The sequence below is a fragment of the Leptospira licerasiae serovar Varillal str. VAR 010 genome, assembly GCF_000244755.1.
Taxonomy (GTDB): Bacteria; Spirochaetota; Leptospiria; order Leptospirales; family Leptospiraceae; genus Leptospira_B; species Leptospira_B licerasiae.
In genome coordinates, this window is record NZ_AHOO02000009.1 from 56,324 (window position 1) to 113,994 (window position 57,671).

Consider the following 57,671-nt stretch of genomic DNA (forward strand, 5'->3'; position numbering starts at 1 on the left):
TAAGAAGAGGCGTAGGGATCGTAGTCCCAGGCGAAAAGATCCTATTACCCGCACATTTACTCGCCCACTCCACATTGATAGAAGTCAAAAAACATTCTTCTTATTCTGAGACAAAGGCGACTGTTTCAAGACAAGATTCGGAATCCGACCTCGCTTTATTAAAAATAGAAGAAGAGGACTTCTTCAAGGATCTGGTCCCTTTTGAATTCCAAAAAGAGATAGATTATCCTAGGCAGGTTTCCATCTACCAATTGGACAATTCCGGTTCTATACAATCCGCATCCGGCGCACTGATCAGCATGGACCTGGACCAATATCCCCAAGGAATGGTAGAACTCCCGGTATTGGATGTAAACTCCACTGAAACATTAAACGGAAACGGAGAAGTTCTATTAGAAAAAGGGAAAGTAAGCGGAATACTGTTCGACTTCTCAGGAGATAAAAACTCAGGCAGAGCAATTCCTTCTTTTTTGATCGGCAAATTTTTAGGAAATTTCGGTAAAACGGAGATCCCTTTTAAAGGTTTTCGTTATAGGCCTATTATGGACAAGGCCACTAAGGACTATTATTCCCTTAAAACAAAAGACCAAGGGATATTAGTAGCTGAGATCCTGCCAGATAGTTCAGCGGATGGAATATTAAAGATCGGCGATGTGATCCTTGAGTTTGGCGGCAAAAAAATTGACTCCAAAGGATATTTCCAACATCCTAAATATGGTAAACAAGTCCTATCCTACATAGCTCATTTAGGAGACGAATTCGGTTACCAGATCGGCAAACAGATACCTGTCAAGATCATCCGATCCGGCAAAGAAGAAGAAGTACAACTTACTCTAAAACCGTTTCCCTATTCTTCTATTCGTATCCCCCATAGGAACCTAGGATCCAAATCGGAATACTATTTTGACGGAGGTTTCCTGTTTGTGGAACTTTCGGAAGGTTACCTTTTGGAATGGGGAAAAGATTGGAGATCTAAAGTAGATCGCAAACTTTTATACACTTTCGATTATTATAAATTCAGTACTGGCAACAAAAAAGAAGGTAGATTCGTATTACTTTCCCAAGTCATTCCGGATGAGTCTAACCAGGGTTATCATGATGTTTCCGGAAGGCTGGTAGATAAAGTAAACGGCAAACCTGTTCGATCGATCCAAGATATATCTAACGAAGTGAAATTATCCGACTCCAGGTATATTACGATTTTATTGGATGATGGAACGGATGTCGTTTTAGATAAAGAAAGCTTAACTTCCGCAAATCAAAGGATCCAAAAAGAATATAGGATCCCTAAGTCCTCTATGGGACCTCGTTAAAAGAGTAAGCTTTTTTCTTTTTTACAAACGTTCGTACAAAAAAGACCGAAAACAAATATCCTTCGGAAAGAATTCCTATTTAGTCCCGGTCTAATTCTATAGGCACGAAAGTTTAGACTGGTTCTACAGATTTTCCCAATTTTCGAAAGAGAGTTTTTACGAATCAAACCCAAACTTCCGCCAGATCGGCAGCTTATCTGAGTGTTTATACCTGAATTCTTTAGGGTTTTTTCTTTGCCCGTGAGCTGGGTTCGAAAGTATGGTAGGTATAGCCGATAAGAGAGGGTTCTTATGAAACGGACCGAATTGGAGAGACGAGAAAGAGATCTCCGCAAAGCGCAAAAAAAACAAGAGGCCCTAGATAAACGCGGAGGCGGAAACGGAGTCGGCGATTTTATCGATCAGCTTTCCGGGTTATTCCGTTACGACGCCACTGAGATCTTTAACACAAAAGACGATATCAATATTCTGGAAGTTTTGGAAGAAATGCAAGTGATCCTTCCCCAGAAAAAATGGGACGATGTTCTCAAAAAAGCGATTAAGAAAACCGGTGTGGTTGAAAAAGACAGAGCCTATAAAGAGCTCCAAGAACTTCTGAATTTAGAGGAAGAAAACGAGGACGCAGAGGAAGAAGTAGGCGTTTAATCACCTACTTCTTATACTCGGGGAAGTATCCTCCCCCGAGAAAGATCTTAATGTCTTCTTGGTTTGTTGAAAGTCTGAGGTTTTGCGATATCGATATTCAAAGTTCTACCTTTGAATTCGGTTCCGTTTAGACTATTCTTCGCGTTTTCGGCTTGCTCTTCGCTAGCCATTTCCACGAATCCGAATCCTTTACCTTCAATTACTTTCGCGTAAGCTACTTCTCCGTAGTTGGAGAACAGGTCACTGATTTCCTGCTGGCGAACGGAGTAATTAAGATTTCCTACAAAGAGTTTGCGATTCTGCATGCTTTCCTCGAACAAAAAATTTAGGCAGCTTCCGACTCGCAAACGGGAGACCAATTCGCCTTCCATAAGACCATACACTCTTTAAGAACAGCGGGATTGATTTGAATGACGGTAAAATCGCGGATAGCAGGGTTTCCAAGAGAAGCAAAGCTCGGATTTCACCGATCTGATTACAATGACACGTGCGGATTTCTGAACAGCGGACCTACAATAAGACCATTCTAATTCTTTTATAAGAAGAATCAAGTCTAAGAAAATTTTTGCTGACATGTTTGTAAAAAAACGAGGGAACAAATTCGGCAGGGATCACCAGACCAAGTGACGTAAAGTTTTAGAAACGAATGCCAATTTTATTAAAAACGAAACTAGAATAATGCCGGCCAAAACCCAGTAAGTAGCGCTCGGAAGTGTATCGTCTTCTTTTTCCCAAAAAATTAATAAAGGAAGGCTGAATGTGAACATTCTGGAAACATTTTCGTAGGTGGCCCAATATAGAACATAACCCCCCGCATATACCGTAAATAAAAGAATTCCAAAACCTACCCTAAATTCCAGTCCCTTCTTCCAATCTCCCCTAAACAACAGATAGGTCCCGGATAAAAGAAGAAGTACCAAAGGGAACCTGGAGAATTTTTTGATCAGAAGGATAAGATTTAGATCTCCTGAAACTATAACTTGTTGGAGTTCCCCAAAATATCCTAGAAGTCCTCCGAATGGATCAAAAAAATTGCCTAAATTCCCAGGGGTCCATTCCGGGAATTGGGCCCTGAGGTATATACTCCAGGCAGAGGGCAGAATTAAAGAAGAAGCCACCCAGATACTTTTTTTAAGATCCTTTTGGAATAATGCAGTTAGGCCTAAAGGGAAAAACAAAAAGAGTGCCTGCTCTTTAGTAAGTATTGCAAGACCGGCTAGCAAGGAGAAGGTTATGAATCTTTTTCTAATAAAGAACCAATAAGCTAAAACGCTTAGGCTAATCATTACCGTATCTGAAACAAGTAGGATATAACTTCCCAAAGCAAACGGAGAGAACAGATAGAATGCACTTAGGTATTTTTTGTGATCCGGCAATAAATCTCGGATCGCAAGATAAGAAAGATAGAATATTCCCAAATTCAGGATGTACATCCCGAAAATCGTTCCATATTTTCCGAACCAACCGAACGGAGAAACCAAAAGAGGATAACCTATTCTGGGTGCCCTAAAACTGGTCTCAAAACCGTTTGGCCAATTCAAACTAAAGCCGGACAACATTCTAGAATAATAATAAAAGATCTGCCCGTCGTAACCTGCGCCTAGATTCCCCTCTTCTCCTAAAAATACGATCGCGCCCGGAGGAGTTTGTTCTTTATTTTGGTCCGCGAATTCTTTTCCGAAGTTGATCTGGGAGCTCGGGTTCCAGGAGTATTTTTTCCAGACACAAAAAGAGGAAAAAGAATACAGGGCGATAAAAAGTGCGGTAACTAATTTAGGATTTCCTAAAGCGCCGGCCCATTCGATCTTTAATCTTTCATTTTGTAAAAAATTAGATAAGAATCCGGACATTTATTTTTCCGCTAATGTTTCTAAGATCCATTCCGCGTACAAATCCGAGGATCTTTCGGAAGCCTCGTAAGTCAAATGGTGAGGATCTAAAAATGATCTTTTGTCTTCAAAATCGGAGATAGCGTTTTTGAATTTATACTTAGTTTTTCCCAGGTTTTCCAAATAAGAAATATATCCTTTGTACCAAGGACTAAATTCGTATACTTCCCTTTCGATAGGATTTTCCGGAGAGTTGACTAGGACCACTTGGATACCTTGCTCCTCTAGATACTCTATTCCTTTTTTCAGATATTCCAATTCGGACCAAGTAAAGAATTTAGGAGAGGATGACAATTTGATCTTAGCCATTCTGAGGGTTACAAGTCTGGACATTTTAGAACTTTCTCCTTTATAACCGTAGATCCTTTCCGTATAATCTTTGGAATAAGTTGTATCATCCATTTTAGAAAGTCTAGCGTCGTCCAAACCTGGGATCCGGATATAAGAGATATGTTTTCGGATCTCGTTCCTACAAAAGTTTTGAGAAAGTCTGATCCCATAAATTTCTTCCGTTCCGAAAATCCTGGAATCAACTTGCAAAGAAGAGATCTTTTTATCGGAAGAAATTCTGAGTTTTGTTCTATCCGACTTTTCAGGAACATTAAATTTGATCGTATGCCAACCGGATTTGGGGAAAGTTTTGTCGAATAGGATTGCCTTACCTTCTCCCCAAATTCTTAAAGTAGTATCCTTCTCTTGAAAAAATACGCTCTCCTCAAAAATGCCGTTCTTTAATTCGCAATCGATCGAGAATTCAGGTTTAGCCCATCCTCTTAGATAGATACCTTCTTCCGGGATTATCCCAGTATAATAATGATAGGATCTACCGCTTCTGAGATGATTTTCGATCCATGCGTCCATCGGATCGTACAAAAAACTCCTGTATCGGACCACTAAGAACAAGGATCTAGAAAGAAGGGATAAAAATGCGGATTTACCGATTCTAAGAATATTTTTGTATTTTTCTCTCAAGTATTGAGCAGGATAGATCATCCTATTTTGATGCCTGGTCGTGGCGGAGACTTCGTCCAAAGTTTTTTCGGAATATTCCAAATTTTGAAAGTCTATGATGGAATTTTCCTGATAGAGTAGATTCTGTTTATATTGAGCGAGTCTTGCTTCGTTTTCCTTTTCCGTGATCAAAAAATCCAATTGTAGATCCGCAGGATTCAAAACGAAAAACACAAGTTTAGGTTTTTTAGAAGCGATATCTTCCTTATAAAAATAAAAATCGGAAGGTGTCAAAGCTGGATGCGAATAGAACTCCGTGCGAATGGATGTATTTTTAAGTTTCTCATTCATTCTTTCCGGAAGAGAAGAATATAGCGCCACGCTACTTCCTACGATCAACGCGCCTTTCTCGTTCTCGGAAAATTTGATCCTTCTTCTTTTTTCCAAGAAGTTAAACCAAGGAGAAGTATCCCACTCTAGTTCGTTCGGAAATCCGAAAAGTAGATTCTCCAATACGATCCGATCTATAAAGGAGAATAATGCAATAAATAGAATGCTTAGGTAGAGTATTTTAAGTTTTAGTCTTTTTTGATTCATTTTGGAGAGTTATTACATTCGGAACAAACGCCGTATAAAATAATTTCATGAGAATCTAATGTAAATCCCTTAGGAAGATTTTCCATAGGGAAAGGGCAGATCTCCACATCAAAGACCCGATCACAAATCTTACAATGGAAATGATGGTGATGGTCCAGATGACTGATCTCGAAACGGGAGGATTCTCCGGGTAATTGGATCTCATGGATAGAGCCGGATTCCAGCAGGTGGTTCACAGAACGATAAACGGTTGCGATCCCGATATTCTGAATGGATTTTTTAGAGATATCGTGGATTTCCTTTACCGAAAGAGGACCTTTTGCGTCACGGATGACTCTCAGGATCTCGCCCTTTTGTTTGGTGTTTCGAGAGGCGGATTTTTTATCTTCTTCCATTCGGATCGGCTTCGAATCTTATCTTGCTCCAAAAAGGAGACAGATGTCAACCCGATTCCCGTTGGAATTCCAACAACCGCAGATCCAAAGTTGTAGGAACTCCAACAGAGTTATAGAATCAATTTTAGATTTCAAAATCCGAATTTTGGTTTTCTTCTTTTTTGAATCCAAATAGATTCGATCTTATGAGGAAAACTTTTTTAATCCTCTACTTCTTATTCGCCTGCTCCCAATCGAATCATCTTATTTCCGTACGGAATTCAGAAGGTGAGATCTTAGGTAAGTATCCTAAAGAGATCAGATGGCTGGGATTCGAAGATACTCCTAGTTGGACCGATCTTTCCGCATTCTCCGGATTAGAGATCCTAGAACTGAATTCCAAAGATATAAAATCATTAGAAGGCCTACCTAATCTTCCTAAGCTCAGATTCGTTCATTTATCCGGATCTTCCGTAAGGGACCTTTCCCCCTTAAATCGTTTTGCAAAGTTAGATAGTTTAATCCTAAACCAAACAGAAATACAGGACCAAGATCTGAAAAATTATCTGTATTGGAATAGGCTAACTAGGATAGAACTGACAGATTCTAAAATTTCTAATCTGGGATTTTTGGGGCCGGGTTGCAGCGTGAGGCATTTACAGTTAAAGCACACTAAGATCCTAGACCTAAGGCCTTTAGAAAATTGTACAAAACTAATGGAATTATATTTGGGTGGGACCCAGGTAAAGGATCTAAGTCCTTTATACGGGCTAACCAACCTATTCCATCTGCAATTGGACGGCACCGATGTTTCCGCAAAAGAAATTTCGGATTTTAGAAAGATCCAACCTTATGTAAAGATTATGCCTGGTTTGCGTAAGATCTTAAATTCCGAGAACGGACTCGACTGATCATAAAGCGAGAGGTCTAGCTTCTCCCGGATTTGTATATAAGATCATATCCCCAGGCTGCGCATGATTGGATTTTTCGGTTTTGATCTCGCCTGTCGTCTCCACGGTTTTTAGAGAATTCAATTCGGTCTTTGTTCCATCTCGTTTTTCTAATATAGCCTTAGCACCTTTTCTAACTCTAGAAAGGCGGATCCCCCAAATACTCGTAATAGTCGGATCTGTTTTTAATATGATCGCGGAAATTTGTGAAATATTGGATGATTTGGATCTTTTCAGAAGGATTCCATCTTCTTCTCCTTCCGGACCGGGAGTTAAACGAATATCCTCCGGACCGGATTTCCATATTAAAAATTCGAAATGATCGCATTCGTATGCTCTAGTCAAAGTCCAACGATCTCCGGGATTTTTACTTGTGAACATCCTACAAAGTCTAGGACGAAATCTAAAAAATTTTCCGGACTCGTCCAAATTTAGTTTTCCTTCAAATCTTGTTTCTTCCCAATTTTTGGATTCGCTCACAGTTAGTTGACTGATCAACATTTCTTTTTTGTTGGAATGGTTTAAATAAACCTGTCGGATATAAAACCCGGTTGGGATTTTTTTGATTTCGGAAAAATATTCTCCGCTATCCGGAACGGAATCGAATGCGGGAATCTGTGGACCTGAGATCGGATCTTTTTGTAAGGGAGAAGGACGAAATCCGCAATTATATCCTAACGAAATAATTACGATATATTGAAATTTTTTGGAAAAAAATTTCCAAATCTTCGGAACCTTTTTAGCCAATGATCCTTGCTCCCATTCGACCCTGAATAATTATTGACCTTAACAAAAAGGATCAAGGCGTAAAGCTAGTTTCCTTTTTGCGAGGAAAGATCATGAAGGTTTCGACCGGAGACGGTTTTTGGAAGTCCCTTTGTATGCCAATAGGCAGATCTTTCTATACGTTTGTATTTTCAGTTTGTTTGATATTCCTACTTTCACACTGCGTGGTCAGTAACGATGCACTTGGTACTCAGGACAAAACGGAACCTAATATAGACGATCTACTTTCATTAGCCAAAGTATCTAGTTCCTGTGGCGGGAATAATACATTCTGGATCCGTAATCTTATAAAAAATAGTTCTGTTTGCGCGCAAACTTCTAAGGTCGCATCAGGATCTCATGTAAACATCTACGCAACTAGCGGTTTAGAATCCGCTTTAGATTACCAATATATAGCTCAAGAATTCGATACCAAAATTTATCCAAGACTAGGCGAGGCTTTCGGTTTTTCCGACGATCTGGACGGAGACGGAAAAGTTGCGGTAATCGTATCCGATATACATGACGGAAGCACTGCAGGTTCTTCTTTTGTAGCCGGATTTTTCGATCCTGTGGACTATTTTCCGGATAATTCCAGTTATGCGGTCCGTTCTAATTATTCAAATATAGTGTATATGGACGGGGTGGAATTGGTTGCAGTCCGCACCTCGGATCTATCCCTGGGAAAACCGGACACATTCTTAGCCACTCTCGCCCACGAATACCAACATTTGGTACGATTCCAATATGAGGCCAGGATCATGAGCCAAGGCGGAGGAAGGGACGAGGCGTGGATCAACGAAGGAACGAGCGAAGTAGCAGCCGATATTGCTGGCTATTCCCCACAGATCAATAGGATCAATTGTTATAGAGGTAGGAATTCCAACTCATGCTCTAGAGGTGTGAACGGAAATAGTATATTCGGAAGTTCTAAATTTAACTCTCTTGTAGACTATGCATTCGCCTACTCTTTTATGAAATATTTATATATGATCTCCGGTAGCGACACTGATTCCAGGAATTCTTTCTTTAGGACAGGAGTCCAAGGCCCAAAAGGTTATAGAGCTTCGGATGCGACCGGATTATTCCATCTATTCAAAACAAGCGCGGATAGTTATCTAAATTCTACTCAAGAAGTCAAAAATGCGGTGGGAACAGACGGTTCTGCGATCTTCATGAAAATTTATCCTGCATTCTTATGGCAGTCTTTAGGAGATTTTTCCCCCGAATTTGGCCAATCCGGAACGGACACAAACGGAGCCTCCGGATTTTTACAGGATATCACTAAAACGATCCAATCATTCCCATTCCCTGCTGCGGGCACGGATGGAGATGTTCTCAGAAAACTATACGATCCACTCAGAATTCCCGAGATCACTCCATTAGGAGAATTGAATCCAGGTCAGATCCAATTCGTAAAAGCGGACCGTTCCAATTCAAGTTCCATCGAAAGACTAGTATTATTAAAAAAGAATATAGATGGGAACCTGTATTCTCTACAGATCAATACGGAAATGAAAAGATCGGGAGATATTTCAGTATCTTTAGGAATTGTGGAGGATGACGACGAAGGAGAAGAAGGGATCGTTCTCCCTGAGTCAACCGACACTCGCCCGATCTGTCCTCATGAGTTTTTTAAACTCTCTCGGAATCGGACGAAACAGAAAATTTTTAGCGAATATAAAGGTCCGTAATCAAGGCATTCCGGAAAGAAGAGATTTGAATTCTCCCATTCTTTCTTCCGCTACTTTTTGGGCCGCCTCCATAGATTGGTTCACGGCTTGCTTTATACTTTTTTGAAGTAGTTTTTTGTCGTTCTTAGCGAGTAAAGAATCTTCGATACGGATCTCTTGGACAGTTTGTTTACCGTCGGTAATGCAGACCACCAATTCGTTCTTGGATTTTCCCTCGAAGTTCAAAGCCTCCAGTTCCTTCTCCAATTTTTTCATACGAACCCGCATTTGGTTCATTTGTTTTAGATTATCTAAACTTTTGCCGAACATCGAACACTCCCGGTCTTTCTTGATAGGATTTTCAGACCGGGAAGCGGAGCAAGAAATTAAACCAGGCTGGGGCCGGTTTCTACTACTCTATCCGGCAGATCTCGGATCTGTTCCGAGCTTGGTTCCCAAGTAAATTGGTCGGGGATGAGTTCTATTAAGACAGGTTCATCGGTTAAAAAACCGCCTGTTCTGACTGGGGCAATTCCCAAACTGACTAAGAATCCCATACTCGCAACCAAGGTTACCAGAAGGGAGGATTCAATATTGATGTTTGCCCGACGTTCCATGACTCTATTCAGAGTATCGGTCGTTTCGGGGGAGACTGATTAGAGGATTTCTGAGAAAAAATCGGACTCTATAGCGAAAAACGACTCACGCAGGTCGCCAAGAAGCGGAGGATTTTAACTTTCTTCCCCGTCTCGTTTTCGATCGATTCTTTCTTCTATGATCCTAAAAAGAGAACCGTTCGGATATTTGCCTGATTTGGAGATCCTACCTGCCGGGATCCCGAAAATGTCCGGGATCAGATCTTCTACATGGGAACAGGAGAATATCTGGAAATTCCCCTTTTTCATACTTTCCCGGATCTCTCGAGGAAGATTCAGATCCCTCATATTGTCCTTAGGGATATAAATTTTATATTTTTCTCTAGAAGAACCAGTCAGACGGATCACATCGTACCAAGCCTGTATCTTAGTGTTCACTGAACCCACCGGTAGGATATCCCCATACTGGGAAAGAGCTCCTGTCACTGCGATATTACAAGGGATCTCTAGTCCGGAAAGCGCGGAAAGAAGTGCCAAAAGTTCCGCACAACTTGCAGAGTCCCCGTCGATCGGAGAACTATTCTGTTCGAAAAGAATAGAGGCATCCAAACCGAAAGACTGAGTATGAGAGAACATTCCTTTGATATAGGACTGTAGGATAAAGACACCCTTGTCGTGAAGGCTTCCTGAAAGATTGACTTCTCTTTCTATATTGATCAGATTTCCGGAGCCCAAGGAAACCCTGGCGGATACTTGGTTCACTTGACCGAAATCCAAGAGAGAAGATTGCAATAAAATTACGGAAAGTCCGTTGATCCTTCCGGTCTTTTTTCCTTTGAGCGGGACACCAATAAGGCCTTCTTTGATATTCTCTATATATTTTCTTTTGTGGATGGCTGTCCTTTTCTGGATGAGAGCCGGGCCTGCTTCTATCTCCGCCCTACCCACTGCTTTTTTACCTTTATTATTAAATGCTAATACTTCCCTCACAAAAGAACGAAGTTCCGAAAGGTGAAGAGAAAGTCTAGTCTGACTATCGTTCCATCTAAGCGCAAGTTCTAGAAGAGAGTCCAGTGCGGCCTGGTCCAAAGGAGGATAACCTGGTTTCTCCCAAGATTTAACCAATCCTGAAAAAATGGGAAGCCAGGATTTTTCCAAACTGATCTCGTATGGCATGTGGATCTTAAAATCGAAACTTCCGTAAAAGTCGGCATCTATTTGAGAGATAGAGTCCACTTCCGTTTCTTCTCCCACTAAAATAAGTCTGAATCTGGAATCTATACTAGGATGGAATCGATTGATATTTTTGGAATCTGCTCCTTCCGGAAGAGATAAAAAATCTATTTTGCCGGTCAGAAGTACACCTTTCAGAAAATAATAAAGATCCGGATCTTCTACAAACGGTTTGATGGGAAGAAGTAAAAGTCCACCGTTCGCTTCTGAAATTTTTCCCGGTCTATACTTGCTATCTAAAGGAAAACCTGCCAGGGACAATAAGGTAGGATTCGGTTCCGCTACTACAGGTTGGTCTTTTACGATCTCTTCTAGGTATTGCCCGAATTGCAAAAGGTTTGCTTCTATCTCAGGGCCGGTAATCAGAATATGTCGGAAGAGTCCTGGATTTCCTAGGGCTTGGCGAAATGTTCTCACCTCTTCCTTATGAAATACTAAAAAATCTGGCAGTCCGTTCAGTTTGGCCGGCTTTGCCGCTTTAAATCTAATCTCAGTTTGCCCAGGAAGAACCTTTTTTAACACCTTTCCCATTTTCCGTTTCGGCTTAGAATTGCTCAATTAAATAAGTAAGGGGGGAAACTTTTCAGGGTCCAAAATCAGCATGGAATCTCCGTAGGAAAAAAAACGGAAATTTCGAGCTATTGCGAATTCGTACGCCTTGAGTATTTTCTCTTTTTCTGCAAATGCGCTTACCAATAAAAGCAAACTACTTTTGGGAAGATGGAAGTTCGTAATTAGTCCTTCGCAGCTAAGGATAGAGTCCTCCGGTTGTAGAAATAACCTAGTTTTTCCTTCTCCTGATCGGAAAGTTTTAGTATCCGGATCGTAAGCGGATTCTAAGGCTCTGAGTGTCGTAGTGCCAACAGAAATAATTCTTTTACCATTCTTTTTGGCCAAGTTGAGAAGTTCCGCTGTTTGAGAAGGAAGATCGAATTCTTCTTCATGCAATTTTTTGTTCGTAAAATGATCCTCGCTCAAGGATTGGAAAGTCCCATATCCGACTTTTAATTCTAGTTTTAGAAACTCTATGTTCCGATTTTTCAGTTCTTCTAATAGTTCCGGAGTAAAATGCAGACCTGCAGTAGGAGCGGCAACCGAGCCTAGGTTTTTAGAATATACGGTTTGGTAACGAACATCGTCTTCGGTAGTACTTTCTCTTTTAAAGTAAGGAGGGATTGGAGTACGACCTATGAGTTCGAATGAGTTTTCGTCGAGCTGGATCTCTGCCCGAAAGAATGTGAATTCTTCCTCTTTTCGTTCGACTGTAAAAAGAAAATTTCCGGTGGCCTCGTCCGAGACTGTATCTCCTAACTTTAGCTTTTTAGAATTTCGAGTAAGCGTTTTCCAAACCCTAGGTTCCGTTTCAGACAGGAACATTGCCTCATGTCTTCTTCCCGTTTCGGTAACAAGGAATACTCTTCGTTTGGAAACCCGAGTAGCATTTGCCACTAATACGTCACCTTCTATAAGGTAGTTTAGTATCTTTGAAAACTCTGTTTCTTCCTTTAAAAATTCCCTAGTTCTTCCTAAAACAAGCAGCCTACTCTTATCTCTTTTAGCAGCGGGAAATTTTGCGATCTGGTCTTCGGGAAGTTCAAAATCGAAATCAGATAGATCTTGGAATTCCATTCTTCCAATGAATTCGATCCGAAGAATTCGGGAACCGATTTTTAATTTCTTGGCTTTTTCAGGCGGACAGAAAAGAGTACCTGAATGCGGATCGACCTCAAAAAGTCCGGCCCTGTTTTAGTATTCTTTCTATTCTTAGCTTTTCTTTACGCAAACGGGTTCAGTCGTACGGACCAATCCTCCGATTTTTCGGACTATTACGAAGCCTCCCGAAATTTCAAACAAGGCAAAGACCTATATAGTCTGGACGCTTTATCCGAAGTGGTCCAAGAATTCGAAAGTGGTAAATTAAAAATAGACCAAATATTCGATCCGGAAGTGTTCTTTAGGATCAAAGCAAAAGTGGAAAATGTAGGCTCTTATATTTATCCGCCAACTTTTGCATTCTTACTCATCCCAATTTCAGGTCTTCCGTTTGAAGTCGCCTCCGCAATATTCTTTACGATCAATTTTATAGCGTTGATCTTAAGCTTATTCCTGATAGGCAAACTTGTAGGGAGAGAGAGATCTTTTTTATTCCTATCCGCGGTCTTACTCTTATCTCTACGCTTTGTAGAGAATCACCAGAATAATAACCAAGTCGGATTCTTGCTCTTACTTCTGATCTTGGTTTCCGTTTTGGTACAAAAGGATTGGTTGTCTGGACTTACTCTTTCTCTCGCAATCGTGATCAAGATCACTCCTGCAGCGTTCTTATTTTATTTCTTATATAAAAAGAGACCGATGGTGATCGTTTACGCTGTCATCTTTGCTTTAGGCTGGATCGCTCTACCTGCATTATACAATCCTGAGTTCACTTGGAAGATGAACCAGACCTGGTACGATCTAGTTTTAGATAAGTATCTCAAATCTCCCGCGTTAAGAGCTTGGAAAAATAACCAAAGTTTGAATTCCACACTATCTAAGTATTTTTTAGCATATTCTGATTTATTAAACCAAGGAAGATTCGGGATGCCGTTTGCGACTTTGACCGTAAATCAGGTTAAGACCATCTCCGGAATTTTAAGTTTAGGGATTGCAGGTCCTTATCTGTATAGAGTTTACAAAGGAGCCTCTGAAGGATTCGTTCTATCCGGACTATTTTTCTTTTCCGTAATTTTTAGCGGAATTTCTTGGATCCATGCGTTTACGTTCTTGTTATTTCCGACTGCATTCGTTCTTTCCAAACTTTGGCCGGAACAAGGAGAACCGCTCCTCATTTGGGAAAAATGGAAGTCGAAACTTATAAAATATAGGTCGGCTACAATCTTCATCTCTGTTTCCATCTTAGTATTACTTTTAAACAGAAGTTTTATAGGAAATATCGCGGAAGAGGCGATACTTATGTTCTCCTTCTTATTATATACTTCCTTAATACAATACGTATGTATTTTCTATTCGGATAGAACTGCTTAATCCTTCTATAAGAATATGCTAAAAAAAGAAAACTTAAAGTACAAACCTAGGGTCGCGGTCGACGCAAGGCCATTGTCTTACGGGATCACAGGAAATTCCAGATACCTTGCGGAAGTTTTACAAAGACTTTTACGCCCTGATTCCCCTTTAGAATATTATCTTTATTCGAATAAACCGATCCATCCGGTATTCAATCATCTGATAGGACTTACTCCTACTTTTATTCCGAGTAAACTACCCGGAGTTTTATGGTTGAATTTCACCATGCCTTCTTTGGTAAAAAAACATAGGATAGATCTTTTTTGGGGGACTTTGCAGCTACTTCCCGCATTCGGCTTAAAAATCCCTACTTTGGTGAATTATCACGATCTAAATTTTAAGTCCGCTCCTGAGACAATGACGACTGCAAATTATTGGCAGCATAAGATCTTATCTCCGATCACATTAAAAAAAGCAGATAAAGTTCTTTGTCTTTCCCAAAATACGAAGAATGATATTCTAAATTTTTTACCGGAGTTAGAACCAAAACTAGAAGTTGTCTATCCGGGAGTGCAAGGTTTCGGATCCGTATCCGCTCCGGAAAAAACATTGCCTAAAAATTTTCTATTCTCCGTAGGAACCTTGGAACCTAGAAAAAATCTAAGTACTCTTGTGGAAGCTTATCTTTCCTTAAAAAAAGAAGAACCGAACTTTCCCTACCCTCTCGTCTTAGCCGGGAGATTAGGCTGGAAGTCGGAAGGTCTTACTTCTCTTTTGAAAGAAGGCGGCTTGGAAAAAGATGGGATCTATTTTATAGAAAACCCGGATGACTCCAAACTAGGGTGGTTGTATAAGAATTGCTCTTACTTCATCTTCCCTTCCCTGCATGAAGGTTTTGGTCTGCCTTTGTTGGAAGCAATTCGTGAAAACAAACCTTGTATCGTTTCGGATATTCCGGTGTTTCACGAGGTTTTAGATGAGTTTACGGACTCTTTCGTTTCACCCAAGAATTTAGAGGCTTGGAAAAACGCACTTTCCCTGGCCGGTAAAAAAGGGATCTATGGCAGAAAGCCGAGTAGAAACGATTGGTCTTGGGATTCCACTGCAAAGCTGGTCGAAAATTCTCTCGTAGAACTTTGGAAATCAAGAAAGAAAAACTCCTAGGCCCTTTAGTATGAATAAATCCGATATATCTAAATCCGTATGGTGGAATTGGGAGAACTCCGAAACGGAAATCAGATCCGCCAAGATCAAAAAAAGTAAATTAAGGATCAATTATATACCTCCCTTCCTTGCGATCCTGGTTTATGGAGTATTTTTGTTTTATTTATTCCCTTTAAGGATCTTAGTCTCTACTTGGATTTTCAAATTTGTAGAGTTGTTACAGATCACAAAAGTGCTGAAACTTTCCCTATTAACCGACAAAAGACTGTACGACTATACCGCACTTTTTGTGATCTCCTATATCGCGTTTGCATTCTTTTTAGATCTAGTACGATTTTTGAGAAAGAATCTATTTCAAAGTTTTGTTACGGAAGAAAATAGGCTCGCAGTCACCAAATGGGGACTTTTAGGCAAAGAAACTATTCGTTGGAACCCGGACCAAACCGGTCTACAGATCCATCACAAATCAGGATGGTTCCGTTCACTTTTAGGTTTCGAAAAACTATCTTTCAGAATCCATCTTTCGGAAACGGAAAACTCCGTACTTGCAGAATCTCCTTATTTCTTTTCCAAAAGTAATAAGGATTTTTTATCTTCCGTATTTAGATCCGTTTAATGCTCAAACGTTCTCTAGAAAGTCTGGAGTTCCTCAAAAAAGTAGAGAATATATTTCGCTCTCCTTCACTTTGGGCCGGCTTTCTTTTCCTGGTTTGTTTTACGGGGATATTATTCTTATTCGATCTTAGATTTTTATCCAGACATTACGATTGGGATTCAATCGTATACGCTCATAATATAGTTACCAACAAATACTGGAAAGTATTCTTCAATCCTCATCATATCGGTTTTGAAAGTACAGGTTTATTATATTTAAAATTCTGGTATTGGTTCCATGGACAAGACTCCGCCATGTTCGGGCTCAGGCTTAGGGTTTTAACAGTCGCATCCTTTTTCATTTTTGTAATCATGCTCTCTTATTGGAGATTGTATAAGGATATGATTGGCGCAGTTCTTTTGGGACTTGCAGTTCATTGTTCTCAGGGATTTTGGTTTTATGCCCAACATAACGATACTCCGCTCATTCATTCCTGTTTTACTGCCTTTCTATTCTTACTCTGCGTATGGAATTCCAAGAACGGATGGTCTCCAGGAAAACTATACATCGCAGGATTTTTGCAGGTCTGGAACGTTTACTACCACCAATCAGATACGATTTTTCTGACATTCGTGCCGGTTTCCGTTCTTCTTTCGGATAAATGGAGAGGAAGAAGTTTCGAATATTCTTATAAACTAAAGCTTATCTTCGTATATCTATTCTCTGTTGTGCTGATTCTAACACTTTCTTATTTGTATGTAGGATTTGTTCTTTTGGAAAGAAATCTAACGGCACCGATCGAAAGTGAAAAGAATTTTGCCAACTGGCTATTCCTATACGCTTCTCAGGAAAGATGGGGCGCTTCTCCAGGTCCTAAGAATTATATCATGAATTTTTATAGAGGGATCGGGGACGCATTCCTAAATTTCGAAGGTGTAAAGAACGGACTAAGGATCAATGCGAACGATCTTACTTCTCTCAAAAGTTTCCCTTATAATCTTAATCTAGGTTTTTGGATAGCGGTCGTATTTTTAGCGCTCTTAAATTGGATCCGCCTTTGGAAGTATTATAAAACCGAACTCATTCTTTTATTCTTTTGGCTGATCCCTTCTTTTGTATTTTATACATGGTGGGAAGGTTATTTTTTCGAGTTCTGGGTCTCTTCCGTGATAGGGCTTCTGATCTTTGCAGCTTTAGTGTTCCGTTCTTTGGAGTTCGAGAATTTCAGATCCGGAATAAGATCCATCTCTCATATTATTTTCTTTTCTTATGTAAGCTTGCTCTTTTTAGTCAATTTCACTTATTCTACTCTACCTAGATCAGAAAGATCACACAAAAGTTTTATAGAAGGAATCGAAGATAAGTACGAGCATATCACTCCTGAACCGGTATACCGAAACGAATAAATAAGTGCTTGTGAGTTTCCCTCAGTCCAAAAAACTGCACAGGAGTCGAGGACAAACGAACGAATGCTGTTCAATTCAGCCCATTTTCTCGTATTTTTGCCGATCGTTTTGATCTTAGCAAAGATCCTAAAAGGTACATACCAAAGGGTTTTCCTTCTTCTTGCCAGTCTCTACTTTTATAACGCTTGGCATCCTGCTTCCATAGTTTGCGACGATATCAGGACCTCTACTTGGTACGAGAACTGGATCGATCTTTCCTTCTGTAACTTTAATATAAACTTATACATCATCATTCTGATCGTTTCCATGATCGTGGACTACGTTGCAGGTAGATTGATGAGTAAGGAAGGGATTTCCGAACAATTCAGAAGGCTTTGCTTAGTCGCATCTCTCATCACGAATCTTGGAATCTTAGCGTATTTCAAATATACAAACTTCCTATTGGAAGTTTTTGCAGATCTATTCAATCAGATCTCCACAGGCGAACCGCTTAAAATAGAGCATCTAAAGATCATTCTACCTGTTGGTATTTCATTTTATACGTTCCAGTCCATGAGTTATACCATAGACGTATTTCGCAGGAATTTGGAGGCGCGTAAATCCTTCTTAGACTTTGCGTTATATGTTTCCTTCTTCCCTCAATTGGTAGCCGGACCGATCGTTCGCGCTCACACTTTCTTTAGGGATCTGGACGATACTCCAAAGGTCACTGCAGAAGACGTGCAGATCGCGTTTGCTCAGATCCTGATGGGTTTTACCAGAAAGATCGTATTCGCGGACAACCTAGCAAAGGTAGTGGACTTTACATTCAATAATTATAAAATTCTAAATCCTGCGGAGATCTGGGTCGGTGCAATGGCTTTCGGCTGGCAGATCTATTTCGACTTTGCAGGTTATACCGATATCGCAATCGGAACAGCAAGGCTTTTCGGATACAAATTCGATCCGAACTTCAACTTTCCTATGGTAGCTAGGAATATTGCGGACCATTGGTCTCGTTGGCATATCTCCTTCTCCACTTGGATCAGGGATTATATTTACATTCCTCTCGGCGGTTCGCGGGTCGGGATCCTAAAAGGATACCGAAACCTTTTTATCACCTGGTTATTTGCAGGGGTTTGGCACGGAGCAGCTTATCACTTTGTCGGATGGGGGATCTGGCAAGGGGTTATGCTAGGCATTCATAGAGAATATTCTAAAACCAAAGTCGCGGCTTGGCTGAACGAAAGAGGAGGTTTAAGCTACGATATAGGAGCAAGGATCTTCACAATGTTCTGCCTTTCCTTCGGGTTCATCATGTTCCGTGCAAAAACAATGAAAGCCGCATGGGCAATGATGAAATCCCTTGTTTTCGCAGTACCAGGCGGGATCTATTCAGTTAAAACATTCGTAAATTATGATTACGGAATATTACTCGTGATCTGCTTCATTCTTTCCTATTATTTCTCCCGAAACACGATAGAGACAATCGTAGAAAATAAGAAAAAGTTCGGAGTATTCGTTACAGCGAACCTATTTATCATTCTGTTCTTCGGAGCAGGAGGCCAAAACTTCCTGTACTTCGATTTCTGAGGTGAAAGTGAATCCGTATATCAGTTTGATCCGTCAGAGAAGTTTTTGGATACCGATTTTAGTATTGGCCTTATTCGATCTATGCCTACAAACGGGAGTTTATAGGCCTTACCTTAAAAAAGGGTCCTTTGCAGCAAACGTTATCCGAAACACTGACTACGTCCTGGAGAAGAAGGCTGAATTCGAGCCTACGATACTTCTTCTTGGAACATCGGTCGCTCACCAAGGGCTCTCTCTCAAAACATTAAACGAAACTCTGGAACCTTACGGAGAAAAGATTCAATCTATCGCGATGGAAGGGACCGAGCTTGTAGTGCAAGACGCACTTGTACGTAACCTTCTTCCTAAATTCCCTAAAGTTCACACCGTTTTACATATACTCGAGATCTCCACTCCCTGGGTAGACCAAGAGGATCTGCAAATCCACACTCTTGCGATGCTCGGAGAATTGGATAGAAGGTTGGCATTTCCTTTAATCTACGAATTCAATTATAATGTGCGTTATGACGACCTTGGATTTTTGGCCTTCAAAAGTATCGCATACAGAAGAGATATTCGTGACTTTATATTAGATCCTTCTAAACGTCTGAAAGACATCAGCAGAAGAAAGAAAGAAGTCAAACTCACTCCTTGGCCTCATGAGAATACGAATCTTCCTAGCATCAGCATGTTCCCGGAAGTGAAGGATATCAAATCCTGCCTGAAGATCACTAATCCCGGGAACGGGATCCCCGCACCTATAGGTTCGGACCAATTCCACAAAAAAGCGATCTGGGACACTTGCGGTTTAGGAGAAAAAACTCCGGTAAAAGTAGAAAGGACCAAACAGGTAAATAACTACTTCCATAGATTAAAGATCCTGCATAATGATATCCGCCAAGTCGGTTCGGAAAATGGACAAAAGATCAAAATAATCGGAGTGATCGCACCTTATAGTGAGATCATTAAAAATTGGCGAAGCCCGGACAGGAACAAAATCTGGGAAGAAGAGATCCAAAAAATCGATCCAACCACTCCTCTTCTCGATTACCAAGCGAGCCTGGATGGAGAGAATAACGGGGATTATTATTACGATCTAATCCATTTGAATAAGGCTGGAATGGAAAAATTTTCAGCGATATTCTCCGCTGATCTACCTTCTATTCTTGGATTAACCCGGAAAAAATAAAGATGATCTTTACCTCCACTTTATTTTTCGTATTCTTCCTGATCGCTTATATTCTATACTGGTCTTGGGAAAGCCGCAAGTATAGAGAGTGGGTGCTCCTAATCGCGTCATTAGTATTTTACGCTTCTTGGAATCCCCCTTTCCTTTTACATCTATTAGGGATTGTATTCTTAAATTATCTTTTTCTAAAGCCGATTGCTAAGACAAAAAGTAAAAAGCTTCTTACGATCATCGTCCTGATCGACTTGATTAACTTGGGAATATTCAAATATTTTTATTTCGTTTCGGACAACCTTTTCTATCTCACAAACTTATCTTTGTTCGATACCAGCACATTTTCTTTTAGGATCATTCTTCCTTTAGCGATCAGCTTTTATACATTCCAAGTAATGGCCTTCGTAATCGATGTGTATCGCGGGAAAGTAGAAGAGCTTCCGAGCTTCTTTCATTTTACCTTGTTCTTATTATTCTTCCCTCAGTTAGTCGCAGGACCTATCATGAGGGCAAAGGATTTTTTTCCAAGGCTGGAACATTTAAGAATCCATAAAACTGCGATCTTTACTGGTCTCTTTTTAATAGGGCTCGGAGCATGTAAAAAAATCTTGATCGCAGACAATTTAGGCAGTTTGATCGATCCCGTATTTTTAAGGCCGAAAGAATACGGAAGCGGATCTTTACTTTTAGCTACGATCGGATTCACATGGCAGGTTTATTCGGACTTTTCCGGTTACACCGACGTAGCCAAAGGCTGTGCTTTATTATTCGGATTTAATATTCCAAGAAACTTCAACGCCCCATTCTTCAGTAAGAATATCCACGAGCTATGGAGAAAATGGCATATTACCTTGGGAACCTGGCTTAAAGATTATATTTATATTCCTTTGGGGGGAAGTAGAGGTTCGGAAGCAAGGACCAATATAAACCAAACGATCACATTCGCATTGGGCGGTTTATGGCATGGAGCCAACTGGACATTCTTGGCCTGGGGACTTTCTCACGGACTATTCCTGTTTGTAGAAAGATCTATGGAAAGAAAAGGTATTAGTATCCTGCCTGAGGTCGGAAAACTTTTCACCGGAATTCGGATCCTTTGGACATATATTCTATTCGCCCTTGCTGCAGTATTCTTCCGTTCATTTAGTATAGGGGATTCTTTTTATTTTTTTGAAAGTTGGTTCTATCATATCCGTCCGGAACAGGCAAATACACTTTCTTTCAATTTAGTAATTCCTTATATTATCGGTGGGATCATTTTTCATGCCGCAGAAGCCCCTAAACGTTATCCTCTTTGGTTCCAAAGAAATCGGACCAAACTTTTACTTGCCTTCCTTTTGATCGGAGCTCTAATCTTCGGAAATTACGCGGGCAAGGGACAAGACTTCATTTACTTTGCATTTTAGATTATGAAAAGAATTCCTTTGTTACACCGCAAAATTCTTTGGATCCCCCTCGGGATCGTGGCGCTATTACTCGTATGGGATAGGATACTTTCTTCGGAAAAGATCAGGCCTTATACGGAAACAGGCGCAGAATATTATTTTTATAATATGAAAGATAAGGTCCTTTCTACCATGAAGAAGGAGACTGATTCCAAAAAAGAAGACCAAAAGGTGCTCACATTCTTCGGAACTTCTCATATGGGAGAATTTTCACTCGAAGAATTTGAAAAAGAAAGTCCTGGCCTGATCGTATACAATCTTTCCGGACCTTCTGCCCCTTATTCTTTCCACAATTTTACTCTAGAAAAACTTCTTAAAAAAGATATCCCCTTAGATTATGCGATTTTAGAATATTATCCCGATTCGGGGACCGATTTCGCAAACAGATATCCATTACGTTATTCTTATGATTTTCCTTTCTTCTTAAGATACTGGAATATATTCTCCACAAATGAATGGGATAGTTTTTTAAAAGCGAGAGTATTCCGGACTTCCGTATTTCCTCCCAGATTTAAAGAAGCGTATTCCAGGATCAGAAACCCGTTGGAAGTCCTACAACTTGTATACGTTCGCGACATTCTAATCAACGAATCAGACAAGTTCAAGGGCGGGATCCCGAATGGACTCTTGGCAAATACTCCGGAAGATAAATTAGGCTCGGAATCCGAAAGGATTTTTAACGAGTCTTACAAAAACTTTAAAAGTTCCAAGGTGCAAGAATACTTTCTTAGGAATTTCCTAAAAACCGCAAGAGAGAATCATATTAAAGTTGTCTTATGGACTCCTTTATTGTATTCCACATTCTCGGAAAAAGTGAGATCCGCGCCATTCTTCCAAGAATGGATAAATTTAAGGAATAAACTCATCCAAGAATATCCGGAAACTCTGGTATTGGATATGGAAGAATATCGTTCCAGAATGAAATGCCAAAAATTCATAGACCCACACCATCTCAGCGGCGGATGTTATGCGGAACCGACAAGATATTTAGTGGAATTTTTGCAGGAAAAAGGAAACCTTCCTAAAAAGAAATGAACTTCGACGAAGCCCAAAAAACGGTAGATGATTGGATCAAAACGATCGGGGTTAAATATTTTTCTGAACTTACGAACCTAGCTATCTTAATGGAAGAAGTAGGCGAATTCTCCCGGCTCGTGGCCAGAAAATACGGCGACCAATCTTTCAAAAAGGGAGAAGACCCGGAAGGTCTATCCAAAGAGTTAGGAGATATACTTTTTGTTCTGACCTGTTTGGCTAACCAAATGGGAATTTCAATGGAAGAAGCTTTTAAAGCAACATTGGAAAAGAACACAACCAGAGACAAGGATCGCCACAAGAACAATCCTAAGTTAAAGGATCTTTAATATATTACTTTTGCCCTTGGACAGCAAGCTCCAAGGAAGATGCTCCTGACCTACTGAGTAAATCCAATATTTTTACGATCTCTTCATAATTTGCAGTTTTATCCGCAAAAAACCTGACTTCTTTTTCCTTTACAAGTCCCTGCCTTAACCTGTCTTCCAAAACGGCTTTTGGGACCTTCTCATCTCCAATTCTATAGGAGCCGTCGGGCAAGAGGGCAAACTCCACTCTTTCTCCTTTTGGATCCTCTCCCTGGCCTACTTTGGGGAGCTCCAACGGAATAGATCGGATCTCCTTTCTGAAACTTACAGCTAACATTACGAAAACTAGAAGTATAAATACAACATCTATAAAACTGGTCAGGTCTATCCCTGGATCTTCTTCTTTTAAGATCGATTTTCTCATTTGTCTTTATCTAGGCGGGATCTTTAACCAAGACAATGCTTCTCTTTCCAAATCCAATAATCTATGTTTTAAAAATTGGAATCCGAATAAGGAAGGAATTGCCACAAACAAACCCAAGATTGTGGTTACAAGTGCGAGTTTTATCCCGCCTGCAAATGCATCTAAACTAACGGTGCCTGCCGCTTGCAAAGAGGAGAATGCCTCGGAAATCCCAAGTACAGTTCCCAAAAGCCCAAGCATCGTTGAAATTCCTGCCAGATGTTTCATCCAGGAAAGTTTGGTTTCAATCGGAAATAATACTTCCGAAAGTTTTTCTTCCCATATGGAAGGATTGTTTTCAGTTATGAAGTTCTGTTTTAAGGATTCTTTTCTTTTGGGAAGAATGGTCCATACATGGATAAAGGTTCCGAGATTCCAAACGGAAAGAAGAACGATCAGGCCGGAAACCCAATCCAATCCTTGTAGAAGGCCTAGGTCTTTCATCGTTTCTCCAAAATACGGGGGCTTCTACTTTCTGTCATCCGAACAAAAACCTAAATCCCTCTTGCACCGGAGAGATTCGTCAAAATCCTGAGGGAAATGGCCTCTTTTCAAATGCCTTCTTCGGATACGAAGGCTGATTTCGTTCGAGTGAATTTCAACAGGATCGCTTCCAAGTATGATCGTTTCAACGATTGTAGTAGCTTCTTCTTACATAGATCTTGGAAAAATAGACTAGTTAAAGAGATCGAAACTGAAACCAAGGGACCGATCCGAGTATTAGATCTATGTTGTGGGACCGGAGATATTTCCGTTCGTTTAGAAAGATCCCCAAGAGTGGAATCTTTACTTAGCCTGGACTTCTCCGAAAACATGTTGGAAGTCGCAAAAACAAGACTCGAAAAACCTATCGACCAAGGCAGAGCAAAGGTTGAATGGGGAGATGCTACTAACCTTTCTCAGATCAAAACGGAGAGCCTGGATGCAGTCAGCATTGGCTTCGGTCTCCGAAATGTGAACGACTTAGACAAGGCCTTGTCAGAAATTTATAGAGTACTCAAACCTGGTGGAGTATTCGCCAATCTGGATGTTGGAAAGGTCAAAAATCCTTTTATAAAGGCATTCGCAGATTTTTATTTTTTTAGGATCGTTCCTCTTTTCGGTTATCTGCTTTGGGGAGGCAAAAATGAAATGTTCGATTATCTACCCGTCTCTTCTCTCTATTATCCAAACCAAGAAGACCTAAAGTCCAAATTGGAACAAGCGGGCTTTGAGAAGGTCAGATATACCAACTTCGTATTCGGAAATAGTGCACTTCATTTAGGAAAAAAACCAATTAGACCGTAGTACTGATAATTTTCCCCACGTCTCTTAAGGCATAGAGATTAGAGTGGGGTTACCCTTCATGAAAAAGTTCCTAGCCTTGGCTATCATTGCCGGGTTTATTTATCACTGTGGCAATAAGAAGAATGGCCTATTATTACCTTTCTTTTTCCTAGGAAGCCAACATACTGCGACCGGAGGAGTTCCGGGAAATAGCGGTAGCCCCGGAGTAGTATTTGTTCCCGGAGACGGTTCAGGAAATATTATAACCCCGCCTGCAGACAGCACGGATAATAGCGGAGGTGCCACCACTCCATCTAATTCCAATCCTAATCCGGGAAGTGGAAGTTCGAATAACGAATCCTCCGGAACTTCTTCAGGAAATTCTAATGATTCCAACTCTGGATCTAGCACTTCTCCTTCTGATACGGCAGGTAATTCTTCCAACGGAAGCAGTAGTTCCGGATCCTCCGATTCGGGTTCCAGTTCATCTTCTAACTCTGGTTCGGAAGATAATACAACCTCCAATAACAATTCCAGTTCTAACAACTCCTCTTCGGACAATACGAGCACAGGTTCTAATTCTAATTCGGAAAACGGCTCTAACAGTGGATCAGGATCCGGCAATCCGGCAGAAACTCCTACAGTTGCAGTGGTAGTGGTAGAAGATCCAAAAGGTGATTCTACTTTTAACTATAACACAACGATCAATATCCCTTTGAATCTTACTGTTTTGGATAAGAAATCCAATGTGGTAACCGGGGCTACAGTCTTAGTATTCGATGAGAATAATAATATACTATTCCAAGGTGTTTCCGATTCTTCCGGAAAAGTTACCGGAACATTGACTGTTCCGACTTCCGTTGGAAATATCACCATAGATATTTCGATCGGCGGAGAATCTATTACTCAATATATCAGCTTGGAATCAGTTCTTGGGATCAATAGAACGATCCGATATGAAATCAATCTTCCTGCAGCACAAGTTGCCGATACTGACGGAGACGGAGTTCCGGACGATACCGATATCTATCCAAACGACGCTACTCGTTCGACAGAAGTTGCTTATCCTGCAGAGGGAGTATTCACTTTAGCTTTCGAAGATTCATACCCGTCTGCAGGTGATGCTGACTTGAACGACTATGTGATCCAATTCAAGAATAGAGAAGATCTCAACTCCGCCGGAAAGATAGTAAGGCTAAGAGGAACTTACCAGCACGTTGCAAAAGGTGCAGGCTATAGACACCAACTCTTTATCAAGCTACCTGTGGATGTAGGAGCTTCGATCACATATAAACTTGCGCAGGCAGACGGAAAAGTCGAAGTTGCGACAAACACAGTAAGCGTAACCTCTGCAGAGCTAAAATCGGGTTACCAAATTTTTGATGATTCTAACAAGACAATCAGGGGACAGAACGTCCATCCAGGCGATGTTTTCAAACCAGGTTTTATCGCTACGGTAGAGATCATATTCAATGCTCCTGTAGAAAGAGCAAAATTAGGTTCCTTCCCTTACGACTTGTATGCCTATGTGATCAATACAAAACAAGAGATCCACTTTCCGGGATTATATAAGAACAATAACGGAACGGACAAATTTTTGGACAGCACAGGATTCCCTTGGGCGATCCTAATTCCGGGAACTTGGAAATATCCGTATGAAAAATACGATATCAGAAAGACTTCCGAATCAGGATATTCAGAGTTCAATCTTTGGGTGTCTTCCGGTGGAAAAGAATACAAAACTTGGTATTTCGATGTGACCAACGAGTCAAAAGTATTCCCTGTTCCAAGTGATAGTAGCTTACTCGGCTATCTGTTTCTCTCTGTAAAAAAATTCGCTATTTTTTACGCTCTGGGATTAGTCATTGCAGGCGGAATTGCAGTATACCTACTGAGAAAAAAACAAAGTATAGTCACATAGAAATCACAAACTCCGCTTACAAAAGTTGCGGATTGAAAGGCGTCGCTTAAAATTGTCGAGCGACGCCTTTTTTATTGAATCGAATGGAAAACTGGATCTTCTTAGGAAAACCGATCTCTGCGATCCTCGCCGCATGGTTTTATTGGGACTTTTACCGTAGGACCTATTACTCCGGACAAGGAAGTACATTCACAACATTTGCATTCTTTTATGGAATGATCGCAACAGGGATCGCTCTTGCCTGGGAAGTAGGAATATTCGATCAATTCGAAAACTATTCCGCATTTTCCAAAGCGATGCTAATAGGGGCCATTCCGGAAGAAACTTCTAAAGCCATTCTGATATTCCTATTCTTAAAACAGATAAAAAATTCAACCAACCTCGCGGATGGATTATATTTCGGTCTGACCTTAGGAGCTTCCTTCGGTTGTATAGAAAATGTATTCTATTCCTTTAAACTAGACTTTTGGCAGGGATTACTAAGAGCAGGGACTTCTTTACCATTGCATACTTTTTCAGGCGGTATATTAGGATTTTTTATTTTAAAATTCCTGCAATCTAGAAAAGGAAATCTTTCCGGATTGGATCTACTCTCTGCATTTTCCTTTTTAGCGATCCTTCACGGGTTTTATAATTTTCTACTTATAAGAGGAGGACTCGAAACAGTATATATCCCTTTAATACTTGGACTTTCTTTTTTGACCTTAGAATTACTTGTAGTCCAAGCAGAAGTAACTCTTCCATTCGAGTTATTGCAGGCAGAAAATCTGTTTGTGGACGATTATTCCATGATCCGTAAATTTTCGAGATACGATTCATGGTTAAGAGCGGCGCAATCTAAAGAGAGTATAAAAGAAATTCCTTTATTAAGGGACCTTACCACGATTAGATCTTTTATCTCAGTTTTACTGTTCGGTGTTCCAATCTTCTGTTTAAACTTTTATCTATTCGTTCCGGAATGGATCCCTTACTATTTAGCAAATATTAGCTCTTTAGAATTTATCACATTATTTATGGAATATCCTGCCTGGCTCGGATTTTTATTCCTACTTAGGGGTATGATCAATCCTTCTTTCTTCCGGGAGAGGATCTTGAAAATCCCGTTATTCCTTTCAGTAAACTTAGGGCCGGAAGGGGATGAGGAACCTAGCCTCGCCTATTCACTTTCCAGAAAAGGTTTCTATTCTCCAGTGATCCGAGAACCCGAACTAAATAAAGAAACGAGCGTTTCCTTTTATATAGCTGGAAAAAATTTCGAAAAGATTCCGGTAATCCCAGTTTGGAAAAATTTCAGACCGGAAGATCCAGAACATGAGAGCGGCGCATTGTATAGATTTCCTAAGATCCCTTGGAGCCTTTTAGCCTGGAGATGGTTTATCAGGCTAAAACAACAGTATAGAAATACATTAGATGCGTTTTCAGGAATGAAAACTTGAGATAGCAGAAAGAATGGCAAGTTCATCAGAATAATCTTTAAACATATGATCAATCCTGGAATTTTCCAATTCTGAAATTAGTTTAAGATCTTCCCCTATTCCTATAAATTCTAAACCTAAATTTTGAGCCGTTTTAGAATCCCAAATTCCATCCCCGAAACAAATCGTTTTGGAAAAATTAGAATTATATTTTTTACGAGATTCCAAGATCGCATGCTCCACGATGGATTCTCTTTCATAAAAGGACGAAGCAGTTCCAAGAGGGACATCCAAAGGAAGCCCGCAGGATTCTAATTTTAAAAATGCAGGTTCGTAAAAAGATCCCGTAGCATAAGCGAAAGGAATTCCCTGGGATCGTAATGTTTCCAAAAAAATTTTCGCACCCGGAATTTCTAAAATTCCATTCTGAAATTGCTCTTTGATACCTTCATACAATTCCTTCTCGAATTTTTCAGAAATCTCTTCGGTCCAATCGTTTTTATGAGAGGTATAGATCTCTTTGAATATATTCGAATCGGTATGATGTTTGTACTGATGCACTTCCGAATTTAAGCCGGGTAATCCGAAACGAATTAGAACTTCGTGGAATGCCTTTCTATGCAGTGAGACCGTATCCGTTAAGGTACCGTCTATATCAAACACTAGTAAAATGGACTGAGCGAATGTCAACGGATCCGGTTCAAACCGTCAAAATCGTCCGTTCCGATATAGAATTCAGACGGCCCTGCCTGGTACCAAGAAATTCTCATCACCTTAGCGGTTAATGTTTTAGCTCCTGCAGGAACTCCCAAACCTACCTGGTTTACAGTTGCGGTTAAAGGAGTACTTCTGGATTGTAATTCTACACCATTTTGATCCGAGAATATCCAACGGATATATACAGGCTTTCCAGCTTTAGGCGCTTCATCCAAGGCGATACGTAAGCTGATATTTCCTTTGTCACCCAAGATCCAAGAAGTCCCGGAACGGAAAGAATGATATCTTCCCCCTGCCTTCTCCTGGAATTTTGCCTTTGCGGAAAGTTGGTAAGTCTTTCTTTCCTCATATCTGAATTCAGGCCCTTGCAACTGGGAAGATTGTCGTATAAACGCTTTTGCAGTTAGACCCAAACCAAATAACAAACAAACTAGATTGAATGCAGGAACCATCCACCATTTGGGCAATGTTCGAGTAGAAGGTCCGGAAGCGCTTAAAAGCCACATTAAAAGAAAACCTAATATACCTGCACCGCTAGTCCAAGGCTCGTAAAAGGTAACAGGAAAGAATAGAAGCGGAAGGAACCAGTACGAAGTTCTAGTAAACGATTCCAAGCCCACCCAAACAAAGAATAAAAGGAAGAATAAGATCCCGCCTTCCAAAAGCAAGAACACCCAAGAAGTTAAAGCAAAGTCCTGGATTCCGTTCGGAGGATAAGCGCCTCTGGGTCCGGACTCGATCCAATGAAGAGCAAATCCGCCGAATCCCTGTCCGAATACAGGAGCCTCTTTGAACCAATTCCATGCAGATAATGTCTGGACCCAACCGTCCTTCCAGAAAATTTCCAACATTTTGGAGACAGTCTTGCCCTTGGTCCATGCATTAGACGCATCTTCTCGGATCAACTGCCAAGGTGTGAAGGACCAATCCATTCCACCGATAAAATAAACTCCGATTAGAACGGAAATCGTCCCGAGAACAACGAACGGAATAAAGGAATATTTCCAGATCGGATTTCTGAATCCTCTTTGGTAAGTAAGTCCAATCACTAAAGCGGATTGGAAAATAATCAGAAGCCAATATCCGGAACTTTGGTATTTTCCTGCAAGCCCGAGAGCAATAAACACTGCGACACTTAACAAAACTCTAGAAGAGATCCTCCAGTTCCTACTATGGATCTGGTAAAAGAAAAATCCAAATAATATCGGCATACCAATCCCGAAAGAAGCGGCATCCGGAAAGAATGCGGAGACTCCGAATGTTTCCGCGTTTCCTGCGGTAAAAGGAAAATCAGTAGAAGGTGCAAGTCCTTGGATGGCGCCTAAAATTAAATTCCCGGTAAATCCTGCGGTGATCCCTGTTCTCCAATGTTTTCCAGGAGGATCCGTATCATGAGAACTTGTTTCTTCTGCGAAGAAGTATAAGAATGCGGATAACCAAGAACCTATACTGTCCAAGCTCAACGCAAAAGCATACTTAGAAGAGATCCCGGAAGAATATTCAGTATCCTGCAAGATCCAAGAGGTCAAAGGATCCGTTCCGAAATAAGCAAGCAGTCTATCTAAAAGTAAGAATACGGCTAAGATCAGAAAAGCAGTTCTAGGGTTTTTAGTGAACTCGAGAGAATTCTTGTAAGGACGGTTTATATAAAAATATCTTAATACAGGATCGTCATCGTTTGCAGGATGCCCGTAAAAAGTAGAGATATATTGGCGAAGGAAAATCCCGAAAATCGCCCCGGCAAATAAAGCGGATAAATATAAATACCCACCTTCTCCGTAGAGCAACAGCCCGGGGGAAAGTAACGCGAATGCCGTAGTGAACATTCTACCAGACTTTCTATGATGGAGGTTGGGAAGTAGTCCGGCCAGGAATTGGATCCATACAATTCCAAGATTCCCATCCGGATCTCTTACTACAAGTGTCCAACGAAGCAATAGGTAGGACAAGATCACTGTTAAGATCAGCGTAAGAAAGGTAGGAGTTTTAAGAGGCCTCAATCGGGCGAAAAGATTTGGCACGAATTGGAAATGCTCGCCGAAAACGAGTAGATTTCAATCCAAAAAAATAGGCCGGATGAGACGCGGAGAATTAATCGTCCAGAGAATCTGGATCGGATGGAATTTTATAGGTCCCCGTCAGGGTAGCGGAAAGCGGACCTTTTTTGCCGGAAGCCTTGTGTTTGGAAACAGCTTCGGCGTATTCTACAGTATAACGAGTCCAAGGGATCGCCTTTAGTCTGGCTAAAGGAATTTTTTTGCCGGTCCCCTCGCAAATGCCATAGGAACCGTCCTCGATTTTCTCAAGAGCCACGTCGATTTCTCGGATGGTCTCGATCTCCGACTCGGTTAGAACGGAACTCAACATCTCTTCGTTGATTTCCGATGCGATATCTGCGATATCTCCCATTTCTTTCAGGCCGGAAGGTTTGCTATTATCTTCCCACTTCGCATACTTCTCCAGTAGAGAGTTTTTTCTCTCCATTAGGAGGTCCGTAATTTCGCTTAGGACCTTTTTATCGTATGCAGCTTTTTTAGTCACCATCTGGATTTGGAATTATACCTTGGATTCCTTATGTTCGACGTGGGCACGGCAAAATTTACAAAATTTTTTCGTTACCAGTTTCTCGGATTTTGCCTTTTTATTCTTAGTCTGGAAGTAAGAATTTTTCTTACAAACCTGGCAAGAAAGCTTAATGATCTCTCTCATAACGGATGATACTCTTAGCTAAGATTGGCCTGAAAAGGGATTCACCAAGTTTAGGCCAAAAGAATGGCCGCTTAGTTTACACTATTCAGACTGATTATGCTATAAAAAAAAAGGATAGCCAAAAATCAAGGAAGATCGGCCGAAATTAGCGATTTTTCCCTTTCTTCCTGCGGAATGGACCTTCTCCAGATCCCCGCCAAAACACTTCCGATCAAAGAATGCACAAAACTGGAAATTGCTGCCGGAATCGCTACCAAAGGGTCGGAGAAATTATTCCGGGACAAAACTGCACCCAATCCACTGTTTTGCATCCCCACTTCTATGGAAACTGTCCTAGCTACTACAAAAGACTTAGTGCCTAAATACGCAGCCCAATATCCGAAAAAATACCCGGAAATATGAAGCAAAAATACGGAAGAAATCAAATGAAATCCGGAACGGATCACCGCTTCTTTTCCGGAGCCTATGATGGAGGCGACAATTAAAGTAATCAGTATGACCGCGATCAAAGGAGAAACAATTTTTACTTTCTCCGCAAATTTAGGAGTATAACGATTTAATAAAATTCCCAGGATTACCGGCAAGATTACCACTTGGACCGTATCAAAAAATAGACCGGAAGCGTTTGCACCCACACTATTCCCCACTAAAAACAAAGTGAGAAGAGGAGTCATGATTACGGAAAGAACTGTGGAAATCGCGGTCATGGTAACCGACAAAGCCAAGTCACCCCTTGCTAAGAAGGAGACTACGTTAGAGGCGACTCCTCCAGGGCAGCAAGAAACTACAATGATCCCGACGGCCAACGGAGCAGGAAGTTGAAAGAAGTTTCCTAAAAACCAACCTGTCAAAGGCATGATCGTGTACTGGCCGATGACCCCGATCAGGATCGGCCTAGGAGCCTTGAATACTCTGGTAAAATCTTCCGCTCTTAGGCTAATCCCCATTCCGAGCATGGTAAGTCCCAAACTATAAGTGATCCAAGGTCCCTTAAATCCATGCAGAATCGAAGGAAAAAACCAACTGAATGTCACACCGCAGATGACCCAAAGTGGAAATAGTAAAGCTGCCTTTTCAAAAAGTGAAGCCAAGGTTTTATCTCGAAACTAGATCCACTACCCTGTCCAATTGTTCCTTGGCCAGATAAATATGAGGAGAGAAACGAACCCTTCCCAAACGAAGTGCGCACATAACGCCATTTTTTTTGAGATCGGATACCACATTCTCCATGGAAAGTCCGTCTTTTTCCGCGACCACTATCCCAGTCTTAAAATCAGGGAAATGGTCAGACGCAAGTTTCCAGCCGGCATCTCTAAGCTTGTCGGAAAGATAATCCGCCAGCTCATAGATCCTTTCCATAGAATTATGGAAACCTACTTTATGAAGCATTTCTAATGTGGATTGGAAATAGACCCAATCTATAAAATTCACTGTGGAAATTTCGTAACGATCCGTACCTTTTAGTTCCTCTCTATAAGGCAAGTAGACCTCGTCGTTTACAACGGAACCTGTACCTTTGAAAGGGAAGTTAAGACCTTCTAACTTTTCCTTCGCAACGTATAGAACTCCAAGTCCTAAAGGTCCGAGTAACCATTTCCAAGCAGGGAATGCCATATAAGAAATTCCCATTTCTCTTGGGCGCACAGGAAGAAGCCCCACTCCTTGGGCTCCGTCCAAAACGAACTCTATTCCTTTCTCCGCCAGAAAACTTCCGATCTCTTCTAAAGGGAAAGGCATTCCGGTGCACCAATGTACTGCGGAAAGACTCACTACTTTTACATCAGGAGTGATGGAAGATTTTAAGTTTTCTAAAAATCCTTCCGGAGTTTCAGCCATCGGAACGAAGGATATAGAAACTCCTTTGTCTTTCCAATGTTCCCAAGGATAAATATTAGAAGGATATTCGTTTTCCAAAAGAAGGATACGATCCCCGCTTTTTAGTTTCAGACCGAGTGAAATAAATCCGATCCCTTCGTTAGTATGATGGATTAGAGAAAGTTCTTCTGCCTCTACGCCTAATAATTCGGCGAGAATGGTTCGGATCGCTTTTTTAACCGTTGGATATCTACGTACTTCCGTTTGGCCGCCTCTGGCAGCGTAACCTTGCAGGTATTCATTGACTGCATGTAAAGTGTCCGTGTTTGCAGGAGTGGTCCCACAATTGTTTAACCAGATCATCTCCCGATTTACCGGGTATAAATGCTGAATTTTGGTCCAATCCGGACTAGGATTTGTTTTCATCTCGAGGCCAGATTGGATCTGTCCTTAGCAGGGAAAACTTCTTTTTTAGGACCTTCTTCCAAAAGGTTTAAACTTCTTAAACCTTTTAAAGGCAAAACCGGGAATCGAATGTTTCCCGGTTTTCTAGTTCTTACTTTCTCTTTTTGGCCGCTGCCTTTTTCTTAGGTACCGCTTTTTTAGGGGCGGACTTTTTCTTGGCGACTACCTTTGCTTTTTTAGGAGCCGCCTTCTTCACAGCTTTTTTAGCGGAGGCTTTTTTGACAGGTTTAGAAGGTTTTAATCCTTTAGATGACTTACCGATAGGCTTGGAATTTCCGACTGCCTTTGCTACTTCTTCCGCTTGTTCGTCCCAGAAGTACGCTCCTCCTGCGGAGCTAGTCTGATCGAATGTGTTCAACTCGGCTTCCAGCAAAGACTGGTAGTTATGGCTATAATCCATTAGTTTCGAAAACAATAGTTTAATATTCGGATCTTCGAATTTAGTGGTGAGCTTTTCGTAAAATGCCACTGAATTCTCTGCTTCTCTGATCGCAAGCTCAAGCGCCTCGTGAGCGTCTTTAGAACCGGAGCCTGTGATTGTACGTTCCACCTTATTCATGATCTTTTGGATAGTAGTCTGGTGGAATTTATGGATTGCGGCTAATTGTTTTAAGTTCGGAAGTTCTGCGCCTTCCGCCACTCTATAGATCTCTTGGATAAATTTGATATGTTCATCCACTTCCTCTGCGAGTTTTTCGAATAATTCCCTAGTTCTTCCCGGAGGGAGTTTTTCGTACGTATCCATGTAAAATTCGAAGTAGTCCTTCTCATGCTGGATCGCAGCTGCAACAGCTTCCAAAAATGTAGTTTCTTTTAAAGGTTTAATACTCATTCTGCATACTCCGGTCGCGACAATTCTAGGGGATTTTCAAGTCGGTTCAATAATAATTTTTTCTATTTTATTCCTCTTCTTCTTGGGAAAGATAGATCAAAAATTGAGCCAAATAGTAAGTCGACATTACCCAAACTCCGTGGAACGGAAGTTTGTTCGGAGTGAATTGTCCGAGTGCGATGATAGAATCAGAAATTATAAAACTGATCGCTCCTAAAATTCCCAACCATCTGTCTCTAGAAGAAACTTCCCGAGCTGCGGACCTCCAACCCATAACGCAGATCGCCGAAACATAAACCGCAACCGGAACGGTTAACGCAGGTGCGATTCCAGGAAGAAGCCAATAAAAATAGGAGGCACCGAAAATTACGTAAGGGATCAACCTAAGAAAATGTACTGGATTTCCCCAAGAAAAGCTAACGGAATATGCGACCTGCGCGATCAAAAAGCTCCCCAAACCGAAAACAAAATATTTGTCCGGGAATGCCAGAATGGTGTCCCCTCCGAGTGAAAATACCAAACCGATGCCGAGCCAAATTCCGGCGCGAGTTTTCCATTTTCCTTCTCCCACACTTAACGCGATTAAATACAGAATGGGAATAATTTTGGAGATCAAACGAAGTAGAAATATGTCAGAACCTAAAAATAGAACTCCCAAATGAACTAGGGCCAAAATCGGGAATATAATATAAATCATTAAGAGCTCCTAATCTCTAAACACCCGGCGATTTGGGATTGTCTTCCAGATCAAACCGAGGAACCTGTCTTTCAAAGGCCCAAATAGGGCCTCGGAAGCTGCGATGATCTCGTTTAGCCAAAAAGATTCTACACTTTTTCTTATTTTTTCTGTCGTGGTAGGCCTTTTGATCTATTTGGACCTATTCGTTCTGAATAAAAGGGCTCATAAACTCTCTCTCAGAGAGTCGGGTTACTGGACTTTATTCTGGGTCACTCTTGCTTTCAGTTTTTCTCTTTTAGTTTATATTTTTCACGAAGATCCGAGTAATCCTGGCCTCGCGAAACAAAAGACCCTGGAATTCTTAGCGGGATACCTTCTCGAATATTCACTTTCCGTGGATAATCTTTTCGTATTCATTATGATCTTTGCAAAGTTCAGGATACATGCCCAGTACCAGCCAATGATCTTAAAATGGGGAATTATAGGCGCGCTCATCTTTAGAGCTGCGATGATCTTTTCCGGTGCGGAACTAGTTTCGAGATTCGATTGGATCTTATACTTCTTCGGATTCTTACTCCTCTACTCCGCTTGGAAAATGTTCTTCCACGACGAAGAGGAAGATTTCGATCCGGAAGAAATGACACTTCTAAAGTATGCTCGCAAACTTCTTCCGATGTCCAAAACATTCCATCCGGAAAAGTTTTTGGTAAAAGAGCATGGAAAAACCCTTTTTACTTCTACCTTTTTGATACTTCTGGTTGTGGAATTCAGCGATATTCTTTTCGCGATAGATTCTATTCCTGCGATCTTCTCCATCACCCAAGATAGTTTTATTATCTATACTTCCAACGTATTCGCGATCTTAGGACTCAGGTCTCTCTTCTTCCTACTCGGTGGAGTGATGGAACTATTCGTATATTTGAAAAAAGGTGTCTCTCTGCTTCTCGCGTTTGTAGGAGTAAAACTTCTTCTTCCTGCGTTTTCAGGATACGTTTTCGGAAGAGTCATCCATGTATCCATTGAGATCTCTTTGGTTGTGATCATTGGAACTCTAACACTTTCTATTCTTGCTTCCATTCCGCATTATCTTAAAACGAAAAAAGGAGCCTGACGGTAAATCGAATGGCATCAAAAAAACTTTTCTCCGAATTTCCACCGGTTTCCACCGAAGAATGGACGAACCTGATCACAAAGGATCTTAAAGGTGCGGACTTCGAAAAAAAACTGGTTTGGGAAACCCAAGAAGGATTTAAGATCCTACCGTTTTATAGAAGAGAAAATCTAAAAGGAAAGGAATGGCTCCTCTCCAATCTTCCCGGAAAATTTCCTTATCTTAGATCCACCCGCAAACTCACTAACGATTGGAGTATACGACAAGATATAGATACTCCTGATCTAAAGACTGCAAAAGAATTAGCTGTCGAAGCTATCTCCAACGGAGTTTCCGCGTTGGGATTTGTTCTGGCGGATGTTGGTTCCGGAAGAAAAGGAATACAGATCAAAAACGAAAAGGATCTGGAATTCTTACTCGCGGACCTACCTCTGAACGAGATCACTCTTCATTTTGTAGCGGAAGAAAAATCGCCTGAACTTTATTCCTGGCTTCCTAAAAACAAAACTCTTGTGGGCGGACTAGGTTACGATCCATACAGAATTTTAGCAAGACAAGGCCATTCCGGCGGACATGGTCCTGAAACTTTAAAACCGATCCTGGCGGAACTTGCCGGCAAGTGGAAAAATTTCAGAGCTCTTACGATCCACTCTTCCACATTTAGAGACAGCGGCTCTACGATCGTTCAGGAGCTTGCATACACTCTCGCACTCGGTTCCGAATATTTGTATCGTTTGGGGGAACTAGGAGTTTCTCCTGAAGTAGTAAACTCCCAGACAATTTTCCAATTTACGATTGGTCCTGATTATTTCTTAGAGATTGCAAAGTTTAGAGCGGCCAGAACTCTTTGGGCAGAAATATTTTCCTCTTATTCTTCCGATAAGGGAGAAGCTTCTCTTCCGTTTATCGAAGCGGAGACCGCAAGATACAACTACGGGATCTACGATCTTCATAATAATATTCTAAGAGGAACTACAGAGGCAATCTCTGCTGCTATCGGCGGGGCTGAAGTCATCAATGTTCTTCCATTCGATCATCTATTACAACCCGCGGATTCTTTCTCTCTAAGGATCGCAAGAAACGTGCAGCTCCTTTTAAAACACGAATCTTATTTGGACAAGGTGGCGGATCCTTCATCCGGTTCTTATTATATAGAAACGATTACCGACCAGATCATCGAGCAAGCTTGGAAATTGTTTACAGAAGTGGAGAAAGACGGTGGATTCTTGGAATGTCTGAAATCCGGAAAGATCCAAAATTCTATTTTGGAATCCAGAAAGAAGAAGGAAGAAAATTACTCCACTCGTAAAGAGATCTTCCTCGGAACAAACCAGTACCCGAATTCCAAAGATAAGATCCAAAACAAAGATCTGAACAAACATGTCGAGGCTCCGAATCTTCCTGCAAGCGCTAACGAACTGAAAGTGACCGCACTTCCCGAATTTTTTGCAGGAGATGCAATCGAAGAGATACGGATAAAAACGGAAAGTTATGAAGCTAAAAATAAAACTTCCGTAAAAGTACTTCTTCTTCCTTTGGGCGACTTAAAAATGAAGAAGGCAAGAGCCATCTTCTCTCTCAACTTCTTAGGATGCGCCGGATTCCAAATAGTAGATCCGGGAAGTTACGAAACCTCTGACGAGGCGATCGCAGGCATCCAAAAAGAAAATCCTCAGATAGTGGTCTTCTGTAGTTCCGACGAAGAAGTTTCCTCTTATGTGAAGGATATTCTGCCCAAATTGAAATCCAAACCGCTCGTATATGTGGCCGGTTATCCAAAAGAAATTCTTTCCGAACTGGAGTCCGCAGGCGTAAACGGATTCATCCATGTCCGATCCAATTTATTAGAAACACTTTCCGATCTTCAAAAGAGGCTAGGAATCCAATGAAAAGACCTACATTTTCCCCTAACAGAACTCCGGTAACAGTAGATACTAAATTCGAATCCTGGTCCAAAGAAGCTTTGGATGAATTAGGACTTTCTAAATTAGAAGAAACGATTTGGAACACTCCTGAAAAAGTGCCGGTTAAGCCTGTATATGTTCCTAAAGATGCGGAGGCCTTGGAACATTTGGATTACGCGGCAGGGATACCTCCTTTTTTAAGAGGACCCTACTCCACTATGTATGTCCAACAACCTTGGACCATTCGTCAGTACGCTGGTTTTTCCACTGCGGAAGAATCCAACGCATTCTATCGTAGGAACTTAGCAGCGGGACAAAAAGGTCTTTCCGTTGCATTCGACTTAGCGACTCACAGAGGATACGATTCCGATCACGAAAGAGTAGTCGGAGACGTAGGAAAAGCAGGGGTGGCGATAGATTCAGTTCTGGATATGAAGATACTCTTCGACCAGATCCCTTTAGATCAGATGTCGGTTTCCATGACGATGAACGGTGCCGTCATTCCTACATTAGCTTTTTATATTGTAGCTGCTGAAGAACAAGGTGTAAAACCGGAACAACTTTCAGGTACCATCCAGAATGATATCTTAAAAGAGTTCATGGTAAGAAACACCTATATCTATCCGCCGGAACCTTCCATGAGGATTATCGCAGATATTTTCAAATATACCACTGACTTCATGCCTAAGTTCAATTCCATCTCTATCTCTGGTTACCATATGCAAGAAGCTGGAGCCACTGCGGATATAGAACTTGCTTATACTTTAGCCGATGGTTTGGAATACCTACGCACAGGTATCAAGGCAGGAATGGATGTGGATAGTTTTGCACCTCGCCTTTCCTTCTTCTGGGCGATCGGTATGAACCATTTTATGGAAATCGCAAAGATGAGAGCAGGAAGACTTCTATGGGCGAAACTTGTTAAGACATTCCATCCTAAAAATAACAAGTCCTTAGCTCTTAGGACCCACTGCCAGACTTCCGGCTGGAGTTTAACGGAACAAGATCCTTTTAATAACGTAGGAAGAACCTGTATTGAGGCTCTTGCCGCGGCCCTAGGCCACACTCAATCTTTGCATACGAACGCGTTAGACGAAGCGATCGCGCTCCCTACGGACTTCTCCGCAAGGATCGCAAGAAATACTCAGATCTATCTGCAGGAAGAAACTAATATCCACAGAGTTGTGGATCCTTGGGGCGGTTCCTTCTATGTAGAATCGCTGACTGCGGAACTTGCAGAAAGAGCTTGGGAACTCATCCAAGAAGTGGAACAACTCGGCGGTATCGCAAAAGCGATTGAGACAGGAATTCCGAAAATGAGGATAGAAGAAGCCGCTGCACGTAAGCAGGCAAGGATTGACTCCGGAAAAGACGTAATCGTAGGTATCAATCGTTATCGTCCTTCTAAGGAAAATCCTCTGGAGATCTTGGATATCGATAATACTGCAGTTAGAGAATCGCAGATCCGCAAACTAAACGAACTCAAAAAAAACCGAGACAACGCGGCAGTTACAGCTGCGTTAGATGCAATCACTGAATGCGCTAAAACAGGGAACGGAAACTTGCTTGCTCTTGCAGTAGATGCGGCTAGAAAAAGAGCTACTCTTGGCGAGATCTCTTTCGCTATGGAGAAAATTTTCGGCAGATATAAATCCGTCACTCATATGATCAAAGGAGTGTACTCGGAGGAGATCATGGATGATCCGGATTTCAAAAAGGCAAAAGAACTCTCCGCAAAGTTCGCAAAACTGGAAGGAAGACAGCCTAGGATCATGGTCGCGAAGATGGGACAGGACGGACATGATAGAGGTGCAAAAGTAATCTCCACAAGCTTTGCGGATATGGGATTCGACGTTGATATAGGTCCTCTATTCCAAACCCCAGCTGAAGCGGCAAAACAAGCGATAGAGAACGACGTACATGTGCTAGGAGTTTCTAGTCTTGCAGCAGGTCATAAAACGTTAGTTCCCCAGGTGATCCAAGAGCTTAAAAAACTCGGAAGAGAAGATATCCTAGTCATCGCAGGCGGAGTCATACCTCAGCAGGATTATGATTTCTTATATAAAGCCGGAGTGAACGGGATTTTCGGACCTGGAACTAAGATCTCCAAGGCAGGCGCTGAGATCCTAGAACTTCTGATCAAGAGTGTAGAAGGATAATCCCTTATGCCTCAGACCGAGGGAGAAAAAGAGACCCATATCCGAGGCTCTGTAAAAAAGAAGAGCCTTCCGGATGCGGACACTTTTTCCCGAGGGATCCTTGCCGGGGATATTGTTCTATTAAGTAGAGCGATCACTCTTATAGAGAGTACGTTACCTTCTCACCAAGAACTTGCCGAAGCTATATTAGAAAAATGTTTACCTCATTCTGGTAAAAGTATCCGAGTGGGCATCACAGGTATTCCGGGAGTAGGTAAAAGTACTTTTATAGAGGCCTTCGGAAATCATCTTTTAGCCCAAGGCAGAAAGATCGCAGTCCTTACAATAGATCCCACTTCGCAATTATCTAGAGGATCCATACTCGGAGATAAGACCAGAATGGAGACTCTCTCGCGCAGCAAGAATGCGTTCATACGCCCTTCTCCTTCCGGAGATTCCTTAGGAGGAGTCGCACGTAAAACTAGAGAGACAATCTTTCTTTGCGAGGCCGCCGGATTCGATACTGTACTTGTGGAAACAGTCGGAGTCGGGCAATCCGAAACAGCAGTCAATTCGATGGTGGATATTTTCCTTCTTCTTTTAATAGCAGGAGCAGGAGACGAATTGCAAGGGATCAAGCGCGGGATCATGGAGATGGCGGACCTAATCGCAGTCACCAAAGCGGACGGTGAAAATATCACACGAGCAAATAGAGCAAAAGCGGAAACAATTTCCGCGATTCATTTTCTTCCTTCTCATGAATCAGGGATCAAAACTGAAGTTAGAACATGCTCAGCTGTTACTGGAGAAGGTATCGCCGAAATCTGGACTGAAATTTTGAATTTTATCCAAACAATCAAAGCAAAAGGTTATCTTGATAAAAAAAGAAAAGAACAGGCTAAACATTGGTTACATGAATCCGTGCAATCCATGTTATTAGATGATTTCTTTTCTAAGTTAGGAGATGATTTCCAAAAGGCAGAAGAACTTGTAACCCAAGGATTGGCAGGTTCTTACCAAACCGCCCGCAGACTTGTAAAACATTATAAGCACGAAGATAATCAAATTTAAATATTCGACGAAACCAAAGAATCATGGTTTTGTAATATATTTCCCTTCCTAAACGACGTTTGTCCCGACCACATCATAGCGATTCCGGTTCCGAATGGAATTTTTTTTCTTGGAAAATATGTCTTTTGGGAGATTGATGGTGGATACTAAAGATTGAACCTCAATCGCGAAACGTCTCCATTCTAACAAGAAATTGACTTAGACCGGAGTCGGTATTGGAAAAGGAAAAAACATGAAACCTCGTATTTCCGGACTAGTCTTATCTATTCTGTTAACGACTTCCATCATCTCTTGTGCAACTTCTAGTGCTGGACTTGCAACGAGTACTGTTCCGGTAGCGGATAAAAAATATAAAGTGATCTCTCCGGTAGAAGGAACAAAATACTGGTTCACCTTCGATATCGCAATTATCGGAATTCCTTTGGGAGAGCCCCCTATCGATCAACTATTAGAGGAATTAAAGAAAGAAAAAGAAGCGGATGCTCTCATCAATGTCCGCTATTGGACGGATAAATCCATCTTCGTATTCTTAACGATGAATCGCCTTCATATCTCTGCAGAAGCGATCAAATTCGAAGACGAGATCCCAGATCCTAAAAAGAAAGGCCGTTAATTCTAGAGCGATCATGGTTCTTCTTAGATCTGTCATTCTGTTTTGTTTTTTATTTTTTACGATGTATTCATGCTCTGGTACTTTTACAAGAGCGGATGTGGGAGGCAGAGTAACAAGTACTCAACTTATCGATTCTGCTACGATCATTCGTTCCAAAGATTATATGGAATTAGGAGTTTCCAGCGGAGAAAGTTCCGTTTTCTTTTTGTTCGGACTGATCCCGGTCACAAATCCATTAAATATGGATTATGCACTTAGCGAAGCTGTTCAAAAGATCCCGGGAGGGAAAAGTTTGATCAAGGTAAAATACTGGCAGGAGACTCACCTATTCTTTCCGGTAGGGACCGTGAGTGTTCTGAAAGTAAAAGGTACTGTGATTGGCGCTCCTTCTATAACTCCGAACGAGGCTGGTAAAAGATGACAACTCGATTATTCGTATTCAGCTTCTTTTGTATTTTATTGATCGATTGCGTTCGGGACGATACGGTTCCTCAAGGAGATGCGAATAGCCAAATCTATGCCGCAGCAGAATATCTTTCTAAAAAATGCGGAGACCCTATCCCACCACATTTTCCCGTAGCGATCGGAGACGTTCAAAGAAGGAACTTAGATCTTTGTAGCATCGCGATCACCAAAGCGGAATGCCCGTTTAACTCTTATCCTGTGGTTTGTCTGTGGATCTATTATGATAAACCTGCAGGAGAGATCCCTTGGTATTTGAATTTTAAAGATGTATTTGTGGATCCTAAATTGCCATGAAGTTAAAAAAAGTCCTGATCAAAATCGCTTTTCTCGCGGCAATCGCTCCATTGGATGTGTTTGCAGAAGTAACCTTTAAAGCTAGGCTATTCTCCAGACAAAAAAACCAAGGAGAAGCTAAGACCCAAGTCTTACTCTTTGAAACAAAAAAGATCTATAAAACCGATGCAGAAGGTTACTTTGATGCTGTAGTACCTTCTCCAGGTATTTATACTTTCCGTATCTTAAAAGTAGAAGATATGCAGGATATCAAAGGTAACGTGGACGCTTCCGGTCAAACAGTTACTCTTTATACTGACTCAGGCTCGGATTCTTCCGTGGCTTCCCCCAAGGCAAAGGTCCCGAAGGGAACAATCACGGTCGCTGCAGAAAGAGATAAACCTATTCTTTCCAGGACCACGATCAAATACGAAGAGATCAAAAGGATGCCTGGGACTTTCGGAGAACCGTTACGCGCCTTGGAAACGATCCCAGGTGTGGTTCCATCCGCGGCATTTGGCGGTGGCGCAAACAATTATGTGATCCGGGGTTCCGATCCGAACTCGAACTTATATTTAGTGGATGATCTTCCTATTCTTTATCCGTTCCACTTCGACGGATTGAGCGCGGTAGTAAACGCAAACCTGATCAAGTCGATCGATGTGTATACCGGTGTTTTCCCTGCAAACTTCAATAACGCGTTAGGCGGGGTTATTCATATCGATACGGTAGACAAGGTAGACAAGTCCCAGAAAAACCTGATCATCTCGGCTTGGTCCAGCAGCATCAGCTATATGAGCCCCACTTTCGGCGGCAAAGGTTATTTGATCGCTTCCGCTCGTGTAGGATATTTGGATAGATTTGTACAAGGTTTAACTTCCGCTTTAGGCGCTGACTTTCCGGAAGGACTTAGACTTCCAAGATTTGTGGACTCTCAAGTAAAGTTCGTCCATAATTTTAACGAACATCACCAAATCTCTTTCCATTCCTTTTATTCCAAAGATGACTTTGCGGCAAATCTTCCTGCGAAATACCAGAACGACCCTGCCAATGATTCGACTGCTGCATTTGCAGGCGCAAGCATTTCCTCCGGGCAAGGATTCCGGACCCAAGCATTACGCTATACTTGGAAACCGATCGATACCTTCTCCAATCGTGTAACACTCATCAGTTACGATCCGTTTACCGACTTTAACGTTGCATTCGGTTCCATCCAAGGAAAGAACAGAGCTAGCGGTGCATATAACGGCGTACGTCAGGATGCCTTCTGGGATCCGAATAAGTATTTCAGCGCTGAGTTCGGAACAGAATACAGGTTATTGAATTATTATTCTACCGGTTCCAGTATCATCCAAACAGATCCGAACAATTTAAGCCCCAACCCATACGATACCCAAAGTCCCGACTTTACTACCATTCCTACCAATATCACTGCAAAGGGAGCTTACTATAACGGTTATCTTACTACCAAGATCCGTTTAGGAAATCTGCATATTGAACCGGGAGCACGTTACGACTATATTCCGTACGTAAATAACAGTGCATTCGGGCCTAGAGCACAGGCATCTTATAAATTCGAAGGTATCGGAAAAGGAACTACCATCTTCGCTGGTGGAGGTAATTTTTTCCGCTTCCCTCTGGATACTAGATTCAACAAAGACAGCGGGAACCCTCACTTGGATTTCGAAAAGGTATTCAAGTACGGTGGAGGGATAGAACAATTACTAGAAGGGGATTACCAGATCAAAGGAGAGATATTCAAACAAGAATATACCGACCTTATCGTGGACGACCCTTATATCACCGACTACGTTGGAACAAATCCGGACCCATATTCCAGGATCGCTCAACCTTTTATCGTAAACAAAAAGTTGAACTACTCCAATAGCGGAACCGGTTGGTCCAGAGGTTACGAATTAGTACTTCGCAAGAACTCTCGCCCAGGAACTAGGAATTGGTTCGGTTGGATTACCTACACATGGTCCCAAACATTCAGAAATAATAATATATTCACTCCTGATCCGGGCTCTGCACCTTTGAATACCCAGGAGACCCAGATCGCCGCTGAGTTTTATAAGAATTCTAAAGAGACATTATACGACTACGACAGGACCCATGTGATCAATATGGTATTCGGTTGGAGATGGAGCCAAGAATGGCAGTTCGGCGCCAGATGGTCCTACCTGACCAGCAGGCCGTTTACACCTATCGTGGGTGATGATGGGGGAAGGTTTAGTAACCCTGCAAACGGCCAAACCTATTGGGTCCCTCAATATGCCAATAACCCTGCCCTGGGAGAATATATCAATAGTCGTAGATTAAAGCCTTATCATCGACTTGACATCCGTTTCGATAGATTTTTCAATTATGAATGGGGGTATATCAATACCTTCTTGGAGATAGTAAACGTATACCTGAGAGAGAACGTGGGTGGAGAGGATTTCGACAATACGAAACCTTATTCCAAAACGAACCCAAGTCCTAGCCCGACATTCGGAACAATTCCTTTGCCGGGTGGCGTGATCATTCCGTTCTTCAATATTGGTATCGAGGTGAAGTTCTAATGCATATCCGGAGTTTGGGAAAGGTATATACACACTGGTTCGGATTATTCTCCGCTCTAGTTATATTCTCATACTGTTCCCAATATTCTCCGGAGACGCCTAACGAAAGCACATTAGTCTTACAATCTCTCTTAAATTATTCCGCAAATCCATCCGCAGCATGTAAGTCCTCCATGCAAGAAACGGAAGATTGTTTAAAAACTTCCTCCGATTTAAACGGAAGCGGACAAGCCGAAATTTCAGGATTATTCTCCGGTGGAACCGCTAAGAGTTATGAATCTTATTGCAGCCAGTTATTGGCCCAAGAGCAGATGTCCGGTTTAAATTCCAAAACCCAAGAATGCATTTTTAACTGTAACGAGGCCTATTGGTCCAAGGTCGAATCCGAGAACGATTGTAGCGGAGAAGGTTCTGAACTACTTATTTCTAATTCCGGAGTAGAGACCCTGGGCTGCGTCAGAAATTGCAAAGAACTTTATTCGCCAGAACCAGAACATTAAGTCCGAAATTTCGGAACAAAAACGGAATGACTGGGATCGTATCAGACAAAAAAACAGAAATTAAGAAGGAACTAATAAAATGAGTTTTGAAAATGCTATCGGGTACATGGAAACGGCAATCTTTGTGATCATGGCGATCGCGAGTGTTCTTGCAGTAGCTGTTGTAGTAGAAAGAGCGATCATATTCGTTAAAAATACGAAAGACTCCGCCTTCGTATTGCCTGAAATCATCCAAACCGCAAGAAAGGGAGATCTTTCCGGAGCTCCTAAATTTTCAGAAAATTATCCGGAGAATGTGTATGCAAGATTCGCTGACTTCTCCTCCGAACATTCCAAAGGCGGAAAAGAAAGCCTGGGCGAATTGATGGAAGGAAAAATGATCGGAGAAAGAGTCGGCTTCGAGACAAGACTCTCCATTCTAAACACATTGGGAAATAACGCTCCATTTATCGGACTATTGGGAACGGTATTCGGAGTAATCAGCGCATTCTATAAATTAGGGACTCTGGGAAACGCTGCAGGAGAAGTGGTAATGAGAACCATTTCACAAGCGTTACTCGCAACTGCTGTAGGTCTTGCAGTCGCAATTCCAGTAGTAATGGCAAATAACTACTTCACCAGAAAATTGAAAATCATCCAATCTAATCTGGAAATTCTTTCTAAAGAGTTTTTAGCAAGTCTGTCCCGGAAAGGTTAAACAGAGGATTTCTAGAAAGGAGAATATATGGCAGGTCAAAGTTCTTCCGGCGACGGAGAAGAAATCGGCAGTATTAATATCACTCCGATGGTGGACGTTATTTTAGTTCTATTGGTGATCTTTATGGTTACTGCAAACTTTTTAAAAAAAGAATCCATCAATATCAATCTTCCTAAAGCGGACGCAGTGGATGCGAATTTAGCTAAAACCGTTCAAGTAGCATTGTCTAAAGACGGAAAAATTTTCTTAGAAGGGAACGAAACAGATTTCCCAAGACTCGAAGCTCAATTGCAGCGAGAAGCCAAGATCCGCCCGAACATGAGGATCACGTTATCCGCTGATTCTTCCCTTCCTTACGGCAAAATAGCGGAGACTATGGGAAAGATCAAAAAGGCCGGCGTGCACCAAATCGCATTATCCGTTAAAAGGTGATCCGGAGAAATGAACCCTACTCTGGAAAAAGTAAAGACTGACGTAATCCAAAAACTCAAAGAACTTTCTCTTTGGGAGATTTGTGTTTACGGATCACTTGCTTTTCACCTATTTCTGTTCTTAACATATTACTACGTCACTCACAAAGAAAAAGAATTCGTAGATTCAGAACAATTGGAGATGAACGTAGAAGTTGATATCCAAGATATTCCTCCTGAATTGATCGGAGGAGAAACTTCTCCCACTCATAAAGATCCGAACGAATGGGTAGAAGGTTCTAACGAAGAGGGAAAAGACCCGGATCCGAATGAGATCAAAGAGAACGAGATCAGCGGGGAAGGTACCGACAAAGACGGATTCCTATTCGCTTTTTACGGAGACAAGGCCCCTACTCCTATCATCGACTTTTCTTTGAGAGATTATTTTCCGGAGAATGCTCGAGCACAAGGGATCTCTGACGCAATGATCTACTTGGAAGTGCAAGTGGATGAGAAAGGAAATCTGATCAATGCAAAGGTGATCAAATCTTCCATTCGAGGATACGGTTTCGAAGAGGCAGCAGTCAAAGTAATACGACTGGCTCGTTGGAGTCCCGGTTACGCCAAAGGAAGACCCACTCGTATGAACCACAGAGTTCCGGTCCATTTCGAGCTGGACGATAACTAATCTTGACGTTCTAAACCGCCTAAATATTTCCATATTTTACACATAGGAAATATTTTTCCGAGTAAGATTCCTTAAATATTCAAGGTTGTTTTATAAGAATATAGCTGCGGTTTTCTTCCTAGTCCTCGTCCATTGTAACTATAGATGGAATCCGGAGCTTGGAAATTCTTTCTGACAGGCGTAATAACCAGTCTGATCATAATGTTCTTCTTTTCTCATTCCGACCCGGGAATGATCCAAGCGGAGAAGGATGTTCCTAAAGAAAACTTAGTTATAGCGGATAAACAAAAAACCGTTTCCGTTCAGTCAGTTTTTGTTGGCAAACAAAGCTTCTTATATTTCGGATCTCTAGACTCTTCCAAAAACGATTTAGATCAAGTGGAGAAGTTCCTAAACTGGTTCGATATATCCGCACCAGGGGATTCACAATTCGTATTTATCAGTTTAACTCCCGAAAAAGACTCATACAATGATCTAAAGCTTAGATTCGGTAAACTGACTGATAAGATAGTTTTACTCCAACCTACAAACTCAAGCGCCGCATTAGAACTAGCTAGAGCTTTCGGGATCCAAGCTTATATCCAACCTGAAAGTGGAAATGTGAAGCACAAGACTGCACTTATCTGGGTGGATGATTCTCCTAAGATCAGAGGGATCTTTCCTAAAATTCCTGAAAAACCGGACTCTATAGATCTACCTTCCCTACTTGTCAGAGCAAAATAAGTTCCCGAAAATCCTTTAAAACGCCTCTTTCTATAAATTATTTTCCAAAAATTGGAATATTCTAGATTACTTTTTAAAAGGAAAATTCTTGAAAAAGCCCCCGGATCAGAAGTAGAGTAGAAAGCCGCGTTAACAAATTGTTTCCGGAGTCATTCCAAATGCAGAGACGTTTCGTATCGGTCCTATTCGTACTGATCCTATTATTCATTTCGCCAATTTCAGCATTAACACCTCCTCCTAGCCTGGAATCTCAGGTGAATTCTTCCGACTTTATCGCTTTGGCAAAACTTTCCAACGTAAAAGAAAGTAAGATCTCTTCCAATTCCATATCCGTAACAGCGAATGTGGAAATCCTTAAATCCCTGAAGGGAGGCAAGGAACTCCCACAGAAATTCGATATCGCATTTCTGATCTTTCCCGAATTATTCGGAAAATGGCTAAAGGCTGCTCCACAAGAAGGAGAATATATACTTTTTTTAATTAAGAAAAAGGTAAAGGACAGCAAGGGAACGGAATCCGAGATCATCGGCCTATACGAGCCCCATCCTTACGCTTTCAGAGAATACAACAAACAACTAGAAGAAAACATTTTATCTTTAATTAAGAACTAAAGGACAAATAGATGAAACCGAACTTACGTTTATTATCCGCTCTATTACTTTTACTCTCTACAACCGGTCTATTCTCCCAAACCCCTCCCGGCCTGGGAATGAAACAAGAACCTGCGGAACTTTTGGCTTCCCTTAAAGAAGCGAATCCAAATCGGATCTCTCACAGAGGGCTCTCTTCTTCTGTGGATCTATCCCAATACATGCCTCCAGTAGGAGACCAGGGCCAACAGAGTTCTTGTGTGGCTTGGTCTACTGCTTACGCCACTAAGTCTTTTCAGGAATATATGGAAAGAAAGGACAGAGGTTGGAAATTGAGCGATCCTTCGGGTACTCCAAACTACTCCAATATTTTTTCACCTGCCTTCATCTATAACCAGATCAATGGAGGAAGAGATAACGGTTCATTGATCTCAGATGCGATGAGATTGGTAGTGGAAAAAGGAGCCGCCCCTTGGTCTTCTATGCCATACAATGAAAGAGATTATTTGGCTCGCCCGCCTCAAGATGCATTTAATGTTGCTTCTTCTTATAAAGCAAAAGAGTTCTTAAGAGTTAGACAAACGGATCCAAACGAACTAAAAAACCAGCTCGCTCTCGGAAGGCCTGTTGTAGCGGGGATTCTAGTTTACGAAAACTTTATGAGCTTAAAAGGAAAAGAAGTATATAAAGAAGGAGTCGGGAAAACCTACGGAGGACACGCGATCGCGATCGTAGGTTACGATGATTCCAAAGGTGCGTTCAAGTTTATCAACTCCTGGTCCACTCAATGGGGAGATAATGGTTACGGTTATATAGATTACAGATGGTTCACCAAGGTTTGCCAATCCGCTTTCGTTCTTGTGGATGATGTGACACCCGCAACTACAACGAACACAACCACTACTACACCTTCTACGGATGTAAAACCTGTACCTCCTGAAAAAGTAAAGCCGACCGCTCCCAAAGAGATCGCGGCTACCCAAGGTTCTTTTTCGGATAAGGTAGTGTTGACCTGGGCCTCCGTTCCACTCGCGATCGGATACGAGATCCACAGAAAGGGCCCCGGAGATTCTTCCTTTTCTAAGGTTGGACTTTCGCAAACAAACGGATTTACGGACGACGGGATCCAAAAGGATATTGCCTACTCATATAAAGTTGCAACTTTAACGGATACTGATTCTTCCGATCTATCCGATGGAGAAGCAATCGGATATGCAAAAACGGAAGAGGCAAAAGCTCCGCCGAAAGTAGTGGGAGTTAAGGCAAGCCAAGGGCAATATCCGAATAAGATCGATCTAGTTTGGGAGTCTATTAGCGGTGTTACAGATTACTATGTATACAAGTGGAACTCCAACCAGAAAAAATATCTATCCGTCGGAAGAGTGAAAAATACGAACTACACTGACAATGCGGCCGCCAAGAATGGAGTAACTGAATTTTATGTAATCGCCGCAATCAGCAACGGCAAAACCGGGGATGCCTCCGATGCAGCTTCAGGTTATACTATGAAGTCGGAAGCGAAACCTCCTAAACCTTTCGGACTTACCGCTACAAAAGGATTATATAATAGTAAAATAGAAGTTCAATGGCAAAAGGTTTCAGGAGCTTCTAAATATCTGGTCTATCGTTACGATGTAAGCGGACTTTTTGGTGGAGGCGCTTGGTCCAAAGTTGGAGAAGAGGCAAAAGAAGCATTCATTGACGAAAAGTTAAATGGTCAATATGCATTCTATGCAGTCGCGGCAGTGAATAAGGACGGACAATCCGGACCGTTCTCCGATTACGCGTATGGATATATAGATCCAAACAAACATAGGGCGGCAAAACTTCCTAGTCCTACAAACCTAAAGGGAGCGCTCGACACCAAGACCGGAAAAATTTCCTTAAAATGGGACTCCGTAAAAGGAGCCAATGAATACTATGTGTATCGCAAAAAAAGAGGAGCTTCTTCTTGGGATTTCATTTCAGGGACCAATGAAAAGACTACCAATTTTACTGCAGATGTTCCCGAAAAAGAAATTTTGTATCTGTATTCGGTGACTTCCAAAACGGATCTGGGAGGAGAAAGCGATAAGGCCACACCGGTTTCCGCAGTACTTTCCCAAGCAAAACCAGCTAAGGTAATGCGCTCATTCGGAGGAGATTCTAGTTTAGAAAAATTTAAAGGACCTTGGACTGCGATGTCATGGGACGGCTCCAAAGGTGTAAACCAAGTTCTGCTCGAAATTGAAAGCCAAGATAATGTGAATTATGTTGTGAAGTTCAATAAACAGAAAATTTTCGAAGGGAGATATGTGGAAAACAGCCCTATCATCGATAAGGAAGGCAAATTCCGAATTGAGATCGAAAACGCCGGGGATGCTTTGCAGGTTACTTTGAAAGATAACGGGATCATCAATCAAAAAGCGACCCTGAACTTTTTGAAAGAGTAACCAAGGCAACTCTCAATACGAAACGCGTGTAGGAACTCCTACACGTGAAATCGATAAAAGATCTGCTTGATCTTTTATCGATTTGTGATAAGGCAATTCTGTCAAAGTGGGTACCACCGACCAGCCCCCACCCAGAACAAGGGTGGGGCACCCTTCCTCTGTTGGAGTTCCTATAAACTAAAATAAATCTACATCTTTAGCTAGAACGAAAATATTTCCGACTTCTTTCAATCTTTGAGTAAGCTCGGACGAACTCAGGATCTTAGTGACTGCGGTCTCCGGAAGTTTTTGCATTTCTTTAAAACGTTCTTGGTAGTCTTGGATCCAGATCTTTTTACAGAATAGATTGGCTTGGAAATAATACACTTGGTGGGTGATCAAGAAGTTTAAAGAATCAATATCTTCTAATGCTTCCGCAGTGATGATCGCTTCCCTGTTATCGGAAAGTCTTCTACAATAATCTATGAATGCGAGATTGTCCAAAAACTTGGTCAAGTCCTGGTCTGCTTTGAATTTAAAACTGATAGGATCCAGTTTGAATTCTTTGATCATCTCTCCCAGGTCCAAGACTACCTGGTGGCTTTGGCTTTTTACTCCGAAGTCGTCAGCGGCGAAACTGATCCCAAAATTCCAGAACCTTCTACATACGGACTTGAGAGTTGCCTCTCCTTCTTCATACGGTTTTTCGATCAGCTCCATACGTACATTTTGAGGATTCAGGTTTTGTTTCAGAAGAAGTTCATGAAAGCGAGTGACTTTTTCGTCCGTATCGAACGTATCAATAAGAGTTTGAGGAGAAATATTAAATTTCAGAAGTCCGGGAGAACCGTTGCAGGACATGATCAACTTTTCTAAGATCAAAAGTTCTATCCTGTTCAGGTCTTGGTCGTGAGGAATGTCTCGGATCAAATCCGCATATCCGGCATAAGCCTCTCCACCTACGAAAACTTCTCCACCTTTCATAGAGAAAGTATGGTCCCTATGATTATAATGAATGATCGGCTGGATAACCGCATCAGCACGTTCGCTCGCAAAGTAATCGTTTACACGATTTAGATAAGTCCAACTCCAACGAACTAGATTGTCCTTTAGATTCTTTAAAGAAGAAGTTTCCAGTTCTCGGAAGATCTCTTCTACATAGGAAATAAAATTACACTGAGTCCTACCGATCCCGAAATCAAAATTAAGAGTCCCGGTTCGGATCGCTTGGTCATGGAACCTACCCATGGCAGCATCAAAATTAGCAAGGCTGATCGGTCCTGAATTATCTAAAGGAGAAACGCCGATCAGCAGATTTTTTTTATCACCGTAAGCATAGTAACGAAATAGTTCACGATGAGAAGGCTCTATATCTGCGATCCTTTGAGGGATCAATTGTATGAATTCTACTAGGGAAACTGTGGAAATATTTTGAAATCTAAGGAGGAAGATTGGCTTTCCTCGATTTTCATTGATGAATACCGTCTTAAACTGTTCTAGATCCCCCATGTCAAAGGATCTTAATTTTAAGTTATAAGCATCGGTCATTTCGTTTGCGACATTAATCGGCATAGGGTGAGCTTACGATTCGCAAGCCCGTGGACTGGATTTTAAACGACTGTTGTTTTATGTAAAGCGGAAACGTAAACTATCGTTCGAGATTCGGTCCACACCTAATTCGGACAATTTTCTTTGTCCTGGTCCGGGGTTTGTTAATATAACATCTCCCTCTAGAATTACTTTCTTATCAAACAAAATATCTCCTTCTACTTTCAAGGAGGTGCAGCGCACTAAAGAAGGAATGGCTTGTACACGATCGGTAAAATCTTTTACCTTCTTATAATAAGTTTCATCTAAAGAGATAACTAGTTCTCCTAAACCTGCCTTCTTTCTTTCTTCCGACATAGTTACTGAAAAATCAGGATTCAAAGAATAGGCATCGGAACGTCTGACTAGATAGTCCTCACATTTTTTTACTGGAGCAAAACGATCTCTTGGAATGATGAGTCCTTTTGTATTAGAGAAGTTTTGGATGGCGGACCCCATTGCAGTTTCTAGCTGTAGGACCTCCTTCCCTTCTACCTTTTTGGGGTTTACAATCAACGATAGTTTGAAGGAGCCTGCGAGTAATTTTTCTTTTAAGACATCCAATCTGATCCAAAGATTATTAGTGGAGAATGTTCTAAATTTACCTAAACCTTCGAACTCGTGCATGTGATCAGAAGGCACCTGAGCGGTTTCTAATAATTGTAAGTTCTTTTTTTCTCCACCTACAACTCTTCTGAAAATTGCGCCGCCTTTTTTGTCAGCGAGCGTTTTAGGAGTCATCTCCATACAGAAGTCCAGATTTTCTTTCAGAATATATTCTAATATTCCCGGATGAACAGTTGCACCTAAATTATCTCCGTTAGAAACGAAAGCTACCTTGTATCCATTTTCTATAAGTCGGTCCAAGAGTCCTGTTTCCAAAAGTGTGAACCAAATATCTCCATGGCCTGGAGGACACCATTCTTCCGAATTGTTTTTGGAAATTTCCAAAGGTTTCAGTTCAGGAATAACCAGTCTCGGCACCTTATGTTGCAGGAAGCTTGTAGGATAACTTTGGGAAAATTTGATTTTTTTGAGCTCTTCTTGGCTTTCATCTTGGGTACTAAAACTATCCATCAAGATGAGAGGGACCTCGAGATTGTATTTTTGTCGGATGTATTCTATCTGTCTGCAGACTACTTCTAAGAAGCTCATTCCATCTTTGATCTCTATCAAAGATTTTGGCCCGGAAAGCCCCATGCTGGTCCCAAGGCCTCCGTTTAATTTGATCACCACTAATTCTTTTAAAAATTTAGGATCTCCCGAATATTCGGACTCTATTTTTTCTAGAGAGATCTCATCCTGGTTCGGATCCAGGTCCCCTACTTCTTCCCATTTTACGATCCCAGTCTCACCGTTTCGAACTTCCTGGATCTTGGAAATAAAATCGGAAATGAATTCTTGAGAGAGTCCTTCCCTCAACATTTTTTCTCTGACTAATTTTTCGGATTCTGCAATTATCGGATCCATCTTATAATTCCTTTCGCATCGTACATTTCGTCAAACTCACCCAATTCGATCGTATATTTTTCATCTTTGGAAGTAGGATCATAGATTAGTTTTAATTTTACTTCTCTTCCGCTATCATCTTTTTTTACGGGTTTTTCATTCTGCTCCGCATACAAAGGAAGGAAGACTGAATACGAATAGATATACACCGATTTTTTGGAGTTTTTCCTATAATACAAAACTCCTTTTTCGGCAAGATCACGTTTTAGGATCTTTGTATAAGGGACCGGGAATGCCTTGTTCCAAGTAGAAAGAAGTATCTTGTCCATCTCGGAATGTTTAGGCACCTCCGAATACAAATTCGTTACGGAAAAAAGAAAAATGCAGAATACTAGGAAACGAAAGATGACTTTCATAAACTTACAGACAGAATAAGAACCAGTAAGTATTCTTCAAGTAATTACTTATTTAACGGATTCCTTATATTTAGAATACGTCTCGTTATCTGAATCGAAGACTATATCCGCAGTGGCGCAGATCACTCCACCCAAAGAAACGATCCTGATATTCAGCAAAAACTCCTGATCCTGGAAGACCAACTGTCCTAGGGCAAGATACTCCGCTCCGGAAAGTTTTCCTATGGAAACAATCTGATCGTTTAGCACAAGCCCACTTGCTTGGAAGTCCTGTTCCCCTACGACCCGGTTCAACCTATCTCTTTCCAATAATTGGAACGTTTTTGGGTCGAATAATTCTTTTCCGAGCCGATCGGTAATCAGTCTTCCTAATTGTGAATTGGTCCCATCTTCGTTGATTATATTCAAGATTGCAAGTCTTGCAGGAAGTTTGCCTCCTTGCGCTTTAAGAGAAGCCAAAAATTGATATCTTAGCTCGGAGGCAATCGTTGCCACTCCCGCATTCGGATCCTTCGCTTTCTTTCTAACTTCTCCGGAAGACATGCATGAACCCAATAATAATATAAGAGCCAATAGGAAGATCCGTATTTTCATTTTCCGACCTATATTAAAAATATTTAACTAATGTGACTTGATTTCCAGTGCTATTGAATTTCACCAGATCGAATGTTGCCAAAGTAAGAGTAAGCCCTCGGCCATGAGTGATCCCTTCCGAATTCAATTTTTCCATACTACTTTTTTGTAACCTGGCATGGTTGAATCCTTTTCCCTCGTCGGTGATCCTGACACCGATCCTATCTCTGGAAAGAGAATATTCCACTTTTACTTTTTTGGATTTATAATAAGGATCCTTCTGCCTTTCTTGAACGAACCTGAAATAATTCCCTTCCGACATTGCCCTTGTCTTTTCTTCAAAGCTTATATTCAAATTTCCATGCTCTATCGCATTGATGATCATTTCTCGGAGACAATTTCTCATTGCGATGATCGAACCCGGATCCGCAAATCTATGTAAATTTGCAGTCATTCGTTGGCTTAAAAGTTCCGCATTCTGAAGGTAATTATTCGCGGAATAGACAGTCTTCTCATCGTCAACATATCTGGACATTAAGTCTTGGTCAGGTTCGTAGGCCCTGCCTAAAATTTCCCTTTGTCCTTCGTATTCCAAGATCTGAAATTGCACCTGTAACTCTTTCGGTTCTCTCAAATATTTTTGTAAAAATTCCCCAAGGAATCGGACCGGTTTTCCTTCGGAGGCAAGTTCCTCCAGTTTTTCCAATACGTATAATTTTTTATATGCGTCTTGTAATTCTCCCGCCTTGTATATCAGCTCCATAAAGTTTTTGCCGATCACTTCTTGCGGTTTGAAGCCTATATGTTTGGATACGGATCTATTCGCAGCGAGTATATTCCAGTTCTGATCCAAGGAAAATAAAAAGTCCTCCTCTACTTCGAATAAACTTCTATACTTTGCTTCGGATTCTTCCGCGTAGTTTCGAATATTTCCGAGTTCTTCGACTCTTTGTTTCAATTGATCGGACAATCTTTTGATCCTATCTGCGAGACCCAAAGATAGAAGACTCACTTCCATCACCGAACCGACTTGTATTCCCCATAAGGTAAAAAAGTTATTCGGAAGTATTCCGAACGATTTTAAGCCGAATAGAAAACTAAAGAATAGAAAGGACGACCAAGCGAATAGAAAGTATTTTGCCTCCCTTCTTCCCGCCAATAAACATTGTACACCGTTGGAGATCAAAAATCCTAGAGTGAAGAACATGAGAACTAGGCTACTCATGATCGCAGTCCTATATTCCCAAATGAATAATGTGGAGATCATTCCCCCGAAACTGAGAGCAAAAAGTAGATAATATAGTCTGGCGGTTTTAGGAGTATATTCGGAAGCGTTCAAAAATGATCTGCTGAATGCGCCTGCTGCCAGAAGCACGGTAAAGATAGAGAAAGGCAGACTGTAGTTTCCCCATAAAACGGAACTTCTCCATAAATATTGAAAAGAAAGCCCGTTCAATGTAAATTGGAAAAGTATATAAGTTAATATATAAACAACGTAATATAGATAACTTTTGTCCTTGGTGGAAAATAATAAAAAAAGATTATAAACCACCATGATCAACATGGAACCGTAATATAGTCCTAAGGCAAGTTGCTCGGTGGAAGTATGTTCTATAAATTCGTTTTTAGAAAAAGCCAGAAAAGGTAATAAAATGGAACTGGAGCTAGCGATCCTAAAATAGATCTCTCTTTTGGAACCAGGCTCATCCGAAAATGGATACGCAAAATTCCGATGTTCGATCGGACGAGTGCCGAATTCCCTAAGATCTCCGGAATAATTGATCGCATAATCGGAAGTCCTTCCGGCATACAGATCCACAAAATCCAAAAGAGCATAATCAATTTCTAAGACCCAATCTACAACTTTGTTAGTTTGATTTTCCGTACGAAGACGGACCCAAATTGCGGATTTAGAATATCCTAAACTGTTTTGGAAGATCTTTTCAGAGCCTCCCTGGTCGAAAATTTTTAATACTTCTTTAAAAGATTTTTTGCCAGTCTCGTCTTGGTAAACGGAAAGATAAGGGAGAAGAGACACACCATCCATCTTCTCCTCTAAGAAGAAACGATCCTTTTTTTCATAGACCTGAGCTTCTCCCCATATCTGAAAAGAGAAGAAGATCATCAAAAGAAAACTAGAGAAGATTATAGATCGAGTCTTGATTTTCTTTCGCATTCGGCTACAGATCGTACGCAAATTTTAGAAAAAAGCGCCTACAAATTTCAATATTTTATCAAAAATCTGTTTAGATACTATAAAAGTACCAATGCTACTTCCTATTTGAGGAAGCATAAATACTAAAAAGATACGAGTTACCTTATTCTTCCAATATCCGCTGAAAGTTTCAGTATCTTCTCCCAATCTTTCGAAATCCTCTACCAAAGGTTTTCTAAACCAAGATTCGGATAACGCAGCTACCCAACCAGGTTTGATGATCGGATTAAAATTTCCGATTGGAGCCGCAATAAATGCGAGAAGAATGGAAACTGGGTGCGCAAGAGCGATGATCGCGCCGATCGCGGCAAGAGT

56 protein-coding genes (2 of these 56 running past the window's edge) are annotated in these 57,671 nt (G+C 41.3%); 31 read left to right on the plus strand and 25 right to left on the minus strand.

The window, feature by feature from the left end; all coding sequences use genetic code 11:
* A protein-coding gene (locus tag LEP1GSC185_RS11250; RefSeq protein WP_008588716.1) for a S1C family serine protease crosses the window boundary here: on the plus strand, nt 1-1,313 show its 3' portion. Its footprint begins 214 nt before the window's first position; 1,313 of the gene's 1,527 nt are visible here — the last part of the coding sequence; its start codon lies off the left edge, out of view; it ends in the stop codon at nt 1,311-1,313.
* Between the two features lie 291 nt (nt 1,314-1,604).
* Nucleotides 1,605-1,958 carry an LB_289 family protein gene (locus tag LEP1GSC185_RS11255; RefSeq protein WP_008588902.1) on the plus strand — a complete coding sequence of 118 codons (354 nt, stop codon included), beginning with the start codon at nt 1,605-1,607 and terminating at the stop codon, nt 1,956-1,958.
* Nucleotides 1,959-2,005: 47 nt separating this feature from the next.
* Here the strand turns inward: LEP1GSC185_RS11255 and LEP1GSC185_RS11260 are convergent, their stop codons facing one another.
* From LEP1GSC185_RS11260 to LEP1GSC185_RS11275, 4 genes are all read right to left on the minus strand, one after another.
* Nucleotides 2,006-2,263 (minus strand): RNA recognition motif domain-containing protein, encoded by a 258-nt coding sequence (locus LEP1GSC185_RS11260; RefSeq protein WP_008589002.1) that lies wholly within the window; start codon nt 2,261-2,263, stop codon nt 2,006-2,008.
* A gap of 306 nt (nt 2,264-2,569) precedes the next feature.
* Complete coding sequence (locus LEP1GSC185_RS11265) at nt 2,570-3,808, minus strand: AZOBR_p60025 family cell surface glycopolymer formation protein (protein WP_008589157.1); 1,239 nt, start codon at nt 3,806-3,808, stop codon at nt 2,570-2,572.
* On the minus strand, nt 3,809-5,395 hold the full coding sequence (locus LEP1GSC185_RS11270; protein ID WP_008589278.1) for a hypothetical protein: 1,587 nt from the start codon (nt 5,393-5,395) through the stop codon (nt 3,809-3,811).
* Nucleotides 5,392-5,790, minus strand: a complete 399-nt coding sequence (locus tag LEP1GSC185_RS11275) for a Fur family transcriptional regulator (protein ID WP_008588778.1) — start codon at nt 5,788-5,790, stop codon at nt 5,392-5,394. Before LEP1GSC185_RS11275 ends, LEP1GSC185_RS11270 begins: the two co-directional genes overlap by 4 nt.
* Before the next feature lie 185 nt (nt 5,791-5,975).
* On the opposite strand from LEP1GSC185_RS11275, the gene LEP1GSC185_RS11280 reads away from it, so the two are divergent.
* Entirely contained in the window at nt 5,976-6,680 is a 705-nt protein-coding gene (locus tag LEP1GSC185_RS11280; RefSeq protein WP_008589241.1) for a leucine-rich repeat domain-containing protein, read from the plus strand.
* Here LEP1GSC185_RS11280 and LEP1GSC185_RS11285 read toward each other — a convergent pair whose 3' ends face one another.
* Nucleotides 6,681-7,466, minus strand: coding sequence for a hypothetical protein (locus tag LEP1GSC185_RS11285; protein ID WP_008589120.1), 786 nt, complete (start codon nt 7,464-7,466; stop codon nt 6,681-6,683).
* Between the two features lie 92 nt (nt 7,467-7,558).
* On the opposite strand from LEP1GSC185_RS11285, the gene LEP1GSC185_RS11290 reads away from it, so the two are divergent.
* The gene (locus LEP1GSC185_RS11290) at nt 7,559-9,178 is read left to right on the plus strand and encodes a hypothetical protein (protein ID WP_008588756.1); all 1,620 of its coding nucleotides are present in this window, start codon (nt 7,559-7,561) and stop codon (nt 9,176-9,178) included.
* Here the strand turns inward: LEP1GSC185_RS11290 and LEP1GSC185_RS11295 are convergent, their stop codons facing one another.
* The 4 genes from LEP1GSC185_RS11295 to queA form a co-directional block, all read right to left on the minus strand.
* A complete protein-coding gene (locus LEP1GSC185_RS11295) occupies nt 9,179-9,487 on the minus strand; it encodes a YbaB/EbfC family nucleoid-associated protein (RefSeq protein WP_008588946.1) in 309 nt (102 codons plus the stop codon).
* Nucleotides 9,488-9,543: 56 nt separating this feature from the next.
* A complete protein-coding gene (locus LEP1GSC185_RS11300; RefSeq protein WP_010514471.1) occupies nt 9,544-9,774 on the minus strand; it encodes a hypothetical protein in 231 nt (76 codons plus the stop codon).
* Nucleotides 9,775-9,888: 114 nt separating this feature from the next.
* On the minus strand, nt 9,889-11,508 hold the full coding sequence (locus tag LEP1GSC185_RS11305) for a S16 family serine protease (protein ID WP_008589062.1): 1,620 nt from the start codon (nt 11,506-11,508) through the stop codon (nt 9,889-9,891).
* A 36-nt stretch (nt 11,509-11,544) separates the two neighbouring features.
* Nucleotides 11,545-12,615 (minus strand): tRNA preQ1(34) S-adenosylmethionine ribosyltransferase-isomerase QueA, encoded by a 1,071-nt coding sequence (queA, locus tag LEP1GSC185_RS11310; protein ID WP_008588942.1) that lies wholly within the window; start codon nt 12,613-12,615, stop codon nt 11,545-11,547.
* Nucleotides 12,616-12,699: 84 nt separating this feature from the next.
* Between queA and LEP1GSC185_RS11315 the strand changes: the two genes are divergently transcribed.
* From LEP1GSC185_RS11315 to LEP1GSC185_RS11355, 9 genes are all read left to right on the plus strand, one after another.
* Nucleotides 12,700-14,010 carry a glycosyltransferase family 87 protein gene (locus LEP1GSC185_RS11315; protein ID WP_008588772.1) on the plus strand — a complete coding sequence of 437 codons (1,311 nt, stop codon included), beginning with the start codon at nt 12,700-12,702 and terminating at the stop codon, nt 14,008-14,010.
* A gap of 15 nt (nt 14,011-14,025) precedes the next feature.
* Nucleotides 14,026-15,153 (plus strand): glycosyltransferase family 4 protein, encoded by a 1,128-nt coding sequence (locus LEP1GSC185_RS11320; protein ID WP_008589109.1) that lies wholly within the window; start codon nt 14,026-14,028, stop codon nt 15,151-15,153.
* A gap of 10 nt (nt 15,154-15,163) precedes the next feature.
* On the plus strand, nt 15,164-15,769 hold the full coding sequence (locus tag LEP1GSC185_RS11325) for an LIC20162 family protein (RefSeq protein WP_008589023.1): 606 nt from the start codon (nt 15,164-15,166) through the stop codon (nt 15,767-15,769).
* Nucleotides 15,769-17,154 (plus strand): hypothetical protein, encoded by a 1,386-nt coding sequence (locus LEP1GSC185_RS11330; protein WP_008588862.1) that lies wholly within the window; start codon nt 15,769-15,771, stop codon nt 17,152-17,154. The genes LEP1GSC185_RS11325 and LEP1GSC185_RS11330 overlap by 1 nt, the downstream gene beginning before the upstream one ends.
* 63 nt (nt 17,155-17,217) lie before the next feature.
* Nucleotides 17,218-18,726 (plus strand): MBOAT family O-acyltransferase, encoded by a 1,509-nt coding sequence (locus LEP1GSC185_RS11335; RefSeq protein ID WP_008589170.1) that lies wholly within the window; start codon nt 17,218-17,220, stop codon nt 18,724-18,726.
* 7 nt (nt 18,727-18,733) lie between these two features.
* The gene (locus LEP1GSC185_RS11340) at nt 18,734-19,894 is read left to right on the plus strand and encodes an SGNH/GDSL hydrolase family protein (protein ID WP_008589208.1); all 1,161 of its coding nucleotides are present in this window, start codon (nt 18,734-18,736) and stop codon (nt 19,892-19,894) included.
* A 2-nt stretch (nt 19,895-19,896) separates the two neighbouring features.
* Nucleotides 19,897-21,294 (plus strand): MBOAT family O-acyltransferase, encoded by a 1,398-nt coding sequence (locus LEP1GSC185_RS11345; protein ID WP_008589063.1) that lies wholly within the window; start codon nt 19,897-19,899, stop codon nt 21,292-21,294.
* 3 nt (nt 21,295-21,297) lie between these two features.
* On the plus strand, nt 21,298-22,368 hold the full coding sequence (locus tag LEP1GSC185_RS11350; protein WP_008589159.1) for a DUF1574 family protein: 1,071 nt from the start codon (nt 21,298-21,300) through the stop codon (nt 22,366-22,368).
* Complete coding sequence (locus tag LEP1GSC185_RS11355; protein WP_008588869.1) at nt 22,365-22,697, plus strand: nucleotide pyrophosphohydrolase; 333 nt, start codon at nt 22,365-22,367, stop codon at nt 22,695-22,697. The genes LEP1GSC185_RS11350 and LEP1GSC185_RS11355 overlap by 4 nt, the downstream gene beginning before the upstream one ends.
* Nucleotides 22,698-22,701: 4 nt before the next feature.
* Here the strand turns inward: LEP1GSC185_RS11355 and LEP1GSC185_RS11360 are convergent, their stop codons facing one another.
* A complete protein-coding gene (locus tag LEP1GSC185_RS11360; protein ID WP_008589026.1) occupies nt 22,702-23,100 on the minus strand; it encodes an ExbD/TolR family protein in 399 nt (132 codons plus the stop codon).
* 6 nt (nt 23,101-23,106) lie between these two features.
* Nucleotides 23,107-23,583: a MotA/TolQ/ExbB proton channel family protein gene (locus LEP1GSC185_RS11365; protein ID WP_008589233.1), complete on the minus strand. Its 477-nt coding sequence runs from the start codon at nt 23,581-23,583 to the stop codon at nt 23,107-23,109.
* Between the two features lie 96 nt (nt 23,584-23,679).
* Here LEP1GSC185_RS11365 and LEP1GSC185_RS11370 point away from each other — a divergent pair, with 96 nt between their 5' ends.
* The 3 genes from LEP1GSC185_RS11370 (at nt 23,680) to LEP1GSC185_RS11380 (ending at nt 27,762) form a co-directional block, all read left to right on the plus strand.
* The gene (locus LEP1GSC185_RS11370) at nt 23,680-24,426 is read left to right on the plus strand and encodes a ubiquinone/menaquinone biosynthesis methyltransferase (RefSeq protein WP_008596759.1); all 747 of its coding nucleotides are present in this window, start codon (nt 23,680-23,682) and stop codon (nt 24,424-24,426) included.
* 58 nt (nt 24,427-24,484) lie between these two features.
* Nucleotides 24,485-26,326, plus strand: coding sequence for an LruC domain-containing protein (locus LEP1GSC185_RS11375; RefSeq protein ID WP_024864042.1), 1,842 nt, complete (start codon nt 24,485-24,487; stop codon nt 26,324-26,326).
* 83 nt (nt 26,327-26,409) lie between these two features.
* Nucleotides 26,410-27,762 (plus strand): PrsW family glutamic-type intramembrane protease, encoded by a 1,353-nt coding sequence (locus LEP1GSC185_RS11380; RefSeq protein WP_008588930.1) that lies wholly within the window; start codon nt 26,410-26,412, stop codon nt 27,760-27,762.
* Here the strand turns inward: LEP1GSC185_RS11380 and LEP1GSC185_RS11385 are convergent.
* The 8 genes from LEP1GSC185_RS11385 to LEP1GSC185_RS11415 form a co-directional block, all read right to left on the minus strand.
* Nucleotides 27,745-28,431, minus strand: coding sequence for an HAD family hydrolase (locus tag LEP1GSC185_RS11385; protein ID WP_008588748.1), 687 nt, complete (start codon nt 28,429-28,431; stop codon nt 27,745-27,747). The two genes, LEP1GSC185_RS11380 and LEP1GSC185_RS11385, sit on opposite strands and share 18 nt — an antisense overlap.
* Entirely contained in the window at nt 28,428-30,395 is a 1,968-nt protein-coding gene (locus tag LEP1GSC185_RS11390; protein ID WP_008589013.1) for a membrane protein, read from the minus strand. Before LEP1GSC185_RS11390 ends, LEP1GSC185_RS11385 begins: the two co-directional genes overlap by 4 nt.
* Before the next feature lie 154 nt (nt 30,396-30,549).
* Complete coding sequence (locus LEP1GSC185_RS11395; RefSeq protein WP_008589212.1) at nt 30,550-31,002, minus strand: TraR/DksA family transcriptional regulator; 453 nt, start codon at nt 31,000-31,002, stop codon at nt 30,550-30,552.
* A gap of 12 nt (nt 31,003-31,014) precedes the next feature.
* On the minus strand, nt 31,015-31,167 hold the full coding sequence (rpmG, locus tag LEP1GSC185_RS19725; protein ID WP_010514486.1) for a 50S ribosomal protein L33: 153 nt from the start codon (nt 31,165-31,167) through the stop codon (nt 31,015-31,017).
* Between the two features lie 125 nt (nt 31,168-31,292).
* The gene (locus LEP1GSC185_RS11400; RefSeq protein ID WP_008588953.1) at nt 31,293-32,258 is read right to left on the minus strand and encodes a bile acid:sodium symporter family protein; all 966 of its coding nucleotides are present in this window, start codon (nt 32,256-32,258) and stop codon (nt 31,293-31,295) included.
* A 4-nt stretch (nt 32,259-32,262) separates the two neighbouring features.
* Nucleotides 32,263-33,408 carry an aminotransferase class V-fold PLP-dependent enzyme gene (locus LEP1GSC185_RS11405; protein WP_008589025.1) on the minus strand — a complete coding sequence of 382 codons (1,146 nt, stop codon included), beginning with the start codon at nt 33,406-33,408 and terminating at the stop codon, nt 32,263-32,265.
* A gap of 130 nt (nt 33,409-33,538) precedes the next feature.
* Entirely contained in the window at nt 33,539-34,279 is a 741-nt protein-coding gene (locus LEP1GSC185_RS11410) for a ferritin-like domain-containing protein (RefSeq protein WP_008589189.1), read from the minus strand.
* Nucleotides 34,280-34,346: 67 nt separating this feature from the next.
* Nucleotides 34,347-34,976 (minus strand): lysoplasmalogenase, encoded by a 630-nt coding sequence (locus LEP1GSC185_RS11415; RefSeq protein WP_008588684.1) that lies wholly within the window; start codon nt 34,974-34,976, stop codon nt 34,347-34,349.
* Nucleotides 34,977-35,079: 103 nt separating this feature from the next.
* Here LEP1GSC185_RS11415 and LEP1GSC185_RS11420 point away from each other — a divergent pair, with 103 nt between their 5' ends.
* From LEP1GSC185_RS11420 to LEP1GSC185_RS11490, 15 genes are all read left to right on the plus strand, one after another.
* Nucleotides 35,080-36,069 carry a TerC/Alx family metal homeostasis membrane protein gene (locus LEP1GSC185_RS11420; RefSeq protein WP_008588729.1) on the plus strand — a complete coding sequence of 330 codons (990 nt, stop codon included), beginning with the start codon at nt 35,080-35,082 and terminating at the stop codon, nt 36,067-36,069.
* A gap of 11 nt (nt 36,070-36,080) precedes the next feature.
* The gene (locus LEP1GSC185_RS11425; protein ID WP_008588894.1) at nt 36,081-37,958 is read left to right on the plus strand and encodes a methylmalonyl-CoA mutase family protein; all 1,878 of its coding nucleotides are present in this window, start codon (nt 36,081-36,083) and stop codon (nt 37,956-37,958) included.
* Nucleotides 37,955-40,132, plus strand: coding sequence for a methylmalonyl-CoA mutase (gene scpA, locus LEP1GSC185_RS11430; RefSeq protein ID WP_008589046.1), 2,178 nt, complete (start codon nt 37,955-37,957; stop codon nt 40,130-40,132). Before LEP1GSC185_RS11425 ends, scpA begins: the two co-directional genes overlap by 4 nt.
* A gap of 6 nt (nt 40,133-40,138) precedes the next feature.
* Nucleotides 40,139-41,182 (plus strand): methylmalonyl Co-A mutase-associated GTPase MeaB, encoded by a 1,044-nt coding sequence (gene meaB / locus LEP1GSC185_RS11435; protein ID WP_008589113.1) that lies wholly within the window; start codon nt 40,139-40,141, stop codon nt 41,180-41,182.
* Between the two features lie 232 nt (nt 41,183-41,414).
* The gene (locus LEP1GSC185_RS11440) at nt 41,415-41,795 is read left to right on the plus strand and encodes an LIC20211 family lipoprotein (protein ID WP_008589147.1); all 381 of its coding nucleotides are present in this window, start codon (nt 41,415-41,417) and stop codon (nt 41,793-41,795) included.
* Between the two features lie 13 nt (nt 41,796-41,808).
* Nucleotides 41,809-42,216, plus strand: coding sequence for a hypothetical protein (locus LEP1GSC185_RS11445; RefSeq protein ID WP_008588686.1), 408 nt, complete (start codon nt 41,809-41,811; stop codon nt 42,214-42,216).
* Nucleotides 42,213-42,554 (plus strand): hypothetical protein, encoded by a 342-nt coding sequence (locus LEP1GSC185_RS11450; RefSeq protein ID WP_008589184.1) that lies wholly within the window; start codon nt 42,213-42,215, stop codon nt 42,552-42,554. Before LEP1GSC185_RS11445 ends, LEP1GSC185_RS11450 begins: the two co-directional genes overlap by 4 nt.
* The gene (locus LEP1GSC185_RS11455) at nt 42,551-45,097 is read left to right on the plus strand and encodes a TonB-dependent receptor plug domain-containing protein (RefSeq protein ID WP_008588851.1); all 2,547 of its coding nucleotides are present in this window, start codon (nt 42,551-42,553) and stop codon (nt 45,095-45,097) included. The genes LEP1GSC185_RS11450 and LEP1GSC185_RS11455 overlap by 4 nt, the downstream gene beginning before the upstream one ends.
* Nucleotides 45,098-45,111: 14 nt before the next feature.
* Nucleotides 45,112-45,597, plus strand: coding sequence for a hypothetical protein (locus LEP1GSC185_RS11460; RefSeq protein ID WP_232298390.1), 486 nt, complete (start codon nt 45,112-45,114; stop codon nt 45,595-45,597).
* A gap of 79 nt (nt 45,598-45,676) precedes the next feature.
* Nucleotides 45,677-46,294: a MotA/TolQ/ExbB proton channel family protein gene (locus LEP1GSC185_RS11465; protein ID WP_008588785.1), complete on the plus strand. Its 618-nt coding sequence runs from the start codon at nt 45,677-45,679 to the stop codon at nt 46,292-46,294.
* A gap of 27 nt (nt 46,295-46,321) precedes the next feature.
* Nucleotides 46,322-46,726, plus strand: coding sequence for an ExbD/TolR family protein (locus LEP1GSC185_RS11470; protein ID WP_008588965.1), 405 nt, complete (start codon nt 46,322-46,324; stop codon nt 46,724-46,726).
* Nucleotides 46,727-46,735: 9 nt separating this feature from the next.
* Complete coding sequence (locus LEP1GSC185_RS11475) at nt 46,736-47,392, plus strand: energy transducer TonB (protein WP_008588898.1); 657 nt, start codon at nt 46,736-46,738, stop codon at nt 47,390-47,392.
* Nucleotides 47,393-47,536: 144 nt separating this feature from the next.
* Nucleotides 47,537-48,115, plus strand: coding sequence for a hypothetical protein (locus LEP1GSC185_RS11480; protein WP_008589243.1), 579 nt, complete (start codon nt 47,537-47,539; stop codon nt 48,113-48,115).
* Nucleotides 48,116-48,273: 158 nt separating this feature from the next.
* Complete coding sequence (locus LEP1GSC185_RS11485; RefSeq protein WP_008588787.1) at nt 48,274-48,726, plus strand: LIC_20196 family exoprotein; 453 nt, start codon at nt 48,274-48,276, stop codon at nt 48,724-48,726.
* An 11-nt stretch (nt 48,727-48,737) separates the two neighbouring features.
* Nucleotides 48,738-51,137: a C1 family peptidase gene (locus LEP1GSC185_RS11490; RefSeq protein ID WP_008588987.1), complete on the plus strand. Its 2,400-nt coding sequence runs from the start codon at nt 48,738-48,740 to the stop codon at nt 51,135-51,137.
* 177 nt (nt 51,138-51,314) lie between these two features.
* Here the strand turns inward: LEP1GSC185_RS11490 and LEP1GSC185_RS11495 are convergent, their stop codons facing one another.
* The 6 genes in view from LEP1GSC185_RS11495 to LEP1GSC185_RS11520 are tightly spaced (at most 54 nt apart) and all read right to left on the minus strand, a layout consistent with a single transcriptional unit that may run on beyond the window.
* Nucleotides 51,315-52,688 carry an EAL domain-containing protein gene (locus tag LEP1GSC185_RS11495; protein ID WP_008589217.1) on the minus strand — a complete coding sequence of 458 codons (1,374 nt, stop codon included), beginning with the start codon at nt 52,686-52,688 and terminating at the stop codon, nt 51,315-51,317.
* Between the two features lie 54 nt (nt 52,689-52,742).
* A complete protein-coding gene (locus tag LEP1GSC185_RS11500) occupies nt 52,743-54,173 on the minus strand; it encodes a UTP--glucose-1-phosphate uridylyltransferase (protein WP_008589061.1) in 1,431 nt (476 codons plus the stop codon).
* The gene (locus tag LEP1GSC185_RS11505; RefSeq protein WP_008588859.1) at nt 54,161-54,568 is read right to left on the minus strand and encodes a hypothetical protein; all 408 of its coding nucleotides are present in this window, start codon (nt 54,566-54,568) and stop codon (nt 54,161-54,163) included. Before LEP1GSC185_RS11505 ends, LEP1GSC185_RS11500 begins: the two co-directional genes overlap by 13 nt.
* 48 nt (nt 54,569-54,616) lie before the next feature.
* Nucleotides 54,617-55,162: a CsgG/HfaB family protein gene (locus LEP1GSC185_RS11510; protein ID WP_232298389.1), complete on the minus strand. Its 546-nt coding sequence runs from the start codon at nt 55,160-55,162 to the stop codon at nt 54,617-54,619.
* A gap of 13 nt (nt 55,163-55,175) precedes the next feature.
* Nucleotides 55,176-57,317, minus strand: a complete 2,142-nt coding sequence (locus tag LEP1GSC185_RS11515) for a 7TM diverse intracellular signaling domain-containing protein (RefSeq protein ID WP_008589080.1) — start codon at nt 57,315-57,317, stop codon at nt 55,176-55,178.
* A 24-nt stretch (nt 57,318-57,341) separates the two neighbouring features.
* Nucleotides 57,342-57,671: the 3' end of a TraB/GumN family protein gene (locus tag LEP1GSC185_RS11520; RefSeq protein WP_008588903.1), read on the minus strand. 867 nt of this gene lie beyond the right edge of the window; the window shows 330 of its 1,197 coding nt (coding positions 868-1,197); its start codon lies off the right edge, out of view; the stop codon is at nt 57,342-57,344.

Coding starts and splice junctions, on each gene's coding strand:
- LEP1GSC185_RS11425 (WP_008588894.1), top strand. CDS start 36,081: ATGGCATCAAAAAAACTTTTCTCCGAATTTCCACCGGTTTCCACCGAA.
- rpmG (WP_010514486.1), bottom strand. CDS start 31,167: ATGAGAGAGATCATTAAGCTTTCTTGCCAGGTTTGTAAGAAAAATTCT.
- LEP1GSC185_RS11335 (WP_008589170.1), top strand. CDS start 17,218: ATGCTGTTCAATTCAGCCCATTTTCTCGTATTTTTGCCGATCGTTTTG.
- LEP1GSC185_RS11510 (WP_232298389.1), bottom strand. CDS start 55,162: ATGAAAATACGGATCTTCCTATTGGCTCTTATATTATTATTGGGTTCA.
- LEP1GSC185_RS11375 (WP_024864042.1), top strand. CDS start 24,485: ATGAAAAAGTTCCTAGCCTTGGCTATCATTGCCGGGTTTATTTATCAC.
- LEP1GSC185_RS11345 (WP_008589063.1), top strand. CDS start 19,897: ATGATCTTTACCTCCACTTTATTTTTCGTATTCTTCCTGATCGCTTAT.
- LEP1GSC185_RS11475 (WP_008588898.1), top strand. CDS start 46,736: ATGAACCCTACTCTGGAAAAAGTAAAGACTGACGTAATCCAAAAACTC.
- LEP1GSC185_RS11350 (WP_008589159.1), top strand. CDS start 21,298: ATGAAAAGAATTCCTTTGTTACACCGCAAAATTCTTTGGATCCCCCTC.
- queA (WP_008588942.1), bottom strand. CDS start 12,615: ATGGAATTCCAAGATCTATCTGATTTCGATTTTGAACTTCCCGAAGAC.
- scpA (WP_008589046.1), top strand. CDS start 37,955: ATGAAAAGACCTACATTTTCCCCTAACAGAACTCCGGTAACAGTAGAT.
- LEP1GSC185_RS11480 (WP_008589243.1), top strand. CDS start 47,537: ATGGAATCCGGAGCTTGGAAATTCTTTCTGACAGGCGTAATAACCAGT.
- LEP1GSC185_RS11485 (WP_008588787.1), top strand. CDS start 48,274: ATGCAGAGACGTTTCGTATCGGTCCTATTCGTACTGATCCTATTATTC.
- LEP1GSC185_RS11330 (WP_008588862.1), top strand. CDS start 15,769: ATGCTCAAACGTTCTCTAGAAAGTCTGGAGTTCCTCAAAAAAGTAGAG.
- LEP1GSC185_RS11505 (WP_008588859.1), bottom strand. CDS start 54,568: ATGAAAGTCATCTTTCGTTTCCTAGTATTCTGCATTTTTCTTTTTTCC.
- LEP1GSC185_RS11280 (WP_008589241.1), top strand. CDS start 5,976: ATGAGGAAAACTTTTTTAATCCTCTACTTCTTATTCGCCTGCTCCCAA.
- LEP1GSC185_RS11490 (WP_008588987.1), top strand. CDS start 48,738: ATGAAACCGAACTTACGTTTATTATCCGCTCTATTACTTTTACTCTCT.
- LEP1GSC185_RS11260 (WP_008589002.1), bottom strand. CDS start 2,263: ATGCAGAATCGCAAACTCTTTGTAGGAAATCTTAATTACTCCGTTCGC.
- meaB (WP_008589113.1), top strand. CDS start 40,139: ATGCCTCAGACCGAGGGAGAAAAAGAGACCCATATCCGAGGCTCTGTA.
- LEP1GSC185_RS11370 (WP_008596759.1), top strand. CDS start 23,680: ATGGCCTCTTTTCAAATGCCTTCTTCGGATACGAAGGCTGATTTCGTT.
- LEP1GSC185_RS11275 (WP_008588778.1), bottom strand. CDS start 5,790: ATGGAAGAAGATAAAAAATCCGCCTCTCGAAACACCAAACAAAAGGGC.
- LEP1GSC185_RS11470 (WP_008588965.1), top strand. CDS start 46,322: ATGGCAGGTCAAAGTTCTTCCGGCGACGGAGAAGAAATCGGCAGTATT.
- LEP1GSC185_RS11270 (WP_008589278.1), bottom strand. CDS start 5,395: ATGAATCAAAAAAGACTAAAACTTAAAATACTCTACCTAAGCATTCTA.
- LEP1GSC185_RS11290 (WP_008588756.1), top strand. CDS start 7,559: ATGAAGGTTTCGACCGGAGACGGTTTTTGGAAGTCCCTTTGTATGCCA.
- LEP1GSC185_RS11320 (WP_008589109.1), top strand. CDS start 14,026: ATGCTAAAAAAAGAAAACTTAAAGTACAAACCTAGGGTCGCGGTCGAC.
- LEP1GSC185_RS11450 (WP_008589184.1), top strand. CDS start 42,213: ATGACAACTCGATTATTCGTATTCAGCTTCTTTTGTATTTTATTGATC.
- LEP1GSC185_RS11410 (WP_008589189.1), bottom strand. CDS start 34,279: ATGAGTATTAAACCTTTAAAAGAAACTACATTTTTGGAAGCTGTTGCA.
- LEP1GSC185_RS11455 (WP_008588851.1), top strand. CDS start 42,551: ATGAAGTTAAAAAAAGTCCTGATCAAAATCGCTTTTCTCGCGGCAATC.
- LEP1GSC185_RS11440 (WP_008589147.1), top strand. CDS start 41,415: ATGAAACCTCGTATTTCCGGACTAGTCTTATCTATTCTGTTAACGACT.
- LEP1GSC185_RS11295 (WP_008588946.1), bottom strand. CDS start 9,487: ATGTTCGGCAAAAGTTTAGATAATCTAAAACAAATGAACCAAATGCGG.
- LEP1GSC185_RS11265 (WP_008589157.1), bottom strand. CDS start 3,808: ATGTCCGGATTCTTATCTAATTTTTTACAAAATGAAAGATTAAAGATC.
- LEP1GSC185_RS11355 (WP_008588869.1), top strand. CDS start 22,365: ATGAACTTCGACGAAGCCCAAAAAACGGTAGATGATTGGATCAAAACG.
- LEP1GSC185_RS11255 (WP_008588902.1), top strand. CDS start 1,605: ATGAAACGGACCGAATTGGAGAGACGAGAAAGAGATCTCCGCAAAGCG.
- LEP1GSC185_RS11315 (WP_008588772.1), top strand. CDS start 12,700: ATGCGGATCGACCTCAAAAAGTCCGGCCCTGTTTTAGTATTCTTTCTA.
- LEP1GSC185_RS11395 (WP_008589212.1), bottom strand. CDS start 31,002: ATGGTGACTAAAAAAGCTGCATACGATAAAAAGGTCCTAAGCGAAATT.
- LEP1GSC185_RS11300 (WP_010514471.1), bottom strand. CDS start 9,774: ATGGAACGTCGGGCAAACATCAATATTGAATCCTCCCTTCTGGTAACC.
- LEP1GSC185_RS11360 (WP_008589026.1), bottom strand. CDS start 23,100: ATGAGAAAATCGATCTTAAAAGAAGAAGATCCAGGGATAGACCTGACC.
- LEP1GSC185_RS11415 (WP_008588684.1), bottom strand. CDS start 34,976: ATGATTTATATTATATTCCCGATTTTGGCCCTAGTTCATTTGGGAGTT.
- LEP1GSC185_RS11495 (WP_008589217.1), bottom strand. CDS start 52,688: ATGCCGATTAATGTCGCAAACGAAATGACCGATGCTTATAACTTAAAA.
- LEP1GSC185_RS11325 (WP_008589023.1), top strand. CDS start 15,164: ATGAATAAATCCGATATATCTAAATCCGTATGGTGGAATTGGGAGAAC.
- LEP1GSC185_RS11465 (WP_008588785.1), top strand. CDS start 45,677: ATGAGTTTTGAAAATGCTATCGGGTACATGGAAACGGCAATCTTTGTG.
- LEP1GSC185_RS11515 (WP_008589080.1), bottom strand. CDS start 57,317: ATGCGAAAGAAAATCAAGACTCGATCTATAATCTTCTCTAGTTTTCTT.
- LEP1GSC185_RS11500 (WP_008589061.1), bottom strand. CDS start 54,173: ATGGATCCGATAATTGCAGAATCCGAAAAATTAGTCAGAGAAAAAATG.
- LEP1GSC185_RS11365 (WP_008589233.1), bottom strand. CDS start 23,583: ATGAAAGACCTAGGCCTTCTACAAGGATTGGATTGGGTTTCCGGCCTG.
- LEP1GSC185_RS11380 (WP_008588930.1), top strand. CDS start 26,410: ATGGAAAACTGGATCTTCTTAGGAAAACCGATCTCTGCGATCCTCGCC.
- LEP1GSC185_RS11445 (WP_008588686.1), top strand. CDS start 41,809: ATGGTTCTTCTTAGATCTGTCATTCTGTTTTGTTTTTTATTTTTTACG.
- LEP1GSC185_RS11405 (WP_008589025.1), bottom strand. CDS start 33,408: ATGAAAACAAATCCTAGTCCGGATTGGACCAAAATTCAGCATTTATAC.
- LEP1GSC185_RS11420 (WP_008588729.1), top strand. CDS start 35,080: ATGATCTCGTTTAGCCAAAAAGATTCTACACTTTTTCTTATTTTTTCT.